Here is a 56,249-nt window from a genome sequence, read left to right as displayed (position 1 = left end):
CCGTCGCCCGCCTCAAGCTCGCCACCCAGCAGCTGCGCGACCACCTCGCCGAGCAGGACGTCGCCGAGACCATCGCCAAGGATGTCCAGGAGGGCGTCGACAAGCAGCAGCGCGAGTTCCTGCTCCGCCGTCAGCTGGAAGCCGTACGCAAGGAACTGCGCGAGCTGAACGGCGAGAAGGACGGCGAGGAGTCCGACGACTACCGCGCCCGCGTCGAAGCCGCCGACCTCCCCGAGAAGGTCCGCGAGGCCGCGCTCAAGGAGGTCGACAAGCTGGAGCGGTCCAGCGACCAGTCCCCGGAGGGCTCCTGGATCCGCACCTGGCTCGACACCGTCCTCGAACTGCCGTGGAACGAACGGACGGAGGACGCGTACGACATCCAGGGCGCGAAGGAGATCCTCGACGCCGAGCACGCGGGCCTGGAGGACGTGAAGGAGCGGATCACCGAGTACCTGGCGGTGCGCAAGCGGCGCAGCGAGCGCGGCCTCGGTGTCATCGGCGGGCGGCGCGGCGGTGCCGTACTGGCCCTCGTCGGCCCGCCCGGCGTCGGCAAGACCTCGGTCGCCGAGTCGGTCGCGCACGCCATGGGCCGCAAGTTCGTCCGCGTCGCCCTCGGCGGCGTCCGCGACGAGGCCGAGATCCGCGGCCACCGGCGTACGTATGTCGGCGCGCTGCCCGGCCGTATCGTCCGCGCCGTCAAGGAGGCCGGGTCGATGAACCCGGTCGTCCTGCTCGACGAGATCGACAAGGTGGGCTCGGACTTCCGGGGCGACCCGGCGGCGGCCCTGCTCGAGGTCCTGGACCCGGCGCAGAACCACACGTTCCGCGACCACTACCTGGAGGTCGAACTCGACCTGAGCGATGTCGTCTTCCTCGCCACGGCGAACGTCCTGGAGGCCATCCCGGAGGCCCTGCTCGACCGTATGGAGCTGGTCCGCCTCGACGGCTACACCGAGGACGAGAAGATCGTCATCGCCCGCGACCACCTGCTCCCGCGCCAGCTGGAGCGGGCCGGCCTGAACACGGACGAGGTCGTCATCGACGAGAGCGCGCTGCGCAAGCTCGCCGGCGAGTACACGCGCGAGGCGGGCGTCCGCAACCTGGAGCGCTCCATCGCACGGCTGCTGCGCAAGGTCGCGGCGGAGCACGAACTCGGCGAGCGGAAGCTGCCGTTCACCGTCGGCGACGGTGACCTCCGTGGCCTGATCGGCCGGCCGCACCACGTGCCCGAGTCCGCGCAGGACCCGGCGGAGCGCCGTACGGCGGTCCCCGGTGTCGCCACCGGCCTCGCGGTGACCGGCGCGGGCGGTGACGTCCTGTTCGTCGAGGCGTCGCTGGCCGACCCGGAGACGGGCGCGGCGGGCCTGACGCTGACCGGCCAACTGGGTGACGTGATGAAGGAGAGCGCGCAGATCGCCCTGTCCTTCCTGCGCTCGCACGGCGCCGAACTGGAGCTGCCGGTGGCCGACCTGAAGGACCGGGGCGTGCACATCCACTTCCCGGCGGGCGCGGTGCCGAAGGACGGCCCGAGCGCGGGTGTCACGATGACGACCGCCCTCGCGTCCCTGCTCTCCGGCCGCCTGGTCCGCACGGACGTGGCGATGACCGGCGAGGTCTCGCTGACCGGCCGGGTCCTCCCGATCGGCGGCGTGAAGCAGAAGCTCCTCGCGGCCCACCGCGCGGGCGTCACCACCGTCGTCATCCCCAAGCGCAACGAGCCCGACCTGGACGACGTCCCCGCCGAGGTGCTGGACAAGCTGGACGTCCACACCGTCACCGACGTCCGCCAGGTCCTGGAACTGGCCCTGTCGCCGGCCACGAGCGACGCGGCCCCGGAGGTTCCGGTCGCGGCGTGACGGGCGCGACCGGACAGGCAAGGCCCGGGTCCCTGTGAGGGAGGCCCGGGCCTTCGCCGTACGGCGGGAACGTCAGCCGTTGGCCAGCGCGACCACCCGGTCCAGCGCCCCGTTGAACTTGTTGTGGTCCCCGACCGTCGGCCCGGAGGACGTGTACTGCCACATCGTGTAGTACGACCATCCCGCGGGCAGCGTGCCCACGGTCGACGCGTACCGGGCGATCCACAGCGGGTTGGCGGAGGCGAAACCGGCGTAGTTGCCGGTGCACTGGGTCCACCAGCTGGTGGCGGTGTAGATGACGGCGTCGCGGCCGGTGCGGGCCTTGTACTGGTTCAGGAAGTCGCGGATCCAGGTGACCATGCCGCTCTGCGTCTTGCCGTAGCAGGTTGCGCCGTACGGGTTCCACTCGATGTCGAGGGCGCCTGGCAGGGTCTTGCCGTCGCGGGACCAGCCGCCACCGTGGTCGACGAAGTAGTTCGCCTGGGCGGCGCCGCTGGTGGTGTCGGGGGTGGCGAAGTGATAGGCGCCGCGGACCATGCCGACGTTGTAGGAGCCGGTGTACTGCTGGGCGAAGTAGGGGTTCGTGTAGTACGTCCCTTCGCTCGCCTTCGTGTAGGCCCACCGGACGCCGCTGTTCCAGAGGGTGGACCAGGCGACGTTGCCCTGATGGCTGGAGACGTCCACGCCCTCCGTCTGGGTGGCGCGGGCATCGGCGGGCAGGCCGTGCTGTCCGTCGTGGGCGAGGACGCCCATGCCCATGTAGGCGGAGCCGCGGGCCGGCTCGTCGGCGTCCGGTTCGTCGTCGGCGGTGGCCGGGGCGGCGAGGGAGAGGAGGAGGGAGAGGGCAGCGAGCAGGGTGCCGGCGAGGGAGAGGCGCCGGGGGTGTACCGATCCAAGTCTGTGCACGGTCATAGCGTGCCTCCGAGGGCTCGGTTGTGCTCGGTGGAGAAGGCGATGGGGGGAACGCGGCTGCCGGCGCCGCTTCCGATGTGTCTGGCGTGGGCATGCCAGCAAGTTCCTGATAGAGAAGCTACGCACGCAGAAGACCGGGTGGGAAGGGGGTCCGGGGGCTGCCGTTGGTCTACGCCTACGAAATACTGGCGGAGCTGCGGCTATGACTGCATTTGGCGGAAACTTTCAGGACCGGGAAATTCAAGGTAGGGGCTGACGTGCACGAAGACGGAAACGGCGGCGGACGTCGAGTCGAATCCGACACGTCGCCGAGTGGTGTGGACCGGGAATTCCTGTCCCTGGAGCGCGAGTTGACGGTGCTGCTGCGCCGGGCCCGGGCCAGCCAGGGCGAGATGGCCCGCGAGGTCCACCCCGACCTGGAGTCCGCCGCGTACGGTCTGCTGGTCCGGCTGGATGAACTCGGCGGCCAGCGCGCCACGGAACTCGCCGCGTACATCGGTGTCGGCAAGGCCACGATGTCCCGTCAGCTGCGTGCGCTGGAGGACCTCGGTCTGGTCGTCCGTGAGCCCGACCCGGCGGACGGGCGGGCCTGGCTCATCCATCTGACGGAGGAGGGGCGCGGCCGGGTCGGGAAAGTGCGGGAAGCGCGCCGGGCGCGGTACGTGAACCAGCTGGCCCACTGGGATCGCGGGGAGGTCGCCGAGCTGGCGCGGCTGCTGCATCAGCTGAACCGGCAGATGGAGAGCTAGGCGCTCTGCGGAGCCGGTTTGTCGTCTGCGGCGCCGTTGTGGCTGGTCGCGCAGTTCCCCGCGCCCCTTTGGGGCGCTTCAACAAGGTCGCTTACAACTCCGCGTACACCACCGTCGCGTCATCATGCGTCTTGCTGCGCCGCAGGTGCACCCGCTCCGTGTCCGCCAGTTCCAGCGCCCGTACCTGGGCCACCAACTCCCCGGCCCCCTCCTTGCGTACGAGGTCGAAGCAGTCTGCCCAGTCGCCCGCGCCGAACTTCTCCACCCAGCGGGTAGCGCCGTCGGTCAGGGCGGCCAGGGCGCGGACCTCGCGGCGTGGCAGTGCTCCCGTCACCGCCCGCGCGGCGACCGTCGGGTCCGCGGCGGCGGTGTAGAAGCCGCCCTCCTTGTTGCGGACGGTGGCGTCGGCGAGGGCGTCGGTGGTGAGGGAGGTGCGGGGGAGGCGGGAGAGGCGGTCGTCGAGCAGGGGCGTGATCGTGCCGTCGGTGGATTCCACCAGGAGCGCCGAGTCGGAGAGGACCAGGTACTCGACGGCGTCCGGGGACCAGCGGGCCAGGACCACGGTTGCCTGTGGGGTGCGTGGGTGAGAAAGGTCACAGGTTTGCGCGTGGGACTCGGCGGTACGCGCGATGGCGGAGGCAAGGGTTTCGGCCAGCGGAACATCCGGGAGAGAAACGGTCAGTTCGGTCAGGGCTCCGCCGAGACGGGCGCAGTACCAGGGGACGGAATGCAGACAGCCGGTCCCGTCCTTCGGGGGTGTCACTCCGTCCAGGACGACGAGGGCGCCGCCCTGTCCGGAGGCCGGTACGGCGACACTCGCGAAGTCCTCGTTGGGGTGGGTCGGATCGCCGGGCTCCGAGACAACTTCGGTTCGCATTCGGCCAGTCTCCACGAGCTCTTCACGAGGTTCGTCAAAGGGTCGCAACAGTCGCCGAGTTGATGCACTCGTGCAGGACCCTCGCAGGTCAGAAGCCTGAAATGGGGTGGAATGGTTTCTTCCGGGAAGGCGTGGCGGCACATAGTGCCACCGCACGCCGCAGACGTCCAACCGGCCCGCCGCCGTGGCCCGTCGGAGGCGCCACAGGAACTTGCCCGGCCACTGCCGACCGAGGTTCACTCCTTCGGGTGGCGGGTCAGGTGATGCGCGACCCGCTGCCCACCGGCGTGGGAGGGTCGGGATCCGTACCGGGCGGACGTACCGGCTGGGAGCACCAGTTGACGCAGCGCCACCCGGGCCATGGGTATCACGAGTCAGGAATGCGAGCACCGGTGCAGAAGACGCGGCCTCGTCGTACAGGCAAGCAGACGGCCTCCCCAGGGGGCGCGGAGCACACGTCGGACACACTCGCCGGCAAGGGCCGCCCGACCCACGTACGCAACCGGCTGATCGTCGCTGTCGCCGTGGTGGCCGCCGCCGTCGCCGGGGCCGGAGCGCCCTCGCTCATCGCCGCCTCGGGGCAGCTGAGCGATTCCCAGTCGCTGGTGACGCTCTCCGAGCAGACCGAGAACGCGCTGGGGCTCGCCCACTCGCTCGCCGACGAGCGGGACGAGGTGACCTCGTACATCGCGGCCGGCCGGCCCAAGTCGAAGGCGCCGAGCGAGCAGCGCAGCGTCCGCGTGGACCGGCAGGTCGAGGAGTTGCGCGCCGACCCGGACGCGCCCGCCTCGCTGCGGTCCGACCTCGACGGGATCGCGGCCGTACGGAGAGCGGCGCTCACCGGAAAGAGCAGTGCTCTCGACACGCACGACGCCTACTCCGCCACCATCGCCGAACTCCACCGGCTCGCCGAGCAACTGGCCGAGGAGATGCCGCCCCGCGCGGGCTCCGGCGCCTACGCCCTCGCCGAGCTGGACTCCGCCGTCCAGCAGGCCGCCGCCGCCCGCGGACTGCTCCTCGCCGCGCTCAACATCCCGCGCACCACCGAGACGGTCATCGACCCCATCACCGGACTGCCCACCACCGTCACCCGGTCCTCCGACGCCGACATCAAGCAGCGCGACGCCCTCACCTCCGCCGCCCAGGAGGCCCGGCTGCGTTCCGACGCGGCCCTCGCCGAGTTCCGCGACACCGCGCCCAAGTCGGCCCGGACCTCGTACGACAACACGGTCACCGGTCCCGAGGTCGACTCCGGCGAGAAGTACCTCGCCGCCCTCACCGACCAGCCGACCCTCTCCGACGGCGAACTCGGCACCAGCGCCGACAAGGCGAACGCCGCCCTGTCCGCCCGTGTCGACGCGATGCGCGGCGCCGAGTCCGCGCTCTTCGACCGGCGCACCAAGGACCTCGCCCAGCTGCGCGACGACGATGTCACCGAGCTGGAGATCCGGATCGCCGTCCTCGGCGCGCTGGTCCTGCTGACCATCGGTGTCGCCACGGCCATGGCGCGTACGCTCACCCGCCCGCTCTCCGTCCTGAAGCGCGGCTCGGCCCGGCTGGCGAACGCGGAGGACCCCGCCGCCGCGGAACCCGTCACCTTCACCGGCCGCAACGACGAGTTCGCCCAGGTCGTCCGCTCCGTCAACGCCCTGCACGCGCAGGCCGTCGCCCTCCACGAGCGGGTCGCCACGCTGGAGGCCGACCGCAAGCACCTGGTCGGCCAGCGGCAGAAGATGGCCGACGCCCGCGAGCAGCTGCGGGCCGAACTCGCCGAGTCCAGCGCCCAGTTGGACCGGCTGCGGGACAGCATCGGCGCCACCTTCGTCAACCTCGCGCTGCGCACCCTCGGCCTCGTGGAACGCCAACTCGGCGTCATCGAGGGCCTGGAGGAGCGCGAGCAGGACCCCGACCGGCTCGCCACCCTCTTCAAGCTCGACCACTTCGCCACCGTCATGCGCCGGCACAGCGAGAACCTCCTGGTCCTCGCCGGCACCGAGCACGGCCGGCACAGCGCCGGGCCCGTGCCGCTGATCGACGTCGTACGGGCCGCGGTGAGCGAGATCGAGCGGTACGAGCGGGTCCGCATCGCCGCGCTGCCGCCGCATGCGCACATCGCCGGGTTCGCCGCGGACGACCTGAGTCATCTGCTCGCCGAACTCATGGAGAACGCCACCTCGTCCTCGCCGCCCGAGCTGCCCGTCGAGATCTCCGGCTGGCTGCTGGAGAGCGGCGAGGTCATGCTCTCCGTCCAGGACGAGGGCATCGGCATGACCGCCGAGCGGATGTCCGCCCTCAACGCCCGCCTAGCCGACTTCGACCCGGCGGCGTCGTACGACCAGGAGGGCGAGGAGGGTCTCGGCCTCGGCCTGTACGTCGTGGCCCGCCTGGCCCACCGGCTCGGCGTCCGCGTCCAGCTGCGCGAGCAGAAGCAGGGCGGCGTCGCCTCGGTCGTCGTCCTGCCCAAGGGCCTGCTGGCCGCCGCCCCGCCCGTCGAGGTCCCGTCGTCGTCACCGGGCGCCGACGCCGAGGCCAACTCCAACGTCCTGCACGGCCGTTCGGAGACCGGCGACGACCCGCTGGTCGCGCTGGCGGAGAAGGCGGTACGGGAAACGGGGCACGCCGACAAGGCCGTACCGGACCCGGCGGGCCCGCGGGAGCACCCAGCCGAGACGACGATAGAGCTCCTGCTCCCCACCACCGCACCGACCGAGCCCGCGGCCGCCGACGGCGAGGACGCCCCACAGGGGCCACCCGCACCCGACGACGAAAGCAGCACGGGTGGTGCGGGTGGGAACGAACCCGCCGAAGGCGAAGCCGAGGCGGAACACCAGCGCACCCCCGACGAGCCCGAAGAACTAGTCACCGACAAGGGCCTGCCCAAGCGCACCCCGAAGATCTCCGCGCCCACATCGGTGCCCCGCCCGCGCAGCGGTTCCGTGGACGCCGAAGCCCTGCGCCGCCGCCTCGGCGGCTTCCGCCGAGGGGCCGAGGCGGGCTACCGCGACGTCGAGGCGGAGATCGCCGAACAGACGGGCCGGCACCAGGTACCCGACGCATCCACCACACGCGCACCACATGACGCACAAGCCGAAGAAGCCACGGGGGGCACCGTCGAGGAGGCAAGCAGTTGACCGCGCCCAGTACCTTCGGAACCTTCGGACTGAGCAGTGAAGCCCGCAATCTGCACTGGCTGCTGACGAACCTGGTCGAGGAGGTGCCGGGCATCGAGTCGGTCGCAGTGGTCTCCTCCGACGGACTGCTGCTGCTCTCCTCGGACCCGGGCCGCAACGCCGCGGCGCGCGAGGCCCTCGCCGCCCGCCCCACCGGCCCCCGCGGCTCCTCCGCCGACCTCGCCACCGTCGTCTCCGGCATCGGCAGTCTCACCATCGGCACCGCGAAGCTCATGGAGTTCGGCACGGTGAAGCACACGATGGTCGCGATGGACGAGGGCAGCCTGTTCGTGATGTCGATCAGTGACGGGTCGCTGCTCGGCGTGCACGGCTCGGCGGACTGCGACATGAGCGTAGTGGCATATCACATGGCACTGTTCGTCGGCCGCGCCGGACACGTCCTGACCCCCGAACTCCGCAGCGAACTCCGAAAATCCCTGGAAGAGCCGACGGGGAGTGCCCGATGAGCAGCAGTGGTCCGAAGAAGCTCCCCGTCCGCGGCGCCGACCGCAAGCCCGCCCGGGTGCGCCCCTACTCGCTCACCGGCGGCCGTACCCGCTTCGGGCACGTCCTCCTCGTGGAGACGTTCGTAGCGAGCACAGCGGCCATCGAAGCCCCCGAGGAGCGCAGGGAACTGACGAATGGTTCCCTCACCACCCGGGTGATGCCGGAGATGCGGGCCATCGTCGAACTGTGCCGCCGTATGCGCACGGTGGCCGAGATCGCCGCGCTGCTGAAGATGCCGCTCGGCGTGGTCCGCGTGCTCATCAGCGACCTCGCGGACCAGGGAAAGATCCGTGTGTACGGCACCGGAACCGGCCACGGCACCGGCCGGCCGGACCGGGCACTGCTGGAAAGGGTGCTGAGTGGACTCCGTCGTCTCTGACGCCGCGAGAGGCGTCTCCCCCTTCGTCGAGCCCGAGCCCGACGAGAACCTCAGGTCCTGGCAGACGCAGCTCGCCCGCGCCCCCGTCGCCACGAAGATCGTCATCGCGGGCGGCTTCGGCGTAGGCAAGACCACCCTCGTCACGGCCGTCTCGGAGATCACGCCCCTCCAGACGGAGGCGCTGATGACCCAGGCCAGCGAGGACACCGACGACCTCACCGGCACCCCGGAGAAGCTGACCACCACCGTGGCCATGGACTACGGCCGCCTCACGCTCGACGACGACCTGGTGCTCTACCTGTTCGGCACGCCGGGCCAGCAGCGGTTCTGGTTCATGTGGGACGACCTGGTGCGCGGCGCGATCGGCGCGGTGGTCATGGCCGACACCCGGCGCCTGAAGGACTGCTTCCCGGCGCTGGACTACTTCGAGAGCTGCGGGCTGCCGTATGTCGTCGCGGTCAACCACTTCGACGGCAGCGAGCGGTTCGAGCCGGAGGACGTGCGGGAGGCGCTGACGGTCCCCGCGCACATACCTGTCATGATCATGGACGCGCGGCGCAGGATCTCCGTGATCGAGACCCTGCTGGCCCTCGTCGGCCACGCGCTGGACGCCACCCCCGAGTAGCCCCCCAGTAGCCCCCGAACAGTCGCCTATAGGAGTCACCACCCGCATGCGGAAGATACTCGTCGTCGGAGCCGGCCAGTCCGGGCTCCAGCTCGCCCTCGGCCTCCAGTCGCACGGGTACGAGGTCACCCTGATGTCCAACCGGACGGCGGACGAGATCCGGGGCGGCCGGGTCATGTCGACGCAGTGCATGTTCCACACGGCTCTGCAGCACGAGCGCGATCTCCAGCTGAACTTCTGGGAGTCCCAGGCCCCGAAGATCGAAGGACTCGGCGTCTCGGTCGCCGCCCCCGGCTCCTGGAGCGAGGGCCCCGCGGCCCGCGCGATCGACTGGGTGGGCCGACTCGACGGGTACGCGCAGTCGGTGGACCAGCGGGTGAAGATGGCCGGCTGGATGGAGACGTTCGCCCAGCGCGGCGGCCAGCTCGTCATCCACGGTGCGGCCGTCTCCGACCTGGACTACTTCTCCCGTACGTACGACCTGGTGCTGGTCTCGGCGGGCAAGGGCGAGCTGGTGTCCATGTTCGCCCGGGACCCCGAGCGTTCCCCGTACAGCGAGCCGCAGCGTGCGCTCGCCGTCGCCTACGTCCACGGCATGGGCCCGCGCCCCGAGCACCCCGACTACGACGCGGTCCGCTGCAACCTGGTGCCCGGCGTCGGCGAGCTCTTCGTCATGCCGACGCTGACCACCTCCGGCCGCGCCGACATCCTGTTCTGGGAGGGCATACCCGGCGGCCCGCTCGACGTCTTCAACGGCGTCAAGGACCCGGCGGAACACCTCTCCCTGATCCTGGAACTCATGGAGCGGTTCACTCCGTGGGAGTACGCGCGGGCCACGAAGGTCGAACTCACGGACGCGGGCGGGGTGTTGAGCGGTCGTTACACTCCGACCGTCCGCAACCCGATCGGCCGCCTTCCCGGCGGTGGGCTGGTGCTGGGCGTCGCGGACGTCGTCGTCGCGAACGACCCCATCACCGGTCAGGGCTCCAACTCGGCGTCCAAGTGCGCGGCTTCCTATCTCGCCTCGATCCTTGAGCACGGGGAGAAGGAGTTCGACGAGGCGTGGATGCGGGGGGCTTTTGAGCGGTACTGGGAGACTGCGCGGCACGTCACCAAGTGGACGAACGCGATGTTGGCTCCGCCGCCGGAGCATGTGCTGAACCTCATTGGTGCGGCGGGGGAGTTGCAGCCGGTGGCTGATCGGTTCGCGAATGCGTTCAATGATCCGGCGGATTTTGAGGACTTCTTCTATGAGCCGGAGAAGACGGCGGCGTATTTGGGGTCTGTGGCCTAGTCGCCGTTGGGGGTGCGGGGTCTGGCGGCTTGCGGGTTCGTTGTGGCTGGTCGCGCAGTTCCCCGCGCCCCTGTGGGGCGCTCGTCTGGGCGTACGGCTCCAAGGATCGGGTTGGATGCGATCGGGGCCAGTTTGATCTTCTCGCCGGTTCTTGGTGCGTGCACGACCTTTCCGTCGCCCAAGTACATCGCCACGTGTGTGGCCTCCGGGAAGTAGATGACCAGGTCGCCGGGGCGGAGCTTCTTGAGGGGGATTCTCGGGAGTTGGGCCCATTGCTCCTGGCTGGTTCTCGGGATGGGCTTCCCGGCGTGGCTCCAGGCCTCTGAGGTCAGGCCGGAGCAGTCGTACGTCTTCGGGCCCTCGGCGCCCCATTCGTACGGCTTTCCGAGTTGCTGTACGGCGTAGCGCAGCGCCTCGTCGCCCTTGCGGGAGGGGGGTCGGTTGTCGGTCAGGGCGCCGGAGGCCATGAACTCGCGTTGTGCCTTGTCGGTGCCGCTCTTCTCGAACTCGGTCAGGGCGGTGAGCTGTTCGGCGGTGAGGGAGGCGAGGAGCTTCTCGACGTCGTGGAGCCGGTTGCGTACCTCGTCGCGCTGTTTCTTCTGCCGGGCGGCGAGGGAGAGTTGGCGGTCCAGGGCGGTGCGGGCCTTGCGTGCGAGGTCGTCGGCCCTGCGCTCGGTTCCGGTGAGCCGGTGCAGGGTCTCGGCCCGCTCCCGCGCCACCTGCCCGATCACATGACCCTGGTCGAGCGCGTGCTGTGGATCGCGGGCCAGGAGCAGCCGTACGTACGGGGAGATGTCGGTGCTGCCCTGGTACTGCTGGCGCGCGAGCCGTCCGGCCGCCCCACGGCTGTCGTGCAGGGAGAGCCGGGCGCGCGCGAGCGCCCGGTCCAGGCGGTCGACCTCGGTGCGCTGCTTCTTCAGCTGCTCCTCGGTGGCGTTGTAGGTCTCGGTGGCCCGCTCGGCCTCCCGGTACAACCGCTGAAGGTCCGTCAGCAGCCTGGCCACCGCACGGTCGCCGGGCTCAGGCACGGCCATGGCGGGTACGGCCGCGAGAACGGCCTGGGTCGCCACCGCCGCCGTACAGACCAGACGCAGAAGGTTTCCTGACACGTCATCACCTCCGGTGCGGGGCGGCCCCTCCGCTCCGCACCGCGAGCATCAGGCGGTCGCTCGTGTTTCGCGCGCGGGGTGTGCGCGGTTCGGCGCAACGCCGTCACTCGTCGGCGTCATCCCGCTTGCCGCCCGGCGTGGTGTCTGGCTTGGACCACGGCCACCGCAGTCCGCTGCCGCGCTTGCCCTGAGGGTCGTACTCGTACTTCCACCCCTGCGTCAGACCCAGCCGCTTGCTGTGCCCGCGCGGCACCCTGCGGTAGACCAGCACGGTGGGCTCGCCGCCGTCGGGGGCCGGGACCGGAATGCGGTACGTCTTGGGCGGGTGCCCGGTCATGCCCAGCAGCACGGGCAGGACGCGGCCGTCCATCGGGCCGCCCTCGAAGGGGGTGTCTACGGTCTTCACGGCACCAGTCTCAGCCATCCGCCGCGAGGGCCTCGACCAGGGCGGCGGTCTGCGGATCGCGTCCGCCTGTCACCGTCAGCGCGGCCATGAACTGCTCCACCAGCCAGTCCCGCAGCTCGTCGAGCGGCGGCTGCTTGCCCTCGTCGAGCCAGATCAGCGAGGCCGCCTCCACCGCCGTGATCCACATCCGTACGGTCATCCGCAGCAGCAGGCCGGGCTCCGGGACGGCGAGATGGCTGAGGATGTGCTCGGCGGCGGCCCGGCGTACGCCGTCGACGATGGCCGTCGTACGGGACGTCTCGACGACGCTGCCGCCCTGGAGGAGGGCGCTGAAACCGGTGTCGTGCTCGTCGACGAAGGCCAGGTAGCGGTCGAGGGCCCGCACCAGCCGGGGCAGGCGCGGGCCCACGCGGGGCTCGTCGAAGCACTGCTGCAGCTCGTCCGCGGCGGACCTGAGGGCGGCCTCGTAGAGCTGCTGCTTGCCGCCTGGGAAGTACCGGTAGACCAAGGGGCGGGAGACTCCGGCTGCCTCTGCCACGTCGTCGAGCGAGACGTCCTCGGGGGTGCGGTGTGCTAAGAGTCTCAGCGCGGCGTCGAGGAGCTGACTTCGTCGCTCCTCGACGCTCAGGCGGCGGTAGGCGGGGGCGGCGGGGGTCATGGGTGCAGCCTAATCGCCGTGGGCGGTGCGGGGTCGTTCGGCGGCTGCGGGTTCGTTGTGGCTGGTCGCGCAGTTCCCCGCGCCCCTTACGTCGGTCAGCTCACCTATGCCAGGAGGCCCGATGCCTTCCAAAGTCGTCGGCCCATCCCCCGCATCACCCCTATGTCGTCCAGGAAGTCCGTCAGGCGCTTCGCGCCCGTCTGCATGACCTCCCTGCGGTGGCCGCTGGCCTTGACCTGGGCCATGGCCTCCCGTTTGTCCAGGCCTACGTTCGTGTAGACCTCGGGGTTCACGAAGGCCACCGAGAAGACGCGGGCGAACTCGCCGGAGGAGATGCGGGTGAACTCCTGGGACCACTTCGGGGCGGTCACCATCTGGCGGCGGAGTTCCTCACGGGCGTACCGGACGTGGCGTGCCTCCTCCACGACATGGATGCGCGTGACGCCGCGGACGAGGGGCTGTACTCGCTCGTCCGGGAAGGTCAGCCGCTGCATCCAGTCGAGGACCTCCTCGCCGAGGAGGGTCGCGGTGAAGGAGCCGGGGGTGGTGGAGATGGTCTTGAACAGGCGGCCGAGGTTCTGGTGGACGCGGCTCACGGGGTACCACGGTGTGCCGCCCTGTGTGATCAGGCGGGCGAACATCTTCGAGTGCCGGCACTCGTCCTCGATCTCGGTCAGCGCGTAGCGCACATGCGCGCTCGTCGCCGCCTTGTCGTAGATGTGCCGGGTGAGCAGCTGCATCAGGATGATCTCGAACCAGATCCCGAGTGAGGCGAGCGCGGCGGCCTCGTGCTGGGAGAGCAGGATCCGCTGCTCCTCGCTCATCCGCTGCCACATCGGGGTGTCGTAGAGGGACACCAGTTCCGGCGGCCAGAACCACTTGCCCTCCTCGAAGGGCGCGTCCCAGTCCAGTTCCTTGTCGGGGTCGAAGGAGTGCTTGAGAGACGAGGCGAGCAACCGCTCTGCCACCTGCTCCCGGTCCTTGAGCAGGCCGAGCGCATCGCGCAGCCCGTCGAGCGCGTCGGCTTCGGTCACGGTCGTCATGCGCTTATGAGACCGCTTGTCAGCAAGCCCGTCAATCCCTTGCGCGCGACTTGTTGACCCCGCGTCTACCAAGTAGGAGCCTGCGATGCATGCCGACTGAAGACCTGTACGCCATGGACCCGGGAGACTCCCTCTGGCAGGTGCCGGCGACCGGCGCCGCCCGCTTCAGCTGGGAGTACGACGACGGGCGCGACCGCCTCCTCGCCCTCTACCAGAAGGGCAAGGACAAGCAGTGGGACGGACAGAAGCGGATCGACTGGGACCTGGAGGTCGACCCGTACGACGCGCTCGGCACCCCCGACGAGTCGATCAGCCTCTACGGCACCCCGTACTGGGCGAAGATGACGGACCGCGACAAGGGCGAGCTGCGCCGGCACCTCGCGTCCTGGCAGTTCAGCCAGTTTCTCCACGGTGAGCAGGGCGCGATGATCTGCGCGGCCCGGATCGTCGAGTCGGTCCCCGACCTGGACGCGAAGTTCTACTCGGCGACCCAGACGATGGACGAGGCCCGGCACGCCGAGATCTACGGCCGTTTCCTGCACGAGAAGATCGGCCTGCTGTACCCGATCAACGACAACCTCCAGTCCCTGCTGGGCGACACGCTGCGCGACTCACGCTGGGACATGCCGTACCTCGGCATGCAGGTGCTCATCGAGGGCCTCGCGCTCGCCGCCTTCGGCATGATCCGCGACACGACGGACAAGCCCCTGCCGAAGCAGATCCTGGCCTACGTCATGCAGGACGAGGCCCGGCACGTGGCCTTCGGCCGGATGGCGCTGCGCGACTACTACCGGCAGCTCAGCGACGCCGAACTGCGCGAGCGTGAGGAGTTCGTCATCGAGGGCTGCTATCTGATGCGCGACCGGCTGCGGGGCGTCGAGGTACTGGAGAACTTCGGCATCCCGAAAGCGGAGGCTGAGGAGTACAGCGAACGGTCCGAATTCCTCGCCCTCTTCCGCCAGTTGCTCTTCTCCCGCATCGTCCCCTGCGTCAAGGACATCGGCCTGTGGGGCAAGCGCCTCCAGCAGGCCTATGTCGACATGGGCGTCTTCGAGATGGGCGACTCCAACCTGGACCTGCTGATGGCACAGGACGAGGAGATCGCGGAGAAGCTGGACGCGGAACGGTTCGCGGCGGAGGAAAACGACCGGGTGGCGGAGGTACGGCAGGCGATCGACCTGGGGGCCACTGACTCCTAGGCCGGGCAGCCCAGGTCGTCGGGGACCTCCAGCGCCACCGGCTCCGCCCCCTGCGCCGGGAACGACGTGCGCAGCGTGAAGGCGTACGGAGTCGGCCCGTTCGTGCGCAGATGCAGCAGGCGGGACTCGGCCTCGGCGACGGTGGGACGGTGGCCGACGGGGACCCACCACATCGCCATCATCGCCTCCTCGACCCGCTCGAACCACTCCCGCCGACGCGCGAGCATCTCCCGGTGCCGGCCCTGGTACATGTACGCGGTCAGCGCGTTGGCGTCCCGCCACACCGACATGTTGATGATCAGCCACTCGTCGCCGAAGACCTGGATGTCGGTCGCGTCGCCGTCGTCCGACTGGAGCCGCCAGACGAATCCGTCAGCGGCGTCCGCATCCGCGTTGACCGGGTCGAGCGCGTCGACGAAGTCCTTCAACTCCGGGGAGTCCAGGGGAAACTTGAGGCGGGCGATGTTGACCTCGGCGAGTTCGTACGCGATGTCGGCAGTCGTCATGGACCGAACGGTAGGTCGGGACGATGGCCCACCGGTACCCCCGTCTCAGTAATCGAGCACGCCCGCCTACGAGTTCAGCACCGCCCGCATCACCGACCGCGCGATCGGCGCCGCGTCCCCGCCCCCGCTGATCTCGCCCCGGCGCGCCGAAGCGTCCTCGACCACCACCGCGACCGCCACCTTCGGCTCCATGTCGCCCTCGGCCTGCGCCCAGGAGACGAACCAGGCGTACGGCATCCCGGAGTTGTCGACGCCGTGCTGCGCGGTGCCGGTCTTGCCGCCGACGGTCGCACCCGGGATGGCGGCGCGCCGGCCGGTGCCCTCCGTGACCACGTCGGCCATCAGCTCCCTCATGCGGACGGCGGTCAACGGGTGCATCATCCGCCGCAGCGGACGCGACCCGGCCGTCGCCAGCGTCGCACCGCTCGCCCGGGTGGTCCGCTCGACCAGGTGCGGCGACCGCACCTGCCCGCCGTTCGCCACGGCCGCCGCGACCATCGCCATCTGCAGGGGCGTGGCCCGCGTGTTGTACTGCCCGATCGACGACAGCGCGAGCTGCGCCCTGTCCACCGAGGTGTCGAAGGTGCTCGGCGCCACCGAGAAGGGGATCTTCACCTCGGTGTCGTTGAAGCCGACGGCCTCCGCCGTCCGCGCCATGTCCGCCACACCCACCCGCACGCCCAGCCTCGCGAACACCGTGTTGCACGACCACACGAACGCCTCCCGCAGCGAGGCGTCCCGGCAGCCGTCGGCCTCGTTCGTCAGCGAGGTCGTCGTGCCGGGCAGGGTGTACGGGTCGGGCGAGTCCGTCGGCTCGTCCAGATCCTTCAGCACACCGGCGTCCAGCGCCGCCGCCGCGGTCACCACCTTGAAGGTGGAGCCCGGCGGATACGTCTGCCGCACCGCCCGGTTGAGCATCGGCTTGTCCCGGTCGCCGTTCAGCCGCTCCCAGGACCGCTTCGCCGCCGGCCCGTTCCCGGACAGTGCGGCGGGGTCGTACGACGGCGTGGACACCAGCGCCAGGATCCGTCCCGTCGCCGGCTCGATGGCCGCCACCGCGCCCTTGCGCCCGCCGAGCCCGGTGTACGCCGCCTTCTGCGCGGCCGGTTCGATCGTCGTCACGACGTCGCCGCCCGCGTTCTGCGACCGCGTGAGGTCGTTCCACAGCGGCAGCGGCGAGAGCATCGGGTCCGTGCCCGACAGGAGGTCGTCCTCGGCGTGCTCCAGGAGCGTCGTGCCGTACACCTGCGAGGCGAAGCCCGTGACGGGCGCGTACATCGGGCCGTGTGCGTACGTCCGTTCGTAGCGGAGCTGCTCGCCGGTGTCCTCGGAGCCGGTGAGGCGGGCGCCGTCGGCCAGGATGTCGCCGCGCGGCTGGCCGTAACGGGCGATGTGCTGGCGGCGGTTGGCCGGATTGTCGTCGTAGGACGGGGCCTGGAAGACCTGGATGCGGGCGGCGTTCACCAGGAGCGCGACCAGCAGCAGGGCGCAGAACACCGCGGCGAGCCTGATGTACCGGGTCATGGGGCGACCTGCCCGTCGTACTGCCGCCGTGCCGAGTCGCTGACCCGGACCAGCAGTGCCACGATCGCCCAGTTGGTGACCACCGACGAGCCGCCCTGCGCCAGGAACGGCATCGCCATGCCGGTCAGCGGGATCAGGCCGGTCACCCCGCCCGCGATCACGAACACCTGGAGCGCCACGATCGAGGCGAGGCCGACCGCGAGGAGTCGGCCGAACGGGTCACGCAGGAGCAGGCCCGCCCGGTAGCCGCGCTCCACTAGGAGGCCGTACAGCAGGAAGATCGCGGACAGGCCCGCCAGCCCCAGTTCCTCGCCCGCCGTCGCCAGGATGAAGTCCGACTTGGCCGCGAAGCCGATCAGGATGGAGTGGCCGAGGCCCAGGCCGGTGCCGAGCACACCGCCCGCCGCGAACGCGAACAGGGACTGGGCCAGCTGGTTGGCGCCCTGACCCGCCTCGATCGACGCGAACGGATGCAGCCAGTCCTCGACCCTGCTGTGCACATGCGGCTCCAGCCAGCCGACGGCGATGGCACCGAGCGCCGCCAGCAGCAGGCCGACCGCGATCCAGCCGGTGCGGCCGGTGGCGACGTACAGCAGGACCACGAACAGGCCGAAGAACAGCAGCGACGTCCCCAGGTCGCGCTCCAGGACCAGCACCCCGACGCTCAGCAGCCAGATCGCGACGATCGGGCCGAGGACCCGCCCGGTCGGCAGCTGGAGGCGCCAGATGCGGCGGCCGGTGTAGCGCAGCGCGTTGCGGTTGGCGGCGAGATACGCGGCGAAGAACACGGCGAGCAGCACCTTCGCGAACTCGCCCGGCTGGATGGAGAATCCCGCGATCCGGATCCAGATCCGGGCGCCGTTCACCGCCGGGAAGAAGATCGGCAGGGTGAGCAGGGCGAGGGCGGCCACGACACACACGTACGCATAGCGCTGGAGCACCCGGTGGTCGCGCAGCAGCAGCACGACGACGATGAACAACCCCACGCCCAGCGTCGACCACACCAGTTGGGTGGGCGCCGCCCGGTCGCCCGGCGTCTCCAGGTCGAGCCGGTAGATCAGCACCAGGCCGAGTCCGTTGAGCAGCACGCCGATCGGCAGCAGAAGCGGGTCCGCGTACGGGGCCCGCAGTCGGACCGCACAGTGCGCCAGCAAGGCCAGCACACCCAGCCCGGCGCCGTAACCGGCGGCGCCGGGTGGGAGGGAGCCGTTCTTCGCCAGGCCGACAGCGCAGTAGCCGTACACCGACAGGAGTACGGCGACGACGATCAGGGCGAGTTCGATGCCACGGCGCCGGGGGAGGCGTACGACGGGCGTGGAGGGGTCCGTCGCTGCTTCCAAGGTGGTTCCGGCCTTGCTCATGTCCGGAACTTACCCAAATAGCATGTCTTATGAGCCTCCGTCATCAGCACCAGCGTGGCGCAGGCCCGATGTTGTCGATGAACCGCGCCGCTCCCCAGGCCCAGGTGCCGTCCGTGAGGAGGTACCAGAGGGGGTTGCCCTGGATGCTCTGCCCGGGCGTCTTGCAGAAGATGGACACGACGTCGCCCCGGTGAACCGCGCGGATCGGCCGACTGCCACGAGTCGGCGCACTGCGCAGGATCAGCCGGTCGGCGGTGACGACACCCCGGTAGCGGCGTGGATCGCGATAGTCACCCCTGGCACCGAACTCGTCGAATCCATCGCCGCCCCCGAAGCTCGAGTCGCCGCCGCTGACCTCCGAGTCCCCACCGCTGCCCCATTCGTCGTCCGCGACGGCGGGCGTGATGGCGGTCGAGCCGGCGAGCGCGACGACAGCAGCAGTCATGGCAAGACGGCGGGTGAGGCGGGTGCGCAGAGACATGGCGGGTACCTCCAGGAATGGGGCGAAGCTGACTAATCGCCACATTAAGAGCGAGGGTGGGTGGTCGCGCGTGCTGATGGGCCATAGGAGAAGCGCCCCGAAGGGGCGCGACTCCTAGGGGCGCGGGGGAACTGCGCGACAAGCCACAAGCAACCCGCAGCCAACGAACAACCTGCAGTCCCGAGCTCTTGGTTCCCGGCCTCGCTAGCGCAGCGTCAGCGTGGCGACGGCACCTCCATCCACCGCATTCGCAAACGTCAGCCGCGCCCCTAACACCTCCGCCTGCCCCAACGCAATCGTCAACCCCAGCCCATGCCCCCGGGTCCCACCCTCCGTACGAAACCGCTGCGGCCCATGCGCGAGCAGATACTCCGGATAGCCGTCCCCATGGTCCCGGACGCTGACCACCGGCCCATTCACCGTGAGAACAACCGGCGGCCGCCCATGCCGGTGCGCATTGGCGACCAGATTGCCCAGCACCCGCTCCAGGCGCCGCCGGTCCGTCTCCACCCGGGCATCCCGGACGATCCTGACCTCCGTGTCGTTCCCGGCCGCCCGCACCACCCGTTCCGCCAGCGCCCCCAACTGCTCGGTGTCCAGGTCGAGCCGCTCCCGCCCTGTGTCGAGGCGGGAGATCTCCAGCAGGTCCTCGGTCAGTGTCCGCAGCGCAGCCACCCGGTCCCGCACCAGCTCCGTCGGCCGCCCCGCCGGGAGCAGTTCCGCGGCGGCGTGCAGTCCGGTGAGCGGCGTGCGCAGCTCATGCGCCACGTCCGCGGTGAACCGCTGCTCGCTCAGCAGCTTGCCCTGCAGCGACGCCGCCATGGAGTCCAGCGCGGCGGCGACCGCGGCCACCTCGTCCTGCGGGCGGGTCGGATCCTTCGTACGGGGGTCGTCGACGCGTGCGTCCAGGTCGCCGCCGCTGATCTGCCGGGCCACCTGCGCGGTCGTGTGCAGCCGCCGCGTCACCCGGGTCACCGCGAACGCGCCCACCAGCAGCGTCACCCCGATCGCCAGCCCCGAGGACCAGATGATCGCCCGGCCGAGGTCGTCGATGGTGCGCGCCTGCTGCGAGTAGTCGACCTGTACGGCAAGTGCCCGCCCGCCGTCGGCCGGGCCCGCCGCCCACATCGTCGGGCGGCCCTCGTGGTCGGCGACCATCGTGCCCCGTTCACCGGCGACCGCCAGCTCGCGCAATGACTCGGGCAGCCCGTCCGGGTCGACGCCCATGCCCGGCATCAGCCTGTCCCCGGCCTCGAAGGCGGTGGTCGCGTCGTTCAGCCGGGACAGCGCGAGGTCGCGGGCCTGCTCGACCGTCTGGTTGGACACGGACACATGGACGAGGACGCCGAGGAGCGCGGCCAGCGTGCAGCACATCACCGTGATGAACACGGCCGCCTTCACGGCGAGCGTCCCGGACCAGCGCGGGAGCCCGAGCCTCATCGAGGACTCGCCGAAGCAGAAGCAGAAGCAGAAGGTGATGCCGATGCCGATGCCGATGCCGACGGCGAAGGCGACGGTCGTGCGGTCCGCTTGGTCGTGCCCGTGCGCAGCATCTCGTCATGCGTGAGCAGCATCGCGCGCTGGTTCGCGTCCCAGGTCCACTGGAGGCGGTACTCGTAGCCGGCGACCTCGGACGGCGACCGAATGATCACGGACCGTCCGGCCAGCTCGACCGCGCTCATCGCGTCCTCCCAGTGCATGACCCGCACCAGCCGCCCCTTCTCGACGGTGTAGACGCGTACCGCCGTCAGGGTGCCCGGCAGCTGCCGGAAGCCCAGCGTCAGATCGTCGCGCCCGTCGCCGGTCAGATCGCGGTAGTACGGCTTCAGGACCGGGCACCTGGCCCGGTCCCCGCCCGCCGCGCAGTCGGCCATCCGCTCGCCCGTCTCGTGGTACGGCGCCCCGGCGAGGTAGTCGTCCGGGCTCGCGGCGATCTCGGTCCGTACGATCGCGACCGGATCCACCTTGCGGAGGTCGCCGCCCGGCACGCCGACCCCCTTGATCACCTCGCGCTCCACCTCGCCGATCTCGTAGGCGGGGGAGGACGCCGGCGGCAGCTCGGGCCAGAGCCGGACCGGGCTGACCGCGGTCGGGGTCGGGCCCGCGCCGCGCAGCCCGCCGGTGTCGCCGCAGGCCGCGGTCGTCGCCGTGCACAGGGCGGCGAGGGCGAGGGCCCGGGCGGGGCGGCTGAGGGGCACGGCACTCCTGTGGTTCTGGATGATCGTGGGCCCCGTACACCTTATTCGCGGGGAAGTCCTTTTTGCGCGCAGGGGCTGTGCGGCCTGCGCACCGGCGTCATTCGGCCAGCTCCTCCAGCAGCCGGGCCGTCGACAGCCCCGCCCGCAGGTAGGCGACGAACAGCTCATTGTGCAGTGCCCAGGGCGAGCGATGCGTGCGGATCAGCCGGATCGCCTCCTCGGCGGAGCAGCCCCGCCGGACCAGGGTGTGCGCGATGACCAGACCCGAGCGGTTGTAGCCGTGGTAGCAGCGGACGAGGACGCTGCGGCCGCCGTCCAGTGCCTCGCTCGCGGCCTGCGCGAGCCGCATCACGCCCGCGAGCTGCGTGCCGTCCAGCGGTCCGTCCGGAATCGGCCACACATGGTGCTCGACGCCCGGGTCCGGCCCGTGCCCCGGCAGCCGGAGGAGAGTCTGCACGAGATCGAACTCATCATGGACGACGACGAATTCCACCCGCCCCGAGCTGCCCCGGAACTCGTGCCCGCCCATCCACAGGCCGGGCACGATCTCGCTCCATGGGCTGTCCGGAGCAGGTACGTCTGGCTGGTTCCCGCGGGTCCGCAAACGAGCCTCCCCAAACCCATGCCAACTCATCCCAAAGGTAACCGGGTTCTTGCCCCTGGAGCACCCCGCCTGGTCCCATGGTCATGGGGTGATGGTGCATGAGCCGACTGCGCGTCATACCGACCTGGCGGCACGGCCAGGAGCGGCTGTATGTCTGCCTCACGGACGGACGGAACATCGCCTGGTACGACCGTGAGGCGGCCCGGGTCAACCTGCTCAGCGACGACCACAGAGAGGGCGTACTCGAAGCCCTCGGCCCCTTCCTGACCGGCCCCGTCACCGTCGGCCCGCCCCCGGTGCCGACCCCCGCGGAGCTGGCCCGCCTCACCCTCCACCCGGACGACGACCTGGCGCCCAACCGCCCCGGCGAGGCCCTCCACATCGCCCTGGACCGGGACCCCGGACCCACCCACCGGCTGCGCCCCGACCCGCGCCGCCGGGCGCTGGCCGCCGAGCAGGCCGTGGGGGAGGCCCTGGAGCGGCTGGACGGCGCGGGCTGGCACGCCCTGCACTCGATCCCGCTGCCCGGCGGCGACCGCGTCCACCACCTGGCGATCGGCCCCGGCGGACTCTTCGCCATCCACACCGTGTACGCCCGCAAGCAGCGGGTCCTGATCGCCGACCCCATGGTCACCCTGGGCCGCCGCGAAGCCCGCCCACTCCTGCGCCGCCTCCGCGCCGACGCCGACCGCGCCTCCTACGCCCTGACCGCCGAGGTCCACCCCCTGCTCGCCCTGGCCGGCCCCGCGGACGTCCAGATCACCGCCCCCCTCCGCGAAGTGCGTGTCTTCCAGGACGCGGAACTAGGAGGCCTGGCCCGCCTAGGTGGCGTGCTCAAACCGGCGGACGTGGAAGCACTGCACGCGATGGCGAGGGACCGCCACACATGGGAACGGGTCTGAAGCGCCCCATAGGGGCGCGGGGAACTGCGCGACAAGCCCCCACCGGCCCGCAGCCAACCGACGACAGATAGCGGCACTCGCGTGGTCATGACGGCACAAGACCGGCGCCCGCCGAATCGAGCAGCGGTGCCAGCAGATCACCGTAATCCTGCAGCCGCGGCCCGAGATCCGCCGCCGTGAACGCCAGCTGCCCCGGCGCCGCACACTGCTCGACCTCCTCCCAGGTCACCGGCGCCGACACCAACGGCTGGGCCCGCGCCCGCAGCGTGTAGGGGGTCGCCGTGGTCTTCCGCGCAGCGTTCTGGCTCCAGTCGACGAACACCTTCCCGGGCCGCAGGCTCTTCGTCATCCGGTGCACGACCAGCCGCGGCAACGCCCGTTCCGCCTCCACGGCGAGTTCCTTGGCGTACTCGCTGACCTGCTCGGACGAAGCGGACCGCACGGCGGCCAGCAGATGCAGCCCCTTCGCCCCGGACGTCTTCGGCCACGCCTCGATGCCGTCGGCCGCGAGCCGGTCCCGTAGCCACACGGCGACCTGACAGCACTCCACGACCGTCGCCGGCGCCCCCGGATCGAGGTCGAACACCAGCCGGTCCGCCTCGCCGGGCGCCCCGATCAGCCACTGCGGGGTGTGGAACTCGGTCACCAGATTGGCGGCCCACATCAGACTCGCCAGATCCTGTACGAGCACCATCCGCGCCGGCCCCTCCATCCTCGGCACCTCGGCGGTGGAGACCCACTCCGGTGTCCCCGGCGGCACGTTCTTGGTGAAGAACACCTGCCCGTCGGGCCCGTCCGGATACCGCAGAAACGACACCGGCCGGTCCCGCAGATGCGGCAACAGCACGTCGGCGACGGTCGCGTAGTAGTGCAGTACCTCGCCCTTGGTGAACCCGGCGGCCGGATACAGCACCTTCTCCAGATTACTGAGCGCGACCCGCCGTCCCTCTACCTCCGTGATGGGCGCCATACGTCGAGTCTCACCTCTACCGGCCCCTACGGCACCCTGCGCAGTTCCCCCGAATGCCTCAGTCCAGGTAACCCCGTCACTCCGACGGCCGTTTGAAAGCGGTACTCCCCTTGAATCAAGGAGCTCCCATGAGCGCCAACGTCGTACAGATGGCGACGAGCCGCTGACCGGCCGACGACCCACCGAGAGCCCCATGAAACTCACCTCCGTGGTCATCAGCCACAACGTCGCCGACTATCTGCCCGACTGCCTGGGCTCGCTGCGCAGGAACACCGGCCCGGACATCGAGTACGTCTTCGTCGACGACCGTTCCACCGACGGCTCCCGCGCCCTGCTGGAGCAGGCCGTCGCCCGCATCCCCAACAGCCGGCTCGTCGTGCACCCGCGGAACCGGGGCGCCTCCGCCGCCCGCAACACCGGGATCGACGAGGCGCGCGGTGAGTACGTCACCTTCCTCGACGGCGACGACTGGCTGGCGCCCGGCTACTACCCCCGGCTCGCCGAGGCCTGCACCCGGCTCGGCACCGACTTCGTCCGCGTCGACCATCTGCGCGCACAGGGCAAGAAGCGCACGCTGCAAAGGGCGCCGGAGAGCAGGCGCGGGGTGCCGATCCCGTCGGTCGAGGGCATCGGCGAGGAGAACCGGGAGACCATGGCCGACTACGTCAACGCGTGGTCGGGCGGCTTCCGCACCGGGCTGCGGGACAGCGGGCTGCTGTACTTCGACACCTCGCTCAGGACCTGCGAGGACCGGCTGTGGAACTGGCGGCTGCATCTGCACACCCGGACGTTCGCGGTGGTGGGCCTCGCCGGGCTCTTCTACCGCAGGGACGTCGGCGGCTCCCTCACCAGCGTCGGTGACGACCGGCAGCTCGACTTCCTGCCGGCCTCGCAGCGGATCATCGAGGAGGCCCTCGCCCACTGCACGGACCGGAGCGTGCACCGCAAGGCCGTACGGACCCTGCTCGGCCTCACGCACTTCCACCTCAAGCGGACCGACCGGCTGGACAAGCGGGTGGCCAGACAGTTCCCCGGGCGGTACCGGGCGCTGGCCGCGTCCCTGCCGCAGGACCTGCTCCGTGAAGTCCTCGACGGCATGGACGAACAGCGCAGATCCGACCTGACCGCCCTCTACCGTCCGAGGAAGACCGCGTGCCCCCGATGAACGGCCCCGTTCCCACGGAGCCCTGTGATCCCGTCCCGGTCCAGCTCGTCGAAGCCTCCACGCTCTACGGCCTCGCCACGGTCTGCGCGGCCGTCGCACAGGGACTGCTGCCGCTCGCGGAGGGCGGCCGGCGGCTGCTGGTGACGTCCACCAACACCAATGTCCCCGAGGCCCAGCCCCCGTGGGAGGAGCTGCCCGGCTTCGCCCACCTGGCGACGTACTTCGACGCGGTCGTCTCCTGGAACGACACGATCTTCCCCAACCACCCCTCGGTCTGGTCGCCCCGCCCCGAGGACCGCTCGCTGTTCGAGCAGGCGCTGCGCCGCTCCTGGGGCATCGCCCCCGACGCCCCCGTCGAACTGGTCGCCGAGTCGGTCCAGTCCCCGCCCTCCCTCACCCTGGCCCGCCTCTTCGCCGACGCGACCCTGCACGTCTACGCCGACGGCCTGATGAGCTACGGCCCCCTGCGCACCCGCCTGGAACAGCAAGTCCTGCGCCGCGTAGGCCGGTTCGTCTACCCGGAGCTGGTCCCCGGCCTGCGCCCGCACCTGCTCGACGAGTGGCCCGGCGCCGAACACCACCCGCTGCCCCCCGACGCCCTGCGCCGCATCCTCGCCGTCCTCGCCGACGCCGCCAAGGACGAACTGGAGGCGGTACGTGAACTGCCCCAGGGCGGCGCCCTGTTGCTCGGCCAGTACCTCGCCGAGGCGGGCATCCTCAGTGCCGCCGAGGAGGACGCCCTGCACCGCGACATACTGCGCGAGGCGGTACGGGGCGGCGCCGAGTCGATCCTCTTCAAGCCGCATCCCAGCGCACCCCGCCGGCACGCCGAGGCCCTCCGCGGGGAAGCCGCCCGCGCCGGCGTCACCCTGCACGTCGTCGACCTCCCCGTCCTCGCCGAGGTGCTCTACGAACGACGCCGCCCGGACGTCGTCCTCGGCTGCTTCTCCACCGCCCTGTTCACCGCCACCACGGTGTACGGCATCCCCGCCGTGCGCGTCGGCACGGACCTCGTCCTGCGCCGCCTGAAACCGTACGAGAACAGCAACCGCATCCCGCTGGTCATCGCCGACAGCGTGCTGCCCGGACCCGGGGCCGTCGAGGCACGGGACGAGGTGCGGCGGCTGGTGGCGACCGTCTCGTTCTGCATGCAGCCCATCGCCTACGCCCATCTGCGCCCCGCCGCCGAGGAGTTGCTGTCCGCCGACCGCGCCAAGGCCGTCGCCGGCCGGTACATGGGCCTGCTCCGGCTCACCAGGCTCCGCCTCCCGGGCCGCCTCCCGGCAGCCCGCCTCCTGCTGCCGCTGGCGCGGACCTCGTTCATTCACCGACACCGCTCGACCCTCGCCCGGCTGGCACGCGGCGTACGCGGGACGGTGATCCGGTGAGCGCTCACCGGGAACGGGGTCAGGACGGGCAGCAGGACGAGGGCTCGATGCCCGCCGGGCGGGGGCGAGTTGACGGTGCTCGGGTGATCGCCCGGCAGGGGCGCGGCGAGGAAGCGTTGGAGGACGGGGCGGTGATCGCTCCGGTTGCGGCGCTGATCGGCGGGCAGGGACCGGCGGGGCGTCCCGCTCCGTCCCCCGCACCGCCGCGGACGGTGCGGCGACGCCCCACCGCCGGCCGGTTCGCCGTCGAACTCGTCCTCGGGGCGGGCATCGCGGTCTCCGTGAGCCTCGGCATCCAGCGCGTCGTACCGCGGCTGCCGCTGCCCGAACCGTCGCTGCTGACGAACATCCTCACCACGCTGACCACGACGGCCGTGGTGGTCCTCCTCGCCCTGACGGTGCTGGCCGCCGGACGGGGCGGCATGGCCGTACGCGGGCTCCTCCACTGGTCCGGCTATGCGCTGGTCTCCGCGCTGCCCACCCTCCTCCTCGCCCTCCCACTGCACGGCACCCGCTGGTTCCTGGGCGGGCTGGCCTCGGACAACCAGTTCCGCGTCGAGTACCTCACCCGCCTCACCGACTCGCCCGCGCTGGCCGACTTCGCCTACCGGGACGTACCGCCGCTGTACCCGCCCGGCTGGTTCTGGACCGGCGGCCGGATCGCCGCGCTGCTGGGCTGGGACGCGTGGGCCGCCTTCAAGCCGCTGTGCATCACCTCGGCCGCGCTCGCCGCGGCGGTGACGCTGGCGCTGTGGCGGCTGCTGGTGCCGCCCCGGATCGCCGTACTGCTGGCGGCGGCGACCGTGATGGCCGCCTTCGTCGAGCCGTCCCTCGGCGTCCGCGAGCCCTACGCCTGGCTGGTCGGCTCCGCGCTGGCGCCGCTCACGGTGATCGCGCTGAAGCTGCTGCGGGCGCCTGCCGTCCGCCCGTGGCCGTTGCTGGCGTTCGGCGTCGCGGTGGGCGCGACCGTGCTGACGTACACGATGCTCGCCGCCTTCTGGGTGTTCACGCTCAGCGCGATGGTGGTGGGCCTGCTGCTGCACAGGCCGCGCCGGTGGCGCACGCTGCTCGCACGGGCCGCGCTGACGGGGATCGCGGCGGCACCGTCGGCGGCCGTGGTCCTGCTGCCGTACGAACTGGCCGGACGCGCCGCGGGCGGGTCCCCCGACACGACGGCGCTGAAGTTCACTCCCTACCAGCAGTTGACGTATCTGCTGCCGATGACGGAGATCACGCCGGGCGGACTGCTGTGCCTGGCCGGCACGGTCTGGCTGGTCGTCCGCTGCCGCACCCGGCCCGTGGCCGCGGGCCTGCTCGCGCTGGTCGCCGGATGCTACGCCTGGTGCGTGCTGTCCCATCTGGCCATCGCGCTCGGCACCACGCTCCTCTCCTTCCGCGTCCACCCGGTCCTGCTCGTCGCCCTGCACTGCGCGGGCGTCCTCGCCCTGTGGGACCTGCTGCGGACCGTGCGCAGGCGGCATCCCGCGCGGGCCCGGACCGCCACCGGCGTACTGGCCGTCATCGCGACGGTCTTCACCGTCGCCGCCGTCCAGCACGCGCAGAGCGCGCTGGGCCGCGAGGTCGATCTGGCCTACCGGCAGAGTTATCCCCTGGACGACGGCACGGCCCCCTCCCGCACGGCACGCGTCCGGCACCCCGGCACCGAGGACCTGTGGATCCGCCCCCTGGTCCGCGCGATCGCCCGCGGCACCGGCAGGCAGCCGCACGATCTGACCGTCCTGACGGACCATCACCGGCTGCTGTCCGTCGAGCCGTACTGGGCCTATGTCGCCATGACGCCCGGCTACTCCAACCCCCTGGCGCGGCACGAGAAGCGCAACGCGGAGGTACGGCGCTGGCTCGCCGCCCGGGGCGCGGACGACTTCGTGCGGCGGCTGGACTCGGGCCGCTTCCCGGCACCGGACGTGTTCGTCCTGCGGCAGACCGACACCGGCTACGGCCTCTATCTGTTCCGCCACAACTTCCCCCGCGTCCCGGTGACCCGGTCCTCTCAGGTCGTCTTCCCCGTCGACTTCTTCCCGCCGGGGCGCTTCCTGCGGCAGGACGTCGGGCCGTACACCGTGATCACGCGGTACGGCGCCCGGTCCGGGTGAGCACGGTGTACGGCCGGGCCGGGTCAACCTGTTAACGACGCGTCAAGGGCCGGTAGGGTTCGCAGCGGTGTGCCGGGAAGCCTGGTCGGCGAGCAGAAGCAGTCTGTCTTCCGATCGGTGGTGGCCCCGTGAACGACTGGCACAGCTGGGCCGCGCTCGTCGTGTTCGTCGGCGCGTACTCCCTGATCATCAGCGAGAAGATCCACCGGGTCGCGGTGGCCCTGGGCGGCGCCGGCCTGATGCTCGCGATCGGCGCCACCGACGACGTCACGGCGTTCTACTCCGAGGACGCCGGCATCGACTGGAACGTCATCTTCCTGCTGATGGGCATGATGATGATCGTCGGCGTGCTGAAGAAGACCGGCATGTTCGAGTACCTGGCCATCTGGGCGGTGAAGCGGGCCCGCGCCCGGCCCTACCGGGTGATGGCCATGCTCGTCGTCATCACCGCGATCGCCTCGGCCCTGCTCGACAACGTCACCACGGTCCTGCTCGTCGCCCCGGTCACCCTGCTGGTCTGTGAACGCCTCGCCCTGCCCGCCGCCCCGTTCCTGATCGCCGAGGTGTTCGCGTCCAACATCGGCGGCACCGCCACCCTCGTCGGCGACCCGCCCAACATCATCATCGCCAGCCGGGCCGGCCTCACCTTCAACGACTTCCTGATCCACCTCGCCCCGCTGTCCGCGTTCCTGATACTGCTTCTCCTGCTGCTGTGCCGCGTGCTGTTCCGCAAGTCCTTCGTGTACGACGAGGACCGCGCCGCCGAGATCATGGAGCTGGAGGAGCGGGAGGCCATCAGGGACCCGCGGCTGCTGATCCAGGGTCTGGTCGTCCTCGTTCTGGTGGTCGCCGGGTTCGTCCTGCACCCCGTACTGCACTACGAGCCCAGCGTCGTCGCCCTGCTCGGTGCCGGACTGCTCATCGCCGTCTCCGCGGTCGAGACCGGCGACGTCCTCGCCGAGGTCGAATGGCCCACGCTGGCCTTCTTCGCGGGCCTGTTCGTGATGATCGGCGGGCTGATCGACACCGGTGTCGTCGACGAGGTGTCCAAGGGGCTCGCCGACGTGATCGGCACCAACGAACTCGCCGGCTCCATGACCATGCTGAGCGCGTCCGCGGTCCTGTCCGGGGTCGTCGACAACATCCCGTACGTCGCCACCATGGCCCCCATCACCGCCGACCTCGTGCAGAACATGGGCGGCGACAGCGGCCACGTCATGTGGTGGGCGCTCGCCCTGGGCGCCGACCTCGGCGGCAACGCCACCGCCATCGGCGCCTCGGCCAACGTCGTCGTGCTCGGCATCGCCGAACGCAACCGACAGCCCATCTCCTTCTGGCAGTTCACCAAGTACGGCCTCGTGGTCACGGCCGTCACGGTCGTGGTGGCGATGGCGTATGTGTGGCTGCGGTACTTCGGGTGGGGATAGGCGTGGGGTGCGGGGGCGTCACTTCACGGTCGGGCTGGGGGCGGGGGTGGGCGCGGACGTGTTGACGTCCAGGCCCGGGGGCTCCGTGAGGGCGACGATCGGCGCGCCCGGCTGGGGCGGCGGCGGGGTGGTCTGGTCCTGGGGGAGCTTCGGCGGGCTGGTCTGCTGGAAGAGGGCCTGGTCGAAGTTGACCATTTCGGTCTTCTCCAGGACCGAGATGTGGTCGAGGACGGTGTCGTTGGTCAGGTCGGCGAGCTGACGGACCAGCGAGTTCTTGGTGCTGGCGCGGGTCTGGGCGACCACCGGGAAGATCCGCCCGTGGGCGGTCCGCATGATGTTGACCGCGGTGGTGTCGAACTGCTTGCCGGTCTCGGCCTGGGAGGTCGCCACGAACTGCTGCTGCTGCGGGCTGGGCTGGTTGGGCAGCGTGATGCCCAGCTCGGGCGCGATCTTGCGGCACATCGCGTCAAGCCGGGCGTGCCCGACGACCAGGTGCTCGCCGGCCTCCTTCATCGCCGGGGTCGTCCCGCGCTCCATCGCCGTCATGCCGAGCGGGTACTCCCACAGCCCGGCCGCGCGCACCGCGACCACGAAGGACCGGTCGGCCTCGGTGAGCGGACCGTAGGGGGTGTTCGCGATGATGCGATCCTGCGAGCTGGTGGTGTTGTCGATCCCGAGCATCGCGGGATACGCGAGTGCGGCGAGGGTCAGACTCAACGCACCGCCGACGAAGACGGTTCCGACCCTGTTGCGCGACAGGCGCATCGTGCCTCCTGATGTGACCGGCCCTGACAGGAAGAAGTACGGACGGGATGCGCCGTCCAATCAGTGCTCCGAGTAAAAGTCACGCAGGAGGCATATGGCGTACGTCACATCCCTCACGTACCGCTGGAGGTGTCTGCCGTCGCGAGGAGTTCGTGGAGGAGGTGCGAGGCGGTGATCACGCCCAAGAGATGGGTCCCGTCCTTCGCCTTCTCCACCACCGCCACCACCGGGCTGCGCACCTGGGCCATCAGCGCGGCCACCTCCAGCGCGGTGTCGTCGGGGTCCGCGATCGGGGGCGGCGCCGCCTTGCTGGGCAGGCACTCCCCGACCCGACGGCCGACCAGCGCCTGACACAGCCGGTCGGCGTGCTTCTCGTCGACGACCGCGGCGAGCGTCGGGTCCTCCAGCACATACGCCGGAACCAGCACCTTGATCATCTGCGACGCCGGCAGGATCGCCTTCGGCTCACCGCGCTCATCGAGCACCAGCAGCCCCGGCAACTTGTGCTCGGCCATCAGCCGCGCCGCCTCCAGCGCGTCACTGTCCACGCTCACCGTCTCGTATCCGACCGCCAGGTCACGTGCGCGCACGACGGGCTCCTCGTCTGCGTCTGTGTCTGCGTCTGTGACATGAAACATACGCGGGGGGTGGGGGAGCACCACGGATCGGCTCCGGTGCCGGACACCGGCAGGTGGCCGGCACCGGAGCCGAGAGGGTGATGAGCGGCAGTCAGTCCATGACGCCGATCAGAGCCGGTCGAGGATGCCCTGGAGCTGCTCGACCTCGGCGGACTGACCCTTGACGATGGCGTCTGCCATCTTCTTGGCGTCGGCGTTCTTGCCGTTCTTCTGCTCGTCCTCGGCCGTGGTGATCGCGCCGTCGTGGTGCTCGATCATCATCTGGGCGAACATCTTGTCGAAGTCCGCGCCCTTCATGGCCTTGAGGTCTGCCATGCCCTGGTCGGACATCATGCCGTCCATGCCCGAACCGCCGGAGTGGTCCATGCCCTCCATGGACTCCGCCGCGGTCGGCTTGTTCCAGGACTCCAGCCAGCCCTTCATCGTCTTGATCTCGGGGTCCTGGGCCTTCTCGATCTTCCCGGCGATGTCCTTGAGCTCCGCGTCGGAGGCACGGCCGTCGGCCAGCTCGGCCATCTCCAGGGCCTGCTCGTGGTGCGGGATCATCATCTGGGCGAACATGACGTCCGCGTCGTTGAAGTCGCCGGCCTTGGCCCCCACCTCGGCGGTTGCCCCGGCCGAGGAGCTGTCGCTGCCGTGGTCCATGCCGCTCATGTCGTCGCCGTCGCCACCGCAGGCGGCGAGAAGCAGGGCTCCCGCCGTGACGATGCCGACGGTCGTGACGTGGCGGACGGGCTTGCGGCGCAGGGCGCGCGTGAAGGCAGTCATGGTGGATCTCACCTCGTGTTGTCGGTTCTCTGGCTGTGTGGGCGTACGCGAGATCGCGGGGCCGCGCACGGTGCGCGCCCGCGAGGGCGTAGCGGCCTACAGCCGCAGAACCGACAACTGGGTCAGATCAGGTGTGCGAGGGGGTGGGGCGGAGCGCCGCAGGACAGGTGCCTGGGCGAGAACGTCCCCGGGGCAGCCGGGACTGCGGGCGAGCGCCGATCGCAGCAGTGCGACGAGGATCCAGGCGGCGAAGAGGACCGCCACGCACAGCGAGGCCATGTCCATGGCCATGACCGGCAGGTCCGCGGACGGCGACCGCGCCGGATCCGCCGCGTGGTCCGAGTCCAGGGCAGCCGGGGTGTCGAGCGGCTCGTGAGCCGCCTGCGCCGGACCCATCGCCGCCGTCGACGCGTGGGATGACTCGTCCGGATGCCCCACGGTGTGCATCACGAACACGCCGAGCGCGAGCACGACGACGAGCAGCAGGTGCCCGAGGGCGCCTCCTGCTCGTACGTAACGGCTCACGTGCACTGCGGGGCCTCCTTCGTCGTCGACACTACATACGGCACTCACGCGCCCCGTATTCAATCGTCACGGGTGCAGGACGGCTTCTCCCTTGACCCGGATTCCGGTGCGGTCACCGGGCTGTACGGCGAGGGGACCGGACGCCCGGATGTCCACGGGGTCGTCGAGGCCGTCGACTGTCACGGTGACCATGGCGTCGTGGCCGTAGAAGCGCACGTCGGTGACGGTGCCGTCGGCCGCCGCGGAGGCGGGTTCGGTGAGTTCCAGTTGCTCCGGGCGCAGCAGCACAGTGCCCGAACCCGTATGTGTGCTCGCGTCCGTGGCGAGCGGGACGGTGCCCAGCGCGGTGTCCGCGGTGGCGCCGCCGAGCGCGGTTGCCCGGAGCAGGACGGCGTCGCCGACGAAGCGGGCGACCCAGGGGTCGGCCGGGCGCCGGTAGACCTGTTGCGGGGTGTCGCACTGGGCCACGCGGCCGTCGCGGACGACCGCGACGAGGTCGGCGGTGGACAGTGCCTCCTGCTGGTCATGGGTGACCAGGACGGCGGTGGCGCCGCTGAGCCGCAGGGCGGTGCGGACGTCGGCGCGGACTCCGGCGCGCAGGGCGCTGTCCAGGGCGTTGAACGGCTCGTCCAGCAGGACCAGTGCCGGGCGCGGTGCCAGGGCGCGGGCCAGGGCGATGCGTTGCTGCTGGCCGCCGGACAACTCGTGGGGCATCCGGTCGCCGTAGCCGGCCAGTCCGACCAGGTCCAGCATCTCCTCCGTACGGCGCCCGCGCGCGGTCCGGTCGAGGCCGGTCAGGCCGAAGGCGACGTTGCGTGCCACGCTCAAGTGCGGGAACAGCGCGCCTTCTTGGGGGACGATGCCGATGCGGCGCCGCTCCGGGGGCAGCTGGACGCCGGGGCCGGTCAGGACGCGTCCGCCGACGGTGACGCTGCCCGCGTCGGCGCGCAGAAAGCCCGCGATGATGCGCAGCAGGGTGGTCTTGCCGCATCCCGAGGGGCCGAGCACGGCGGCCAGGGCGCCGCCGGGGACGGTGAGGTCGAGTCCGTCGAGGACGGGCGGGGCGTGCGGGCCGTAGGACTGGGTCAGTCCTTCGATGCGCAGGTCGCTTGTGTGCGGTTCGGTCATGTGCGGTGCCTGCCGAGGAGGTAGGAGGGGATCGCGGCCAGCAGGATCAGCGCGGCGGCGTAGGGGGCCGCGGCGGCGTAGGAGGCGGTGCCGGTCTCCGTCCACAGACGGGTGGCCAGGGTGTCCATGCCGGTGGGGCGCAACAGGAGTGTCGCGGGGAGTTCCTTCATGCAGACCACGAAGGTCAGCGCGGTTCCTGCCGCCACGCCGGGCGCGGCCAGCGGCACGGTGACCTCGCGCAGGACCCGCCAGGGCCCGCGGCCCAACGACCGTGCCACGTCCTCAAGGCCGGGCGGCGCCTGGAGGACCGCGGCACGCGTGGCGGCGACCGCGACGGGCAGGAACAGCACGGCGTACGCGCCGACGAGGAGCGGGAGTTCCTGGTACAGCGGGTGGGCGTAGCGCACGGCGAAGAAGACGAGCGACAGGGCGACGGTGATGCCCGGCAGGGCGTGACCCGCGTACGCGGCCTGTTCCAGCAGATGGGCGACCCGGCCCCGGTGACGGGCGGCGATCACCCCGATGGGCAGGGCGAGCAGGGTGGTCAGCGCGGCGCCCGCGGCGGCGACGCCGAGCGTGGCCGTGGCGGTCTCGGTGAGGCGGGCCGGGTCCCAGGTCGCCGAGTTGCCGACGGCCAGCCAGTAGCCGAGCGTGGCGAGCGGGAACGCGATGGCGGCGGCCGTGACGGCGCCACACCAACTCAGCGACGGCACGAGCCACTTCCCCAACGGCGCGGGATCAGCCGGGCGTGCGGTGCCGGTGCCGGTCCGCGCGTACCCGGCCCGCCCGCGCGTGCGTGCTTCGGCGGCGACCAGGGCCACGGTGAGCACCACCAGCACGACGCTGAGTGCGGCGGCCGGGGTCCGGTCGAAGGACGCCCGGTACGAGGTGTAGATGCCGCGGGTGAAGGTGTCGTATCGCATCAGCGAGACCGCGCCGAAGTCGGAGAACACGTACAGCGCCACCAGGACCGCCCCGCCGGCCGCCGCCGGGCGCAGTTGCGGGAGGGTGACGCGCCAGAAGGTGCGCAGCGGCCCGAGGCCGAGGGAGCGTGCGGCCTCCTCCTGCGCGGGGTCGGTGCGGCGCAGCGCGGCGGCGACCGGCAGATGGACGTACGGGAAGCTCACCAGGGTCAGCGACAGGGCGGAGCCGGTGAAGCCGGCCAGGTGCGGGGCGGCGGACAGCCAGGCGAAGGCGGCGACGTAACTCGGCACGGCCAGCGGCAGGGTCACCAGCACCGCCCAGCCGCGCGCCCACGGCAGGTTCGTACGGGTGGTCAGCCAGGCCAGCGAGACGCCGAGGAGCAGACAGGCGGCCACCACGACCGCGGCCAGGGCGATGCTGCGGCCGAGCAGCAGGGCGGCGCGCTCGGTGGTGACGATGCTCCAGGCGTAGCCCGGCCCGCGTTCCAGGGCGCGCACGCAGAGGTACACGAGCGGGAGCAGCGCGAACGCGGCGGCCACCGTCGCCGGCAGGCCCAGCACCCACGGCACCCGCCCGGCCTGCCGAAGCCGCGGTACCGGGCGGGTGCGGGAGCCTTTCGTGACGGACGTACCCGTCTCCATCGGCTGACCGGGCCTCAGACCAGTCCGGCTTCCTGGAGCATGGCCAGTGTCTCCTTGAGCGAGTCGAGCTCGCCGAGGTTGATCTCGGGCGCCTGGAGGGAGTCGAGCGCGGGCAGGCCCTGTGCCGGAGCGACGCCGGCGGCCAGCGGGTACTCCTTGGTCTCCTCGGCGAAGTACGTCTGGGCCTCCTCACCGAGCAGGAAGTCCGCCGCCTGCTGCGCGTAGTCGGCCTCCTTCTTGTCGGCGCCCTTCAGCAGGCCCACCCCGGCGACGTTGACCAGGCCGCCCGGGTCGCCATTGGGCAGGAAGTGGAGTTTGGCGGTGAGCTTGCCCTCGCCCTCCTCCGCGGCCTTCTCGTACCAGTAGTAGTGGTTGATCAGGCCGAGAGAGACCTCCCCGGAGTCCACGGCCTCAAGGATCTCGGTGTTCTTCTCGTACGCCTTCGGGGAGTTGGCCTTGAAGCCCTTCAGCCAGTCGCGGGTGGCGTCGTCGCCCTCCAGGACCCGCATGCCGGTGACGAACGCCTGGAAGGAGGCGTTGTTCGGCGCGAACCCGACGCGGCCCTTCCACTCCGGCTCGGTCAACGCCTGCACGCTGCCCGGGGGCGTGGGGACCTTGCCCGGGTGGTACGCGAGGACCCGGACCCGCCCGGAGACACCGACCCAGTCACCTTCGCCGCCCCGGTAGGCCGTGTCGACCTTGCCCAGCGTCGGCTGCGGAAGGGCCGTCAGCACGCCTTCCTTCGACAGGGCACCGAGGGCACCCGCGTCCTGCGAGAAGAACAGCCCGGCCTCGGTCTTGTCGCCCTCCTCCAGGATCTGGGCGGCCAGTTCGGCGCTGTCGCCGTAGCGCACCTCGACGTTGGCGTCGAGCTTCTTCTCCAGCTTCTCCAGCAGCGGTTCGACCAGGTCCTCGTTGCGACCGGAGTAGATGACCAGGTCGGCCGGCTCGTCGCTGCACGCCGCGAGGGCCGGGGCGAGCAGGCCGAGAGCGAGGAGCGGTACGGCGAGACGTCTGGCCGAGGGGCGTCGCATGGTGAAGCCTTCCTGACATGGCTCACCTCCGGGCCGGACAACGCGCCGTGGGGAAGGGGAGGGAGAGCGAGCGGGGAGCGGTGCCGCGAAGGAACCTGTGAATGCCCAATGAATAAGGTAAAGCTAACCTCATCGTCAAGAACGGCTTGATAACGGGTGTTGTCCAGCCTTCCGGACGCGCCCCTGTGAGCCCGCCATGCACTGCATGTGATGTTTCTGTGACTTTCCTTTGAGGTTAGGCATACCTAATACTTCGCCTGTGCTCACCCCCTCCGACCTGCTCCCAGGCGTTCCCGGCGCCACATCGCCGCTGTTCGCCAGACGTCTCGCCGCACACGGCGACCGCGTCGCCCTGCTGACGCCCGACGGCGAACTGACGTACGGCGAACTGGCCGAAAAGGTCGCTCAGATGGCCGCACGCCTGGGAGCCCGACGGCGGCTGGTGCTGCTCGCCGGCGCCAACACGGCCGACGCCCTCATCGCCTACCTCGCCGCCCTCGCGGCCGGCCACCCGGTCCTGCTGGTCCCCGGCGACAACGACGAAGCCGTGCAGTCCCTGACCGCCGCGTACGACCCGGACGTAGTGATCGGCGCCGACCCCTCAGGGAACTGGCGCCTGGACGAACGGCGGACCGCCTCCGCCCACGAACTCCACCCGGACCTCGCCCTGCTGCTGAGCACCTCCGGCTCCACCGGATCGCCCAAGCTGGTCCGGCTGTCGTACGAGAACCTGCAAGCCAACGCCGAGTCCATCGCCACGTACCTGGACATCCGCGAGGCAGACCGCGCCGCCACCACCCTGCCCATGCACTACTGCTACGGCCTGTCCGTCATCAACAGCCACCTGCTGAGCGGCGCCGGACTGATCCTCACCGACCGTTCCGTCGCCGACGACGGCTTCTGGGACCTCTTCCGCGCCGCACACGGCACCACCTTCGCCGCCGTCCCCTACACCTTCGACCTGCTGGACCGGACCGGCTTCGCCGACCTGCGCCTGCCCCACCTGCGCTGCATCACCCAGGCAGGCGGCCGGCTCGCCCCCGAACGGGTCGGCCACTACGCCGAGTTGGGCCGGCGCGACGGCTGGGACCTGTACGTGATGTACGGCCAGACCGAGGCCACCGCCCGCATGGCCTACCTCCCTCCACACCTCGCCGCCACGCACCCGGAGACGATCGGCGTCCCCATACCCGGCGGCTCCTTCCACCTGGAACCCCACCCGGACTGGCCGGGTGCGGACACCGGCGAACTGGTCTACGCGGGCCCCAACGTCATGCTCGGCTACGCCGAACACCCCACCGACCTGGCGCTGGGCCGCACGACCCAGGCTCTCCACACAGGCGACATCGCCCGTCGCACCCCGGACGGGCTGTACGAAATAGTCGGCCGCAGCAGCCGTTTCGCGAAGATCCTGGGCCTGCGGATCGCTCCGGAGCGCGTCGAGGGGCTGCTGCAGCGGCACGGCTTCAGCGCCCTCTGCGCCGGCGCCGACGACACACTGGTGGTCGCCGTGGCGGGCGGGAGCGACACCGACGCGAGCCGGGTGCGACGCCTCGTGACCGGTGAGTTCGGGCTCCCGCCCCGGGCAGTCGCCGTCCATGTCCTGCCCGAACTGCCCCGGCTGCCCACGGGCAAGCCCGACCATGAGGCCGTACGCGGACTCGGCGGCGCACCCACGCCGAGGCCGGATGAACAGCCGTCGGACCTGGTCCAGTTGTACGCCGACATCCTCGACCGCACGGACGTCACCGAGAACAGCAGCTTCGTGTCGCTGGGCGGCGACTCACTGTCGTATGTCGAGATGTCACTCAACTTGGAGCAGACGCTCGGCCATCTGCCACCCGACTGGCACACCAGATCCATACGCGACCTCCGCTCGCCGGAGCCCGCCGAGTCCGCACCGGGGAAGGGTTCACGCAGACGACGCACCCTGGAGACCGGCATCGCGCTGCGCGCCGCGGCCATCGTCATGATCGTCGGCTCGCACATCCACGTCTTCTATGTCAAGGGCGGCGCCCACCTGCTGCTGGCCGTCGCGGGCTACAACCTCGCCCGCTTCCACCTCACCCCCTCCGCCGAGCGCCGCGAACGGGTCCGGCACGGGCTGCGCAGCATCGCCCGTATCGTCCTGCCCAGCCTGGCCTGGATCGCCCTCGTCCTTCCGTTCACCGACGACTACGGCCTCACCAACCTCGTCCTGCTGCACAGCGTCCTCGGGCCGCACGACAGCGAGACGGCCATGCACTTCTGGTTCGTCGAGGCGCTCACCTACATCCTGGTGGCCGCCATCGCCCTGCTGAGCCTGCGCGTCGTGGACCGCGCCGAACGACGCTTCCCGTTCGCCCTCCCCATGACGATCGCGGCGCTGGGACTCCTCACCCGCTACGACCTCCTCGGCCTGCGCGACCGGTTCCACATCCCCTCGGCGGCCGTGGTCTTCTGGCTGTTCGCGCTGGGCTGGGCCGCCGCGAAGGCGGACACCACCCGGCAGCGGATGCTGGTGACCGCGGCGGCGGTGGCCACGATCCCCGGCTTCTTCCCCGGCGAGCCGTTCCGGGACGCTGTCATCGCGGCCGGCTTCGTGCTCCTGGTGTGGGTCCGCAGCCTGCCGAGCCTCGGGCGGGTCAACACCGTGGCGGGCGTGCTGGCGAGCAGCTCGCTGTACATCTACCTGACCCACTGGCAGATCTTCCCCCTGATCGACGACATCTCCGGATGGCTGGCACTGCTCGCCTCCCTCCTGTTCGGCATCGGATACGCCGCGGTGGCCAGGCGGGCGATGCGACGACTGTCGGGCCTGCGAGCGCGGCGCTGACGCCAAGTCACACAGGTATGCACCCATCTCATTGCCCCTCTTTATGAAAACGATTATCGTCTTGTTCGTGCCCGTGCGGGCATGAACATGACCCAGGGGGGTTTCTTTTGCGTACCCGCAGACGCCTGCTGACCGTCACCGGTATCGCCGCCGCCGCACTCGCCACGGCCGGCCTCAACTCATCCGCCTTCGCCGCCACCACGCTGAGCAGCGGCCACGTCGACGTCCTCGACGCCGAGTGGGACGGCTCCGACCTGCACCTGCACGTCCACGACGAGGAGACCGACACCGAGTACGAGCCCGCGGACGTCACGCTGGCCGTGCCCGCGGCGGCGAAGGTCGCCAACCCGGGCCACGGCTGGCTGGGATCGGGCAGCCAGATCTGGCTGCTGCCGGAGACCGAAGCCGCCGCCGACGCGGCCGGCGTGCTGTTCCCGGGCATCTCCGCCGAGCACCTGACCACGGGTGTGTTCGCCAACAACTCCATCAACTACCGCCTCGTCAGCGCCACCCGCAACGGCGCCACGACCGAGGACTTCAGCGTCTACTCCAGCGGCACCCGCTGGTACGACAGCAACACGGCCACCACCTCCTTCAAGTCCAGGAACTTCGCAGTCGGCTCCCACAACCACGCCAACTGGGCCTTCGAGGAAGCCGGTACCTACCAGCTCACCTTCAGGGTCCAGGGCACGGTGAACGGCGTGACCGAGTCGGCCACCGCGACCTACACCGTCGTCGTCAGCTCGTGATGCGGGCCCTGACGCGCGACAGACGTGCCTTCACCGGTGCGGCGCTCATCGTGGCCACCGGGGTGCTCCTGAGCGCGGCAGGGCTGGTCGCCGGCGGCAGCGGGGCAGCCCGCGCCGCCGGCGACGCCGTCGTGCTCGACGAGGGCGAACTCGACCTCACACCCCGACTGGTCGGCGGGAAGCTGGAGTTGCAGATCGACGACCGCGGCAGCGACTCCACCGTCGTACGGGAGCCGTCCGAGGTCGTGCTGCATGCCGGACCGGAGACCAAGGAAGACCTCATCGGCCCGGCCTATCCGATCCTGGGCGACACGCTGCTCTCCGCCTACTTCTTCAACGGCTGGGAGAACGCGGGGCAGATCTTCGCACCCGAACCGGGCTGGAACGGCACCGAGGCGGGCGCGGACACCGAGGTCCGCCTCGCCGGCTTCGAGGGGCCGGGGCGTTTCGCGATGTACACCTACACGCGCGAGATGGACAACAACGACGAGAGCCCGGTGCAGCACCTCAACAGCGGGGACAGCGCCCACAGCGCGTTCACCCTGGCCGAGGACGCGGAACGGGCCGTACCCACCTGGGGCTTCACCGAGGAAGGCGTCTACCGCCTGACCCTCACGGTCACCAGCGGCGGTTCCACCGACACCGAGACGCTGGCCGTGGTCGTCGGCGACGACATCGACCCGGACGACGTACTGCCCGGCGACGGCTCCACCCCGACGCCCACGGCGCCTCCCACGTCCACAAGCCCCCCGCCCTCGACGCCCACCGCACCGGCCGCTCACGTCATCGACAACGGCCACATCGATCTGGCCGCCCGCCCGGTGGACGGCGCGCTGCAGTTCCAGATCAAGGAGGGCACGGCCAACGCCCACGAGTGGCACGAGCCCGACGCAGTAGTCCTGCATGTGAAACCGGGCGCCCGCCGGAAGATCACTGAGGGGTACGAGTTCCTGGGCCCGGTCGGCGATCCGGTCTGGTGGCTGCCCATCCAGCAACTGGACGGTCTCGTCTGGCCCGGCTGGAGCACCGACCAGTTCAAGAGCTCCGAGATCGACGGCCGCGTCGCCTTCCGGCTCGACGCCGTTCAGGGCCCGGGTGCGCTGAGCATCTTCACGGAAGGCTCGGTCGGCTCGGTGATCATGCACGCCCACAGCGGGGACGGCCTGCCGGACACCTTCGACCTGTCCGTACCAACCCACCGCCACACCGTGTGGACCTTCGCGCAGGAAGGCGTCTACCGCACGACGTTCGCCGTCAGCGCCACACTCGCCGACGGCACGAAGGTCAGCGACACGGAGACCATCGCGTGGGTCGTCGGGGACGACGTGGACCCGTCGACCGTCACGCCGGGCACGGGTGACGAGCCGACGGCGACGCCCACGACCACCCCCTCGCAGTCGGCCTCCACGTCACCGACCGCGACCGCCTCCCCGTCGGCGTCCGCATCCGGCTCGGCGAGCGCCGCGCCCTCGGCGACGGACCCGGGCTCCGCCTCCTCCGGCACCGGCGGCAGTGCCTCGACCGGCGGCAGCGGCACCTCGACGACCGGCGGCCTCGCCTCCACCGGTGCGCAGGTCGCCGTGATCGGAGGCATCGCCGTGGCCGCCCTGCTGGTGGGCGGCGGCGCGGTGTTCGGCGTACGACGGCGCCGCAGCGCCCAGTGAAAGCTCCGCGTACGACGGACCGGCGCCCGCCTGGCAGCGACCCGGTCCGTCGTACCCGGCCCTACGTGTTCGAGACGTGTTCGACAGAAGGAGGAGCCCCATGCGGGGCCACCCCAGACGCACCACCGTCGCAGCCGCGCTGGTCGCGGCGAGCGCCCTGCTCTCCGGGTGCAGCGGGCTTCAAACCGGGTCGTCCGACGCGGAGTTGACCGTGTCGACGACCACCGCGATCATCGCCGACCTCGTGACGCGGGTCGGCGGCGACCGCGTCGACGTCACCTCGATCGTGCCGCACCACGGCGACCCGCACTCCTACGAGCCGAGCCCCGGCGACGCGGCCAAGGTCGCCAAGGCCGACGTCGTGTTCAGCAACGGTCTGCTGCTCGAAGAGCCCGGGATCATGAAGATGGTCCACACCAACGCCCGGAAGTCCGCCCCGAAGATCGAGATCGCCGAGAAGCTGGAGCAGCACGGCGGCACGGTCATGAAGCTGGAGGAGGACCTCGGTCTCGATGTGCTGTGGCTCGGCTGGGCCGTCGAGGGCGAGGTCGAGGGAGACGGTTCCCAAGTCCGTACGACCGCCACGAAGTTGGAGGGACCCGGCGAGCTGCGCGTCTACCTCACCGACACGCTCGGCAAGCCCAAGGTGTACGTCGACTCCGCCGACGGCCTCGACGACGCGGACTCGTTCGCCCTGCCGCCCGAGGCGCACACGCACGTCAACTGGGCGTTCAGCGAGCCCGGTACGTACCGGCTGACCGTCGAGGGGCGGACCGAGACGCTCGACGGGAAGAGCGCGGAGATCGGCAGCGGCACCTTCACCTTCACCGTCGGCGACGACGCCGAGGCGCCCGAGGGCGCGAAGGTGCTCGACGGCGGGCACGCCGACGTCGCGCTCAACGCCGAGACCGAGAAGGTGTACGTGCGCGCCGACGACGACAAGAGCGGCGAGCCGGCGCGGCTCGCGGCCGAGGACGTGGTGCTCAACGTGCCCGACCGGGCCAGGGAAACCGTGCCGAAGGAGGAGGCGTACGCCTTCCTCGGCGGGGCGGGCGACGAGCTGTGGGTGCTCCCGCAGGCCGTGATCGGCAAGCATGTGCACGGCGACCTGGACCCGCACGCCTGGGAGGACGTCGCAAACGCGGCGGCGTACGTCCGGCGGATCGAGGCCGAGCTGATCAAGGCCGACCCGGACGGGAAGGCGACGTACGAGAAGAACGCCGCCGCGTATCTGAAGACCCTCGGCGCCCTCGACGAGGAAGTTGCCGACAAGCTCGCCACCGTGCCGGAGAAGAACCGCAAGCTGATCACCACGCACGATGCCTTCGGATACCTCGCGAAGGCTTACGGCATGGAGATCGCGGGCTTCGTCGTGCCCCAGCCGAACCAGGAGCCGAGCGCGGCCGAGGTGGAGGAACTCGGCACCACCATCCGGGAGAAGCAGGTCCCGTCGGTGTTCCTGGAACCGAACCTCGCGGCGCGCGCCGACGTGCTGCGCCGGGTCGCCGAGGACGAGGGCGTCGGCGTCTGCACGATCTACGGCGACTCGTTCGACGACAAGATCGACGACTACGTATCGATGATGAGGCACAACGCGACCGAGCTCGCCAAGTGCCTGGGGGAGGACGCCTGATGAGGAGCGCGCGGAGAGTTCAACGGGTCGCCGTGGCGGTGGTCCTCGCGGCCACGCTGGCAGGGGGCGGGGTCGCCGTCGCGGACGACGGTATGGCAGCCGACAGCGGACTCGGCCGGATCGCCTACGGGGGCGGGGCGCTGACCCTGGATCCGGCGGACCGTGCCCATGTGATCGAGGTCGGCGGCGCGCGGGTGGCCGACGCGTCGGCGCCCGGGTGGGACACCACCGGTGTGCCCCAGGGCGCGGTCGTCGGGGACACGGTGCGGTGGTCGCTGACCGGGCTCGACGGTCCGGGTGACCTGAAGGTGTACGCGGGCGATGAGGGGGTGCCGCTGTTCGACAGTGCCGACGAACTGCCCGACGAGCGCGAGCTGCCGGTGGGCCAACAGGGGGACACCCGCTGGGAGTTCAGCGAAGACGGCACGTACCAGGTCATCTTCACCGCGGAGGCCATGGCGGCCGACGGGCGGAAGCTGTCCGTCGGGACCGTGTACACGGTGGTGGTCGGAGACACGCCGGACGGGGAGAACGGGGAGAACGGTGACACGGCCCCGGAGGCGCCGGTCGCCGAGGAGCCTCCCGCTGAGGAGGAGCAGACTCCGACGGCTGCCGCGAACGAGCGGCGCACCGCCCTGGCCGCCACCCCGGCTTCCGGCGGCGTCGCGTCCGACACGAAGGTCCTCGACGAGGGCCACATCGATTTCGCCGCCCGTGTTGTCGGAGGCAAACTGCAGATCCACGTCAAGGACGGCACGGTCTCGGGGAAGACCACCTGGCGCGAGCCCTCCTCCGTGGTCCTGCACGTCAAGCCCGCCGCCAAGAACACCCTGCCGGACAACGCGGAGTTCGCGTTCCTCGGCAAGGGCGGCGACCCGGTGTGGCTGCTCGATCAGGTGCAGCAGGACGGGCTGCTGTGGCCCGGCTGGTCCACGGACAACATCGCGGCGGGGGCGACCAAGGGAGGCGTGAAGTTCTCGCTCACCGCGGTCGAGGGCCCGGGGGCCTACGCGCTCTACACCTACGACGCGATGTCGGGCGCTGACGTCCTGTTCAACAGCAAGGACGGGGTGCCGGACGCGTTCGACGTGGCACAGAACACGCACGCGCACGGCGGCTGGGCGTTCACCAAGGAGGGGACGTACCGGCTGACCTTCAAGATGAGCGGCACGCTGGCGAACGGCACGAAGGTCTCGGACACGGAGACGGTGACGTTCGTGGTGGGCGACAGCGATCCCTCGGCGGTCAAGCCGGGCGACGGCTCGGGGAAGGGCACGTCGGGGAACTCGGGGAACTCGGGGACCTCTGGCTCCTCGGACTCGACGGGCACCGGGGCCTCCGGCACGGACTCCGCCTCCACGGGCGGCTCCTCGGCGGACGGCTCCGACGACGGCTCGATGGCCTCCACCGGCGCGGGCCAGGCGCTGCTGCTGGGAACCGCGGCCGCCGCGCTCACCGCCATGGGTGCCGCGTCCGTGCTGGCCGTCCGACGCAGGAGGACCGCACGTGGCTGACAGACCGGCCGACGGCGTGCCCGTCAGCCCGGGCTCGCTGCTACGGGTCGCGGGCGCCACCGTCGTACTCGGCGGGAGAGTTGCGCTGGAGCGGGCCGATCTGTCCGTCGGCGCGGGCGAGTTGGTCGGTCTCATCGGCCCGAACGGCGCGGGCAAGACGACGCTGCTGCGGGCCGTGCTCGGGCTGGTGCCGCTGGCCGGGGGAGAGGTGACCGTGGAGGGCCGGACCGGCCGCCGGGCCGGGCAGCGCATCGGGTACGTACCCCAACGGCACGAGTTCGCCTGGGACTTCCCCATCGACGTCGCCGGCGCCGTCCTCACCGGCCGCACCCGGCAGACGGGCTGGCTGCGGCGCCCGGGCGCGGCCGACCGGGCGGCCGTGGCCGAGGCACTGGAGCTGACCGGACTCACCGAGCTGCGCCGGCGCCCGGTCGGCGAGCTCTCCGGAGGCCAGCGGCAGCGGGTCCTGGTGGCCCGCGCCCTGGCCGCCGGACCGCGCATCCTCCTCCTCGACGAGCCGTTCACCGGCGTCGACGTCCCCACCCAGGACCTGCTGAACGAGCTGTTCGGCCGACTGGCAAGGGAAGGCAAAGCACTGCTGATGACCACCCACGACCTGGCAGCCGCCGCCCGCACCTGTCACCGGGTGGCGCTGATCAACCGCACGGTCCTGGCCGACGGCGGCCCCGAACTCCTCGCCGACCCCGACCAGATGCTGCGGGCGTTCGGCCTGGACCGCGCGATCGGAGCCGTAACGTGATCGAGTTCCTCACCGACCCCTGGCAACTGCCCTTCATGCAGCGGGCGTTCGCGGTCGCCGCGATCATCGGCCTGGTGTGCGGCGTCGTCGGGGTGTACGTCGTGCTGCGCGGCATGGCGTTCATCGGCGACGCGGTCGCCCACTCCGCGTTCCCGGGCGTCGCGCTCGCCTACGCCTTCGAGGGCAACCTCCTCCTCGGCGGCGCCGCGGCCGGCATCATCACGGCCGTCCTCATCGCCTTCGTCTCGCAGAACCGACGGCTGAAAGAGGACACCGTCATCGGCGTCTTCTTCGCCTTCGCCTTCGGACTGGGCATCGTCCTGGTGTCCACCCGCGACAGCTGGACGACAGACCTGTCCTCCTTCCTCTTCGGACAGGTCCTGGCGGTCAGCGCGTCCGACGTATGGACCGTGACCGCCATCGGGGCTCTCCTGATCCTCGTCGTCCTGGCGATCGGCAAGGAACTGGTCGCGGTCAGCCTGGACCGCGAGACGGCCCGCGCGGCGGGCCTGCCGGTGTTCCGCCTCGACCTGGCGCTCTACGTCGTCGTCACCACGACGATCGTGATGTCCCTGGAAGCGGTCGGCAACATCCTCGTCCTCGCCCTCCTCATCACCCCCGCCGCCACCGCCCGCATGCTCACCGACCGGCTGTGGGCCATGACCCTGCTGGCCTCGCTCATCGGCTGCGCCGGAAGCGTCGCGGGCCTGTACGTCTCGTACACCTACGACCTCGCCGCAGGCGGCTCCGTGGTCGTGGTCCTCACCGGCGTATTCATCCTCACCTGGTGCCTGGCCCCCCGCCACGGCCTGCTGGCAAAGCTCATCCGCCGCCCGGACCACGCCGCCTTCGCGCACACGGGACGGTGATGCCCGTACGGGCCGGGCCAGATCAGAGAGCCGGATCCGACGGCCCCACGATCGCCCGCAGCGCCGCGAGGTGCCCCTGGTAGGCATCCCGGCCCCGCCGGGTCAGTCGGAGCCACACGCGCTGCCGGGTGTCGCGGACGGCCTTGCGCTGCTCGACGTAGCCGGCGTCCATCAGCACGGTGACGTGCTTGCTCAGCGCGGAGGCGGAGAGGTCGAGTTGCTTTTGGACCAGGCCGAACTCCGCCTCGCCCGCGGTGTCCAGGAGGGCGCAGATACGCAGCCGGTTCGGGGCGTGGATGGTGGTGTCGAAACCCTTCAGAAGGTCGTGGTTCTCGGCGCTCACGCGGTCTTCCGGTGCAGACGGACGAAGGCAAGGTGGAAGCCGACGGACACGGCGGCACTGATCAGCGAGGCCGCGATCAGCCACACCGGCCATCCCGTGACGCGGAACGCGAACGCCGCCCCCACCAGCAGCACGGGCAGGCCGACCATGAGCGGCACGGTCGCCCGCTTCGGCAGCACGTCGAACCGCAGCGCCACCCCGGTCTTGGTGCGCCACGCCTTCGCCGCGACGACGAAGAGCGCCAGGTACAGCGCGGTGCTCGTCAGCATGACGGCCATCCAGGCGGGGCGCGGCAGCAGCCAGTCCGAGTCGGCCATGACGCCTCCGTAGGTGATCGGGAGCGCGGCGATGTAGAGCGTGAGCGTGATGAAGAACCAGTTCGGCCAGGGGGTGGCCGACAGTGCCGCGGCGGAGGCCCGGACGTGCTCGGTGTCCGCCAGGGCGGAACGGGCCTGCTCCGGCGTCAGCCGCACTCTGTCAGTTTCCATGACGGAAAGAGTAGCGGCTGGTTTCCAGTACGGAAAGGGGAGAGTTTCCGGTAGGGCAAGTGGCCGACTCGCCGGCCACGGAACGGCCAACTCCTCGATCAGACCGCCGAGATGCGTGCCGGACAGACCTCAGAAGGCGGGAAGGGACAGCGACGCCTGGCTCGCACATCGCTACTCGACAGGCTCGGCGATCAGCGCGGTGGCTACGCGGCGGAAGCCGAGCCGAGCGTAGATCCGGGCGACGTCGTCGTCGCCCGCAGACAGGAAGACGGTCTCGACACCTCGCGAGCGTGCGTCGGCTATCAGCGCCGCGGTGACCGCGAGCGCAAGACCACGGCGGCGCGCGGTCGGCAGGGTTCCCACCCCGACGATCTCGCTGACCGCCCCCACCGGCTGGTGCTGACCGGCGCACAGCGCCATTCCGTCGTCCACAGCGGCGGCGACGCAGGTCAGGCCGGCCAGGATGCGTGCCACCGTACGTTCCACCGACCCGTCATCGGTGCGGCCCCGCACCGCCTCGCCCAACTCCGCCAGGCCGGCTGTACCGACACCGGTTCCGGGATCGGCAAAAGCCAGGTGAGGGACGGCCAGCGCGCTCGGCAGCACGGGATCGCCGGGTCCCACAGTCCGCACCGCCACGCTGTCGGCCGCATCCGGCACAACGGGGGTCGGCACATCAGAGCCGAGCACCATCAAAGGGTGTTCGTGCACCACAAGCCCTGTCCGCTCAACTGCGGCCCGCAGTCCAGGTGTGGTCTCGGCAACCCATTCGAAACTCTCCGGAAGGCCCAACTCCCGCTGCCGGGAGCGCACCCGGGTCACATCCGCCGCACTCACCGGCCCGGACCACCCCAGAACCGGACGTGCGTAGAAGGGCCAGCCCTGCCCCTCCCGGATGAACAGCCTCAGCGGCCCCAAGTCCTCGACCCGAGCGCCGGAGCGGGGTACCGCGTCGTAGTACCGCTCAAGCCGGTCCAGCAGTTCACGACCACCATCAAGATCCACAGACGTCACGCCAAGCATCCAAGCACCAGCCCGCGAACCACGGCCACCGCATTACGCCCGGCCACGGCCGTCCTGGACGAAGGAGGGGCAAATGCTCTACGCCTGTGCTACTGACAGCCACACCCCGTCGCGCATGACGACCCTGCCGCGCAGCTCCGGTTCTCCGCGCCAGGCGCGCACCGTCCGCGGCGCCACACGCAGGTACAGAAAGGGCGCCTCTTCCGTACGCGGATCCCAGCCGAACTTGCCCGCGAACGCATCCGCGGCATCCTTCGGCGCCTCCCGCGAGGCAAAGCACTCCGCCTCCCCTTGCAGCAGCACCACATCGAAGGTATCCGGCAGCGCCAGCCGAACACGTGGCTCCTCGCGTACGTTGCGCGCGGTCGCGGAGCCCGCACCCGTACACATCCACACCGCCCGCCCGTCCCACAGGAACCACAGCGGCACCTGATGCGGGCCGTGTTCGGGGTGGGCCGTCGACACCCACATGTCGCGCTCCGCGCCGAGCCGTTCCAGGACGTCACGCCTGCGCTCTGCTGTGTCGCGACGAATGATCTCCGCAGGTTGCATGGGTGCCGACCTTAGCCAGGACGGTCACGGTGCGCATGGGGCGCAGGTCCTAGGGCCGACGGCGGATCGTCGCCCGGGTGCCCACCCCAAGGCCGCCGGCAGCCTTGGCGTGAGCGTCACCGTGGCGAGCAGAACGTGTCGCACCACGACGATGGTGACAGTGGGGGAGGGCGGCCGTGGCTTCGCCCTCGCCCTCGTCGTAGCCGTGCGGTTCCGGTGCGTCGGGCAGCTATTCAACCAATCGGTTGACAACGCCATCGGTTCGGCCGCATGATTATTCAACCGATTGGTTGAGGATGTGGGGTGCGAGATGGCCGACGACCGGCTGTCCCGGGTGTTCTCGGCGCTGGCCGACCCGACCCGGCGCGACATCGTGGCCAGGCTGGCCGGCGGGGATGCCACGGTCAACGAACTGGCCGAGCCGTACGACGTGACCGTGCAGGCCGTGTCGAAGCACATCAGGGTCCTGGAAGACGCCGGTCTGATCAGTCGCGGCAGGGACGCGCAGCGGCGGCCCTGCCGCCTTGAGGCAGAGGTCTTCGACCTGATGACGAGATGGATCGAGCGTTATCGGCGCGAGGCGGAGGACCGTTTCCGCCGTCTCGATGCCGTCCTCGAGCAGATGGAGGAACAGCCGGTGACGGGCACCCCGAGGAAGGACGCGGCGTCATGAGCACCACGAAGGCGAACCGCCGGCACGAGACGCAGATCGTGGCCGACCCGGCTCTGCCCACCATCCTCATCATCCGGGAGTTCGAGGCTTCGCCGGAGCGCGTGTTCCGGGCGTACACCGATCCTGACCTGGTCGTCCAGTGGCTCGGCCCGCGTCGGCTCACCATGCGGATCGACGAGTACGACGCGCGCAGCGGTGGGTCGTACCGCTATGTGCATCGCGAAGCCGACGGGACGGAGTACGGCTTCCGCGGCGTGTTCCACGAGGTACGCCTCAACGAGCGCATCGTGCAGACCTTCGCCTTCGACGGCTTCCCCGACGGCGTCAGCCTGGAGACCACCACCTTCGAGGATCTCGGCGGTCGCACCCGGGTCACCATCAAATCCCTCATGGACTCCATCGAAGCCCGCGACTCGATGATCAAGAGCGGCATGCAACGCGGCGTCCGGGAAGGCCACGAGCGGCTTGACGAGCTGCTCGGTGGCCGCCAGAGCAACGCTGACCGACGTACCGAAACGGAAGGCTTGAGACCATGACAAGCGCAGCCGATGACCACCGCACCGTCGCAGGGGTATTCACGGACCGCGTGCGCGCAGTGCGTCCCGGGGCATGGGACAACCCGGCGCCGTGCGAGGGGTGGGTCGCCCGGGATGTGGTGCGCCACCTTGTCGAGTGGTTCCCGGACTTCCTGAAGGCCGGCGCCGGAGTCGAGCTCCCGAAAGGGCCGTCGGTGGACGACGACCCGGTGGCGGCCTGGACGGTGCACAGCGACGGCGTGCAGGCCCTCCTCGATGATCCGGCCACACCACGGCGGACGCTGTCGAACCCGCACATCGGAGACGTCCCGCTGGACCAGGCGGTCGACCGGTTCTACACAGCCGACGTCTTCATGCACACCTGGGACCTGGCACGGGCCACCGGCCAGGAAGAGCGCCTCGACCCCGACAGATGCGCCCAGTTGCTCGACGGGATGCTCCCGCTCGACGAGGTCCTCCGCAACAGCGGGCAGTACGGACCACGCGTCGAGGTACCCGATAGCGCCGACGTACAGACTCGTTTGCTCGCCTTCATCGGCCGCAAGCCCTGAGTGGGTCTGCCTGCGGCCCAAAGGGCGGGTGGTGGAACGGAGTTGCGCGTGGGCGATCCGGACGGGGCGCGCTGCTGGCCCAGGCCGCCGTAGGCGATCCATCGGGCCAGGGTGACGACTATGGAGGCACCGACTCCCGCGCGCGAAGGCGCTTTCAAGCAACCGGGGCGGAAATCCCTGCTCCCTGCCGGGCTCGGTGGATCCCTGGCGTCCGACCACCAGACCGTATGCGTTTTGGCATGCACGCAAAAACTCCCGACCTGTATTGCTGCAGGTCAGGAGATTTTCCCGGAGTGCCCCCGGCAGGATTCGAACCTGCGCACACGGCTCCGGAGGCCGTTGCTCTATCCCCTGAGCTACGGGGGCGTGTCGGGCGCGTTGCGCGGCGACGGGTAGAACCCTACCAGCTCCTTCGGGGTGTTCATGAACGATTTCCGTGGGGGCAGGACGTCGCCCGCACGGGGTGGAAGTGGGGAAAACCCGGACGCGGTGGCCGGTCCGGACCTACTCTCGAGTTGTGCCAGGCGCGTCGGGCCGGGTGCTTGTTGTCGACGACAACAAGGTCATCCGGCAGCTGATCAGGGTCAATCTCGAGCTGGAGGGCATCGAGGTCGTGACCGCGGCCGACGGTGCCGAGTGTCTGGATGTCATTCATCAGGTGCGGCCCGATGTGGTCACCCTGGATGTCGTCATGCCGCGACTCGACGGGCTGCGGACCGCTGCCCGGCTGCGTGCCGATCCGCGGACCCGTGAGCTGCCGCTGGCCATCGTCAGCGCCTGTACACAGTACGAGGTCGACGGCGGCCTCGACATCGGCGTCGACGCCTTTCTCGCCAAACCCTTCGAACCCGCCGAACTCGTGGCGCTCGTACGTCAGTTGATCGAGCGGAAGCGGAGCGGGCGAGCGCAGGGGGAGGACGGGCCCCTGTTCGGGAACGTTCTCGGTATGGGAGAGGCCGAGCGGGCCGGGCGGGCCGGCGGCTGATCGAAGAGGCGGGGGCGGCAGGTGTGGCTCCCCACCTCCGTCCCACCTCCGTCCCAGCTCCGGCCAACTCTGTCCCCGCCTCCGTCCCAACTCAGGGCCAATTCTGTCCCGCCCCCGCCCCACCCCCGTCCACATCCCGGACCCTCCCCAAACCGCCTCGCCTACCCACCCCCCTCCTCCCATACGCTTGTCCCGTGACCCCCGTCGAGCTCTCCCGCACCGTGCTGCGCGCGGTGCGTCGTGCTGTCGATGAGGGGGAGCTGAGCGTGACCGTGCCGAAGCGGGCTGTCGTGACGGCTCCCGGGGCCGGTGGCTGTGGTGACTACGCCACCAACGTCGCCCTTCAGCTCGCCCGCCCGGCCGGGCAGCCGCCGCTGCGTGTCGCCGAGATCCTTCGGGCGTATCTCATGGATGCGGCTGCCGTCTCCGATGTCGTCGTCACCGGGCCGGGGTTCCTCAACATCAGCCTGCTCAGTGCCGCTCCCGTGGCCCTCGTCGAGGAGATCCTGCGGCGTGGGCAGCGGTACGGACATGCCGGCGGGCCTGACCATCAGCCGCTCCTGCCGCTGCACGCCCCGCACGAGGTCCGTGCCGTCGTCGTCATGGACGCCACCGCCCGCATCCTCCGTTCGCAGGGTGCCGTCGTGCGCACAAGCTGCGAGGCCCGTCCCGAGCCCGGGTGGACCGACATCCTCGGCGTACGCGTCGACGGTGTGGGCGGCCCGGCGTCGCCGGCCTACTTCGTGCGCCCGGTTCCTGCCCCCGCCGACCCCCTCCCGCTCGGCCGCGACGCCGCCCGCTGGGCGCTGCTGCACCCCGCCGCCCACGACCGGCCCCGGATCACTGACGAGCATCTGGTCCAGCGTGAGGGCAACCCCCTCTTCCGTGTCCGTTACGCGCACGCCCGCACCCGGGCGCTCAGCCGCAACGCCGCCGACCTCGGATTCAGCGCTGAACCCGGGCCGACCCCCGACGCCACCCGCCTCCTCAGCACGCTCGCGGACCACCCCCGCATCCTCGCCGCAGCCGCCGAGGAGCGCGCCCCCGACCGTCTCGCCCGGCACCTCGTCACCGTCGCCGATGCCGCCCTCGCCCTTGTGCCCACCGTGCTGCCGATCGGCGAGGAGAAACCCTCGGCCGCCCACCGTGCCCGGCTCGCGCTTGCCGAAGCCGCCGGGGCGGTGCTGGCCGGCGGCCTGTCCCTGCTCGGTATCGACGCACCCGACCACCTCTGAAAGAACACGCGACATGAGCCGTTCCGCACACCCCGCCGGGCCCCGTCACGCCGACGTCCTCCCCGAGGGCCACTACGCCGCGCCGCCCACGGACCTCAACGCCCTCGACTCCAAGGTGTGGGCACAGACCGTCGGACGTAACGACGAAGGCACCGTCACCGTCGGCGGTATCGACGTGAAGACCCTCGCCGAACAGCACGGCACCCCCGCCTACATCCTCGACGAGGCCGACTTCCGTGCACGCGCGCGTGCCTGGCGTACCGCCTTCGGCCACGACGCCGACGTCTTCTACGCCGGCAAGGCCTTCCTCTCGCGGGCCGTCGTGCGCTGGCTGCACGAGGAGGGGCTCAACCTCGACGTCTGCTCCGGCGGCGAGCTCGCCACCGCTCTCTCCGCCGGCATGCCCGCCGACCGCATCGCCTTCCACGGCAACAACAAGTCCACGGACGAGATCCACCGGGCCATCGAGGCGGGCGTCGGCCGTATCGTCCTCGACTCCTTCCAGGAGATCGTCCGCGTCGCCCACATCGCGCAGGAACTCGGCAAGCGGCAGCGCGTGCAGATCCGTATCACCGTCGGCGTGGAAGCACATACGCACGAGTTCATCGCCACCGCTCATGAGGACCAGAAGTTCGGGATTCCGCTCGCGGGCGGGCAGGCAGCCGAGGCCGTACGGCGTGCCCTTCAGCTCGACGGGCTCGAACTCATCGGGATTCACAGCCACATCGGGTCGCAGATCTTCGACACGTCCGGCTTCGAGGTCGCCGCACACCGGGTCGTGGGCCTGCTCAAGGACATCCGTGACGAGCACGGCGTCGAGCTGCCCGAGATCGATCTCGGGGGTGGGCTCGGTATCGCGTACACGAGTGACGACGATCCCCGGGAACCCCACGAGATCGCCAAGGCGCTGACCGAGATCGTCACCCGTGAGTGCGAGGCCGCCCGCCTCAGCACCCCCCGTATCTCCGTCGAGCCGGGGCGGGCCATCGTCGGGCCCACCGCCTTCACGCTCTACGAAGTCGGCACCATCAAGCCCCTGGACGGGCTGCGTACGTACGTCTCCGTCGACGGCGGTATGTCCGACAACATCCGCACGGCCCTGTACGACGCCGAGTACAGCGTCGCCCTGGTCTCCCGGACGAGCGACGCCGCGCCCATGCTCGCCCGCGTCGTCGGCAAGCACTGCGAGAGCGGCGACATCGTCGTGAAGGACGCGTTCCTGCCGTCCGACCTGGCACCGGGTGACCTGATCGCGGTCCCCGCCACCGGCGCGTACTGCCGTTCCATGGCCAGCAATTACAACCACGTGCTCCGTCCGCCGGTCGTCGCCGTGCAGGACGGCGAGGCCCGGGTGATCGTCCGCCGTGAGACGGAGGAGGACCTCCTGCGTCTCGATGTCGGCTGAGCAGCGGAGAGCCGGGGGCGGAAGATCTCCTGTGATCCGCCCCTGGAAAAATGAAATAGACGTCTCAGGATCCGGACTGTGGATAGAAACTCCATTCCGGTGAGTGAGACTGGTCCCACCGAAGACGGTAAGAGGAAACGAGGTCGGATGATGCGTACGCGTCCGCTGAAGGTGGCGCTGCTGGGCTGTGGAGTGGTCGGCTCAGAGGTGGCGCGCATCATGACGACGCACGCCGACGACCTCGCCGCCCGCATCGGAGCCCCGGTGGAGCTGGCGGGAGTCGCTGTACGGCGGCCCTCCAAGGTCCGTGAGGGCATCCCCGCCGAGCTGATCACCACCGACGCCACCGCCCTCGTCAAACGCGGCGACATTGATGTCGTCGTCGAGGTGATCGGCGGGATCGAGCCCGCCCGGAGCCTCATCACCACCGCCTTCGAGCACGGTGCCTCCGTCGTCTCCGCCAACAAGGCCCTCCTCGCCCAGGACGGCGCCGACCTGCACGCCGCGGCGGAGGCGAACAACAAGGACCTCTACTACGAGGCCGCCGTCGCCGGCGCCATCCCGCTGATCCGCCCGCTGCGCGAGTCCCTCGCCGGCGACAAGGTCAACCGCGTGCTCGGGATCGTCAACGGCACGACCAACTTCATCCTCGACAAGATGGACTCGACCGGGGCCGGCTATCAGGAGGCCCTCGACGAGGCCACCGCCCTGGGATACGCCGAGGCCGACCCGACCGCCGACGTCGAGGGCTTCGACGCCGCCGCCAAGGCCGCCATCCTCGCCGGAATCGCCTTCCACACGCGCGTGCGCCTCGACGACGTGTACCGCGAGGGCATGACCGAGGTCACCGCCACCGACTTCGCCGCCGCCAAGCAGATCGGCTGCACCATCAAGCTCCTCGCCATCTGCGAGCGGGCCGCGGACGGCGGCTCGGTCACCGCGCGCGTGCACCCCGCGATGATCCCGCTCACCCACCCGCTCGCCTCCGTGCGCGGCGCGTACAACGCCGTGTTCGTCGAGTCGGACGCCGCCGGGCAGTTGATGTTCTACGGCCCCGGCGCCGGCGGCGCCCCGACCGCCTCCGCCGTCCTCGGCGACCTCGTCGCCGTCTGCCGCAACCGGATCAACGGCGCTACCGGGCCCGGCGAGTCGGCGTACGCCGCACTGCCCGTGTCGCCCATGGGCGAGGTCGTCACGCGCTACCACATCAGCCTCGACGTCGCCGACAAACCGGGTGTTCTCGCCCAGGTGGCCACCGTGTTCGCCGAGCACGGTGTCTCGATCGATACGGTTCGGCAGCAGGGGAAGGACGGCGAGGCCTCTCTCGTCGTCGTCACCCACCGTGCGTCCGACGCGGCCCTCGTTGGCACCGTCGAGGCGCTGCGCAAGCTCGACACCGTGCGGGGTGTCGCCAGCATCATGCGGGTTGAAGGAGAGTAACCAGCAATGACCCACCAGTGGCGCGGCATCATCGAGGAGTACCGGGACCGTCTCCCGGTGTCCGACACCACGCCGGTCGTGACGCTCCGCGAGGGCGGCACGCCCCTCGTGCCCGCGCAGGTGCTCTCCGAGCGCACCGGCTGCGAGGTCCACCTCAAGGTGGAGGGCGCGAACCCCACCGGGTCCTTCAAGGACCGCGGTATGACCATGGCCATCAGCAAGGCCAAGGAGGAGGGCGCGAAGGCCGTCATCTGCGCCTCCACGGGCAATACGTCCGCCTCCGCGGCCGCGTACGCCGTACGGGCGGGGATGGTTTCGGCCGTCCTCGTGCCGCAGGGCAAGATCGCGCTCGGCAAGATGGGCCAGGCGCTCGTCCACGGCGCGAAGATCCTCCAGGTCGACGGCAACTTCGACGACTGCTTGACGCTCGCTCGAGCCCTGAGCGAGAACTACCCGGTGGCGCTGGTCAATTCGGTCAACCCGGTACGGATCGAGGGGCAGAAGACGGCCGCGTTCGAGATCGTGGACATGCTGGGCGACGCCCCCGACATCCACGTCCTGCCGGTGGGCAACGCGGGCAACATCACCGCGTACTGGAAGGGCTACAAGGAGTACGCCGCCGACGGTGTCTCGCAGCAGACCCCGCGCATGTGGGGCTTCCAGGCCTCCGGCTCCGCGCCCATCGTGCGCGGCGAGATCGTCAAGGACCCCTCGACCATCGCCACCGCGATCCGTATCGGCAACCCCGCGTCCTGGCAGTACGCCCTGGCCGCGCGGGACGAGTCGGGCGGGTTCATCGACGAGGTGACGGACCGTGAAATCCTGCGCGCCTACCGGCTGTTGGCCGCTCAGGAGGGCGTTTTCGTCGAGCCGGCCTCCGCCGCGTCCGTGGCCGGCCTGCTGAAGGCGGCCGAGCAGGGCAAGGTCGACCCGGGGCAGACGATCGTCTGCACGGTCACCGGCAACGGCCTGAAGGACCCCGACTGGGCCGTCGCCGGCGCCCCGCAGCCCGTCACCGTCCCGGTCGACGCGGCGACGGCGGCCGAGCGCCTCGGTCTCGCCTGATCAGCGGCCGGAGGGGTATCCCGACAGGGGGTGCACAAGGGGCTTACGACACGCATCGTGCGCCTCCTGTGCGCCCTATGTCGCCACAGAACCTTCCTTCGA

The 56,249-nt window shown here is 70.7% G+C and carries 53 protein-coding genes and 1 tRNA gene (1 of these 54 only partly in view); 28 read left to right on the top strand and 26 right to left on the bottom strand.

The window, feature by feature from the left end; translation table 11 throughout:
* Positions 1–1,856 carry the 3' portion of an endopeptidase La gene (gene lon / locus ACTWQO_RS06920; RefSeq protein WP_443236329.1) on the top strand. It extends 559 nt beyond the left edge of the window, so the window shows 1,856 of its 2,415 coding nt (coding positions 560–2,415); its start codon lies off the left edge, out of view; its stop codon occupies positions 1,854–1,856.
* A 72-nt stretch (positions 1,857–1,928) separates the two neighbouring features.
* Here the strand turns inward: lon and ACTWQO_RS06915 are convergent, their stop codons facing one another.
* On the bottom strand, positions 1,929–2,768 hold the full coding sequence (locus tag ACTWQO_RS06915) for a lysozyme (protein ID WP_443236328.1): 840 nt from the start codon (positions 2,766–2,768) through the stop codon (positions 1,929–1,931).
* 257 nt (positions 2,769–3,025) lie between these two features.
* Here ACTWQO_RS06915 and ACTWQO_RS06910 point away from each other — a divergent pair, with 257 nt between their 5' ends.
* The gene (locus ACTWQO_RS06910) at positions 3,026–3,517 is read left to right on the top strand and encodes a MarR family winged helix-turn-helix transcriptional regulator (protein ID WP_443236327.1); all 492 of its coding nucleotides are present in this window, start codon (positions 3,026–3,028) and stop codon (positions 3,515–3,517) included.
* A gap of 91 nt (positions 3,518–3,608) precedes the next feature.
* Here the strand turns inward: ACTWQO_RS06910 and ACTWQO_RS06905 are convergent, their stop codons facing one another.
* Entirely contained in the window at positions 3,609–4,394 is a 786-nt protein-coding gene (locus ACTWQO_RS06905) for a protein phosphatase 2C domain-containing protein (RefSeq protein WP_443236326.1), read from the bottom strand.
* A gap of 392 nt (positions 4,395–4,786) precedes the next feature.
* Between ACTWQO_RS06905 and ACTWQO_RS06900 the strand changes: the two genes are divergently transcribed.
* Genes ACTWQO_RS06900 through ACTWQO_RS06880 form a run of 5 tightly spaced genes read left to right on the top strand, consistent with a single transcriptional unit; the run spans position 4,787 to position 10,369 of the window.
* Positions 4,787–7,525 carry a nitrate- and nitrite sensing domain-containing protein gene (locus tag ACTWQO_RS06900; RefSeq protein ID WP_443236325.1) on the top strand — a complete coding sequence of 913 codons (2,739 nt, stop codon included), beginning with the start codon at positions 4,787–4,789 and terminating at the stop codon, positions 7,523–7,525.
* The gene (locus ACTWQO_RS06895) at positions 7,522–8,031 is read left to right on the top strand and encodes a roadblock/LC7 domain-containing protein (protein ID WP_443236324.1); all 510 of its coding nucleotides are present in this window, start codon (positions 7,522–7,524) and stop codon (positions 8,029–8,031) included. The genes ACTWQO_RS06900 and ACTWQO_RS06895 overlap by 4 nt, the downstream gene beginning before the upstream one ends.
* Positions 8,028–8,450 (top strand): DUF742 domain-containing protein, encoded by a 423-nt coding sequence (locus tag ACTWQO_RS06890; protein ID WP_443236323.1) that lies wholly within the window; start codon positions 8,028–8,030, stop codon positions 8,448–8,450. Before ACTWQO_RS06895 ends, ACTWQO_RS06890 begins: the two co-directional genes overlap by 4 nt.
* On the top strand, positions 8,431–9,075 hold the full coding sequence (locus ACTWQO_RS06885; protein WP_443236322.1) for a GTP-binding protein: 645 nt from the start codon (positions 8,431–8,433) through the stop codon (positions 9,073–9,075). Before ACTWQO_RS06890 ends, ACTWQO_RS06885 begins: the two co-directional genes overlap by 20 nt.
* A 46-nt stretch (positions 9,076–9,121) precedes the next feature.
* A complete protein-coding gene (locus ACTWQO_RS06880; RefSeq protein WP_443236321.1) occupies positions 9,122–10,369 on the top strand; it encodes a styrene monooxygenase/indole monooxygenase family protein in 1,248 nt (415 codons plus the stop codon).
* On the opposite strand, the gene ACTWQO_RS06875 is transcribed toward ACTWQO_RS06880, so the two are convergent.
* The 4 genes from ACTWQO_RS06875 to ACTWQO_RS06860 form a co-directional block, all read right to left on the bottom strand.
* A complete protein-coding gene (locus ACTWQO_RS06875) occupies positions 10,366–11,478 on the bottom strand; it encodes an NlpC/P60 family protein (protein WP_443236320.1) in 1,113 nt (370 codons plus the stop codon). The two genes, ACTWQO_RS06880 and ACTWQO_RS06875, sit on opposite strands and share 4 nt — an antisense overlap.
* 103 nt (positions 11,479–11,581) lie before the next feature.
* Positions 11,582–11,884, bottom strand: coding sequence for a hypothetical protein (locus ACTWQO_RS06870; protein WP_443236319.1), 303 nt, complete (start codon positions 11,882–11,884; stop codon positions 11,582–11,584).
* Between the two features lie 10 nt (positions 11,885–11,894).
* Positions 11,895–12,542 carry a TetR/AcrR family transcriptional regulator gene (locus ACTWQO_RS06865; protein WP_443236318.1) on the bottom strand — a complete coding sequence of 216 codons (648 nt, stop codon included), beginning with the start codon at positions 12,540–12,542 and terminating at the stop codon, positions 11,895–11,897.
* Between the two features lie 104 nt (positions 12,543–12,646).
* Complete coding sequence (locus tag ACTWQO_RS06860; RefSeq protein WP_443236317.1) at positions 12,647–13,585, bottom strand: AurF N-oxygenase family protein; 939 nt, start codon at positions 13,583–13,585, stop codon at positions 12,647–12,649.
* An 89-nt stretch (positions 13,586–13,674) separates the two neighbouring features.
* On the opposite strand from ACTWQO_RS06860, the gene ACTWQO_RS06855 reads away from it, so the two are divergent.
* Complete coding sequence (locus ACTWQO_RS06855) at positions 13,675–14,784, top strand: ferritin-like domain-containing protein (RefSeq protein ID WP_443236316.1); 1,110 nt, start codon at positions 13,675–13,677, stop codon at positions 14,782–14,784.
* On the opposite strand, the gene ACTWQO_RS06850 is transcribed toward ACTWQO_RS06855, so the two are convergent.
* The 7 genes from ACTWQO_RS06850 to ACTWQO_RS06820 form a co-directional block, all read right to left on the bottom strand.
* A complete protein-coding gene (locus ACTWQO_RS06850) occupies positions 14,781–15,290 on the bottom strand; it encodes a DUF3291 domain-containing protein (RefSeq protein WP_443236315.1) in 510 nt (169 codons plus the stop codon). The genes ACTWQO_RS06855 and ACTWQO_RS06850 overlap by 4 nt on opposite strands.
* A 66-nt stretch (positions 15,291–15,356) precedes the next feature.
* Positions 15,357–16,814 (bottom strand): penicillin-binding transpeptidase domain-containing protein, encoded by a 1,458-nt coding sequence (locus tag ACTWQO_RS06845; protein WP_443236314.1) that lies wholly within the window; start codon positions 16,812–16,814, stop codon positions 15,357–15,359.
* On the bottom strand, positions 16,811–18,175 hold the full coding sequence (locus ACTWQO_RS06840; protein ID WP_443236313.1) for an FtsW/RodA/SpoVE family cell cycle protein: 1,365 nt from the start codon (positions 18,173–18,175) through the stop codon (positions 16,811–16,813). Before ACTWQO_RS06840 ends, ACTWQO_RS06845 begins: the two co-directional genes overlap by 4 nt.
* A 43-nt stretch (positions 18,176–18,218) precedes the next feature.
* Entirely contained in the window at positions 18,219–18,656 is a 438-nt protein-coding gene (locus tag ACTWQO_RS06835; RefSeq protein WP_443236312.1) for an SH3 domain-containing protein, read from the bottom strand.
* A gap of 204 nt (positions 18,657–18,860) precedes the next feature.
* Positions 18,861–20,096, bottom strand: coding sequence for an ATP-binding protein (locus ACTWQO_RS06830; protein WP_443236311.1), 1,236 nt, complete (start codon positions 20,094–20,096; stop codon positions 18,861–18,863).
* On the bottom strand, positions 20,093–20,854 hold the full coding sequence (locus ACTWQO_RS06825; RefSeq protein WP_443236310.1) for a hypothetical protein: 762 nt from the start codon (positions 20,852–20,854) through the stop codon (positions 20,093–20,095). The genes ACTWQO_RS06830 and ACTWQO_RS06825 overlap by 4 nt, the downstream gene beginning before the upstream one ends.
* 97 nt (positions 20,855–20,951) lie before the next feature.
* Positions 20,952–21,458, bottom strand: a complete 507-nt coding sequence (locus ACTWQO_RS06820) for a protein-tyrosine phosphatase family protein (RefSeq protein WP_443236309.1) — start codon at positions 21,456–21,458, stop codon at positions 20,952–20,954.
* Between the two features lie 98 nt (positions 21,459–21,556).
* Here ACTWQO_RS06820 and ACTWQO_RS06815 point away from each other — a divergent pair, with 98 nt between their 5' ends.
* Positions 21,557–22,360 (top strand): nuclease-related domain-containing protein, encoded by an 804-nt coding sequence (locus tag ACTWQO_RS06815; RefSeq protein WP_443236308.1) that lies wholly within the window; start codon positions 21,557–21,559, stop codon positions 22,358–22,360.
* Positions 22,361–22,445: 85 nt separating this feature from the next.
* Here the strand turns inward: ACTWQO_RS06815 and ligD are convergent, their stop codons facing one another.
* A complete protein-coding gene (gene ligD / locus ACTWQO_RS06810; protein ID WP_443236307.1) occupies positions 22,446–23,330 on the bottom strand; it encodes a non-homologous end-joining DNA ligase in 885 nt (294 codons plus the stop codon).
* A 193-nt stretch (positions 23,331–23,523) separates the two neighbouring features.
* Between ligD and ACTWQO_RS06805 the strand changes: the two genes are divergently transcribed.
* The 4 genes from ACTWQO_RS06805 (at position 23,524) to ACTWQO_RS06790 (ending at position 29,424) form a co-directional block, all read left to right on the top strand.
* Positions 23,524–24,495: a glycosyltransferase family 2 protein gene (locus ACTWQO_RS06805; RefSeq protein ID WP_443236306.1), complete on the top strand. Its 972-nt coding sequence runs from the start codon at positions 23,524–23,526 to the stop codon at positions 24,493–24,495.
* Positions 24,492–25,883, top strand: a complete 1,392-nt coding sequence (locus ACTWQO_RS06800) for a polysialyltransferase family glycosyltransferase (RefSeq protein WP_443236451.1) — start codon at positions 24,492–24,494, stop codon at positions 25,881–25,883. The genes ACTWQO_RS06805 and ACTWQO_RS06800 overlap by 4 nt, the downstream gene beginning before the upstream one ends.
* Positions 25,880–27,997, top strand: coding sequence for an arabinofuranosyltransferase (locus ACTWQO_RS06795; RefSeq protein WP_443236305.1), 2,118 nt, complete (start codon positions 25,880–25,882; stop codon positions 27,995–27,997). The genes ACTWQO_RS06800 and ACTWQO_RS06795 overlap by 4 nt, the downstream gene beginning before the upstream one ends.
* A 128-nt stretch (positions 27,998–28,125) precedes the next feature.
* On the top strand, positions 28,126–29,424 hold the full coding sequence (locus ACTWQO_RS06790; protein ID WP_443236304.1) for an SLC13 family permease: 1,299 nt from the start codon (positions 28,126–28,128) through the stop codon (positions 29,422–29,424).
* Between the two features lie 18 nt (positions 29,425–29,442).
* Here ACTWQO_RS06790 and ACTWQO_RS06785 read toward each other — a convergent pair whose 3' ends face one another.
* From ACTWQO_RS06785 to ACTWQO_RS06755, 7 genes are all read right to left on the bottom strand, one after another.
* Positions 29,443–30,189 (bottom strand): DUF4142 domain-containing protein, encoded by a 747-nt coding sequence (locus ACTWQO_RS06785; RefSeq protein WP_443236303.1) that lies wholly within the window; start codon positions 30,187–30,189, stop codon positions 29,443–29,445.
* A gap of 113 nt (positions 30,190–30,302) precedes the next feature.
* Entirely contained in the window at positions 30,303–30,779 is a 477-nt protein-coding gene (locus tag ACTWQO_RS06780; RefSeq protein WP_443236302.1) for a CBS domain-containing protein, read from the bottom strand.
* Positions 30,780–30,935: 156 nt separating this feature from the next.
* Complete coding sequence (locus ACTWQO_RS06775; protein ID WP_443236301.1) at positions 30,936–31,595, bottom strand: DUF305 domain-containing protein; 660 nt, start codon at positions 31,593–31,595, stop codon at positions 30,936–30,938.
* A 96-nt stretch (positions 31,596–31,691) separates the two neighbouring features.
* Positions 31,692–32,126: a DUF6153 family protein gene (locus ACTWQO_RS06770; RefSeq protein WP_443236300.1), complete on the bottom strand. Its 435-nt coding sequence runs from the start codon at positions 32,124–32,126 to the stop codon at positions 31,692–31,694.
* A gap of 60 nt (positions 32,127–32,186) precedes the next feature.
* Positions 32,187–33,248: an ABC transporter ATP-binding protein gene (locus ACTWQO_RS06765; RefSeq protein WP_443236299.1), complete on the bottom strand. Its 1,062-nt coding sequence runs from the start codon at positions 33,246–33,248 to the stop codon at positions 32,187–32,189.
* Complete coding sequence (locus ACTWQO_RS06760; protein WP_443236298.1) at positions 33,245–34,813, bottom strand: ABC transporter permease; 1,569 nt, start codon at positions 34,811–34,813, stop codon at positions 33,245–33,247. Before ACTWQO_RS06760 ends, ACTWQO_RS06765 begins: the two co-directional genes overlap by 4 nt.
* A gap of 14 nt (positions 34,814–34,827) precedes the next feature.
* Positions 34,828–35,847, bottom strand: a complete 1,020-nt coding sequence (locus ACTWQO_RS06755; RefSeq protein WP_443236297.1) for an iron ABC transporter substrate-binding protein — start codon at positions 35,845–35,847, stop codon at positions 34,828–34,830.
* Positions 35,848–36,106: 259 nt separating this feature from the next.
* Here ACTWQO_RS06755 and ACTWQO_RS06750 point away from each other — a divergent pair, with 259 nt between their 5' ends.
* The 7 genes from ACTWQO_RS06750 (at position 36,107) to ACTWQO_RS06720 (ending at position 45,851) form a co-directional block, all read left to right on the top strand.
* Positions 36,107–38,662 (top strand): AMP-binding protein, encoded by a 2,556-nt coding sequence (locus ACTWQO_RS06750; protein ID WP_443236296.1) that lies wholly within the window; start codon positions 36,107–36,109, stop codon positions 38,660–38,662.
* 107 nt (positions 38,663–38,769) lie between these two features.
* Positions 38,770–39,411, top strand: coding sequence for a choice-of-anchor M domain-containing protein (locus tag ACTWQO_RS06745; RefSeq protein WP_443236295.1), 642 nt, complete (start codon positions 38,770–38,772; stop codon positions 39,409–39,411).
* Complete coding sequence (locus ACTWQO_RS06740) at positions 39,411–41,075, top strand: choice-of-anchor M domain-containing protein (RefSeq protein ID WP_443236450.1); 1,665 nt, start codon at positions 39,411–39,413, stop codon at positions 41,073–41,075. The genes ACTWQO_RS06745 and ACTWQO_RS06740 overlap by 1 nt, the downstream gene beginning before the upstream one ends.
* Positions 41,076–41,175: 100 nt before the next feature.
* Positions 41,176–42,708 (top strand): anchored repeat ABC transporter, substrate-binding protein, encoded by a 1,533-nt coding sequence (locus ACTWQO_RS06735; protein ID WP_443236294.1) that lies wholly within the window; start codon positions 41,176–41,178, stop codon positions 42,706–42,708.
* A complete protein-coding gene (locus tag ACTWQO_RS06730) occupies positions 42,708–44,222 on the top strand; it encodes a TIGR03773 family transporter-associated surface protein (RefSeq protein ID WP_443236293.1) in 1,515 nt (504 codons plus the stop codon). The genes ACTWQO_RS06735 and ACTWQO_RS06730 overlap by 1 nt, the downstream gene beginning before the upstream one ends.
* Positions 44,215–44,982, top strand: coding sequence for an anchored repeat-type ABC transporter ATP-binding subunit (locus ACTWQO_RS06725; protein WP_443236292.1), 768 nt, complete (start codon positions 44,215–44,217; stop codon positions 44,980–44,982). The genes ACTWQO_RS06730 and ACTWQO_RS06725 overlap by 8 nt, the downstream gene beginning before the upstream one ends.
* On the top strand, positions 44,979–45,851 hold the full coding sequence (locus ACTWQO_RS06720) for an anchored repeat-type ABC transporter permease subunit (protein WP_443236291.1): 873 nt from the start codon (positions 44,979–44,981) through the stop codon (positions 45,849–45,851). Before ACTWQO_RS06725 ends, ACTWQO_RS06720 begins: the two co-directional genes overlap by 4 nt.
* Positions 45,852–45,873: 22 nt before the next feature.
* On the opposite strand, the gene ACTWQO_RS06715 is transcribed toward ACTWQO_RS06720, so the two are convergent.
* The 4 genes from ACTWQO_RS06715 to ACTWQO_RS06700 form a co-directional block, all read right to left on the bottom strand.
* Entirely contained in the window at positions 45,874–46,194 is a 321-nt protein-coding gene (locus ACTWQO_RS06715; RefSeq protein WP_443236290.1) for a transcriptional regulator, read from the bottom strand.
* Positions 46,191–46,682, bottom strand: coding sequence for a hypothetical protein (locus ACTWQO_RS06710; RefSeq protein WP_443236289.1), 492 nt, complete (start codon positions 46,680–46,682; stop codon positions 46,191–46,193). The genes ACTWQO_RS06715 and ACTWQO_RS06710 overlap by 4 nt, the downstream gene beginning before the upstream one ends.
* A gap of 171 nt (positions 46,683–46,853) precedes the next feature.
* On the bottom strand, positions 46,854–47,705 hold the full coding sequence (locus tag ACTWQO_RS06705) for a GNAT family N-acetyltransferase (protein WP_443236288.1): 852 nt from the start codon (positions 47,703–47,705) through the stop codon (positions 46,854–46,856).
* Between the two features lie 78 nt (positions 47,706–47,783).
* On the bottom strand, positions 47,784–48,257 hold the full coding sequence (locus tag ACTWQO_RS06700; RefSeq protein WP_443236287.1) for a pyridoxamine 5'-phosphate oxidase family protein: 474 nt from the start codon (positions 48,255–48,257) through the stop codon (positions 47,784–47,786).
* Between the two features lie 310 nt (positions 48,258–48,567).
* Between ACTWQO_RS06700 and ACTWQO_RS06695 the strand changes: the two genes are divergently transcribed.
* The 3 genes from ACTWQO_RS06695 to ACTWQO_RS06685 are packed head-to-tail and all read left to right on the top strand — an operon-like array spanning position 48,568 to position 50,017.
* A complete protein-coding gene (locus ACTWQO_RS06695; RefSeq protein ID WP_443236286.1) occupies positions 48,568–48,930 on the top strand; it encodes an ArsR/SmtB family transcription factor in 363 nt (120 codons plus the stop codon).
* Positions 48,927–49,466 carry an SRPBCC family protein gene (locus ACTWQO_RS06690; protein ID WP_443236285.1) on the top strand — a complete coding sequence of 180 codons (540 nt, stop codon included), beginning with the start codon at positions 48,927–48,929 and terminating at the stop codon, positions 49,464–49,466. Before ACTWQO_RS06695 ends, ACTWQO_RS06690 begins: the two co-directional genes overlap by 4 nt.
* Entirely contained in the window at positions 49,463–50,017 is a 555-nt protein-coding gene (locus ACTWQO_RS06685) for a TIGR03086 family metal-binding protein (RefSeq protein ID WP_443236284.1), read from the top strand. Before ACTWQO_RS06690 ends, ACTWQO_RS06685 begins: the two co-directional genes overlap by 4 nt.
* 294 nt (positions 50,018–50,311) lie before the next feature.
* Here ACTWQO_RS06685 and ACTWQO_RS06680 read toward each other — a convergent pair.
* Positions 50,312–50,383, bottom strand: a tRNA-Arg gene (locus tag ACTWQO_RS06680).
* Positions 50,384–50,486: 103 nt separating this feature from the next.
* Here ACTWQO_RS06680 and ACTWQO_RS06675 point away from each other — a divergent pair.
* From ACTWQO_RS06675 to thrC, 5 genes are all read left to right on the top strand, one after another.
* Positions 50,487–51,002 carry a response regulator gene (locus ACTWQO_RS06675; RefSeq protein ID WP_443236283.1) on the top strand — a complete coding sequence of 172 codons (516 nt, stop codon included), beginning with the start codon at positions 50,487–50,489 and terminating at the stop codon, positions 51,000–51,002.
* 194 nt (positions 51,003–51,196) lie between these two features.
* On the top strand, positions 51,197–52,237 hold the full coding sequence (gene nrtL / locus ACTWQO_RS06670; protein ID WP_443236282.1) for an ArgS-related anticodon-binding protein NrtL: 1,041 nt from the start codon (positions 51,197–51,199) through the stop codon (positions 52,235–52,237).
* A gap of 13 nt (positions 52,238–52,250) precedes the next feature.
* On the top strand, positions 52,251–53,642 hold the full coding sequence (gene lysA, locus ACTWQO_RS06665; RefSeq protein WP_443236281.1) for a diaminopimelate decarboxylase: 1,392 nt from the start codon (positions 52,251–52,253) through the stop codon (positions 53,640–53,642).
* A 147-nt stretch (positions 53,643–53,789) separates the two neighbouring features.
* Positions 53,790–55,082 (top strand): homoserine dehydrogenase, encoded by a 1,293-nt coding sequence (locus tag ACTWQO_RS06660; RefSeq protein WP_443236280.1) that lies wholly within the window; start codon positions 53,790–53,792, stop codon positions 55,080–55,082.
* Between the two features lie 6 nt (positions 55,083–55,088).
* Positions 55,089–56,147, top strand: a complete 1,059-nt coding sequence (thrC, locus tag ACTWQO_RS06655) for a threonine synthase (protein ID WP_443236279.1) — start codon at positions 55,089–55,091, stop codon at positions 56,145–56,147.
* Positions 56,148–56,249 lie beyond the last annotated feature (102 nt).

The organism is Streptomyces sp. 4N124, from assembly GCF_052245395.1.
Taxonomy (GTDB): domain Bacteria; phylum Actinomycetota; class Actinomycetes; order Streptomycetales; family Streptomycetaceae; genus Streptomyces.
This window is presented reverse-complemented; position numbering and strand designations above follow the sequence as displayed.

What these genes read in the sequence shown, in the direction of transcription:
- ACTWQO_RS06890 (WP_443236323.1), top strand. Translation starts at nt 8,028, where the DNA reads ATGAGCAGCAGTGGTCCGAAGAAGCTCCCCGTCCGCGGCGCCGACCGC.
- ACTWQO_RS06660 (WP_443236280.1), top strand. Translation starts at nt 53,790, where the DNA reads ATGATGCGTACGCGTCCGCTGAAGGTGGCGCTGCTGGGCTGTGGAGTG.
- ACTWQO_RS06805 (WP_443236306.1), top strand. Translation starts at nt 23,524, where the DNA reads ATGAAACTCACCTCCGTGGTCATCAGCCACAACGTCGCCGACTATCTG.
- ACTWQO_RS06685 (WP_443236284.1), top strand. Translation starts at nt 49,463, where the DNA reads ATGACAAGCGCAGCCGATGACCACCGCACCGTCGCAGGGGTATTCACG.
- ACTWQO_RS06850 (WP_443236315.1), bottom strand. Translation starts at nt 15,290, where the DNA reads ATGACGACTGCCGACATCGCGTACGAACTCGCCGAGGTCAACATCGCC.
- ACTWQO_RS06690 (WP_443236285.1), top strand. Translation starts at nt 48,927, where the DNA reads ATGAGCACCACGAAGGCGAACCGCCGGCACGAGACGCAGATCGTGGCC.
- ACTWQO_RS06855 (WP_443236316.1), top strand. Translation starts at nt 13,675, where the DNA reads ATGCCGACTGAAGACCTGTACGCCATGGACCCGGGAGACTCCCTCTGG.
- ACTWQO_RS06845 (WP_443236314.1), bottom strand. Translation starts at nt 16,814, where the DNA reads ATGACCCGGTACATCAGGCTCGCCGCGGTGTTCTGCGCCCTGCTGCTG.
- ACTWQO_RS06760 (WP_443236298.1), bottom strand. Translation starts at nt 34,813, where the DNA reads ATGGAGACGGGTACGTCCGTCACGAAAGGCTCCCGCACCCGCCCGGTA.
- ACTWQO_RS06710 (WP_443236289.1), bottom strand. Translation starts at nt 46,682, where the DNA reads ATGGAAACTGACAGAGTGCGGCTGACGCCGGAGCAGGCCCGTTCCGCC.
- ACTWQO_RS06705 (WP_443236288.1), bottom strand. Translation starts at nt 47,705, where the DNA reads ATGCTTGGCGTGACGTCTGTGGATCTTGATGGTGGTCGTGAACTGCTG.
- ACTWQO_RS06815 (WP_443236308.1), top strand. Translation starts at nt 21,557, where the DNA reads ATGAGCCGACTGCGCGTCATACCGACCTGGCGGCACGGCCAGGAGCGG.
- ACTWQO_RS06860 (WP_443236317.1), bottom strand. Translation starts at nt 13,585, where the DNA reads ATGACGACCGTGACCGAAGCCGACGCGCTCGACGGGCTGCGCGATGCG.
- ACTWQO_RS06865 (WP_443236318.1), bottom strand. Translation starts at nt 12,542, where the DNA reads ATGACCCCCGCCGCCCCCGCCTACCGCCGCCTGAGCGTCGAGGAGCGA.
- ACTWQO_RS06735 (WP_443236294.1), top strand. Translation starts at nt 41,176, where the DNA reads ATGCGGGGCCACCCCAGACGCACCACCGTCGCAGCCGCGCTGGTCGCG.
- ACTWQO_RS06730 (WP_443236293.1), top strand. Translation starts at nt 42,708, where the DNA reads ATGAGGAGCGCGCGGAGAGTTCAACGGGTCGCCGTGGCGGTGGTCCTC.
- ACTWQO_RS06755 (WP_443236297.1), bottom strand. Translation starts at nt 35,847, where the DNA reads ATGCGACGCCCCTCGGCCAGACGTCTCGCCGTACCGCTCCTCGCTCTC.
- ACTWQO_RS06880 (WP_443236321.1), top strand. Translation starts at nt 9,122, where the DNA reads ATGCGGAAGATACTCGTCGTCGGAGCCGGCCAGTCCGGGCTCCAGCTC.
- ACTWQO_RS06695 (WP_443236286.1), top strand. Translation starts at nt 48,568, where the DNA reads ATGGCCGACGACCGGCTGTCCCGGGTGTTCTCGGCGCTGGCCGACCCG.
- ACTWQO_RS06785 (WP_443236303.1), bottom strand. Translation starts at nt 30,189, where the DNA reads ATGCGCCTGTCGCGCAACAGGGTCGGAACCGTCTTCGTCGGCGGTGCG.
- ACTWQO_RS06905 (WP_443236326.1), bottom strand. Translation starts at nt 4,394, where the DNA reads ATGCGAACCGAAGTTGTCTCGGAGCCCGGCGATCCGACCCACCCCAAC.
- ACTWQO_RS06765 (WP_443236299.1), bottom strand. Translation starts at nt 33,248, where the DNA reads ATGACCGAACCGCACACAAGCGACCTGCGCATCGAAGGACTGACCCAG.
- ACTWQO_RS06800 (WP_443236451.1), top strand. Translation starts at nt 24,492, where the DNA reads ATGAACGGCCCCGTTCCCACGGAGCCCTGTGATCCCGTCCCGGTCCAG.
- thrC (WP_443236279.1), top strand. Translation starts at nt 55,089, where the DNA reads ATGACCCACCAGTGGCGCGGCATCATCGAGGAGTACCGGGACCGTCTC.
- ACTWQO_RS06775 (WP_443236301.1), bottom strand. Translation starts at nt 31,595, where the DNA reads ATGACTGCCTTCACGCGCGCCCTGCGCCGCAAGCCCGTCCGCCACGTC.
- ACTWQO_RS06840 (WP_443236313.1), bottom strand. Translation starts at nt 18,175, where the DNA reads ATGAGCAAGGCCGGAACCACCTTGGAAGCAGCGACGGACCCCTCCACG.
- ACTWQO_RS06830 (WP_443236311.1), bottom strand. Translation starts at nt 20,096, where the DNA reads ATGAGGCTCGGGCTCCCGCGCTGGTCCGGGACGCTCGCCGTGAAGGCG.
- ACTWQO_RS06740 (WP_443236450.1), top strand. Translation starts at nt 39,411, where the DNA reads ATGCGGGCCCTGACGCGCGACAGACGTGCCTTCACCGGTGCGGCGCTC.
- ACTWQO_RS06915 (WP_443236328.1), bottom strand. Translation starts at nt 2,768, where the DNA reads ATGACCGTGCACAGACTTGGATCGGTACACCCCCGGCGCCTCTCCCTC.
- lysA (WP_443236281.1), top strand. Translation starts at nt 52,251, where the DNA reads ATGAGCCGTTCCGCACACCCCGCCGGGCCCCGTCACGCCGACGTCCTC.
- ACTWQO_RS06700 (WP_443236287.1), bottom strand. Translation starts at nt 48,257, where the DNA reads ATGCAACCTGCGGAGATCATTCGTCGCGACACAGCAGAGCGCAGGCGT.
- ACTWQO_RS06835 (WP_443236312.1), bottom strand. Translation starts at nt 18,656, where the DNA reads ATGTCTCTGCGCACCCGCCTCACCCGCCGTCTTGCCATGACTGCTGCT.
- ligD (WP_443236307.1), bottom strand. Translation starts at nt 23,330, where the DNA reads ATGGCGCCCATCACGGAGGTAGAGGGACGGCGGGTCGCGCTCAGTAAT.